Origin of the sequence: Aquimarina pacifica, from assembly GCF_000520955.1 — a bacterium.
GTDB classification, from domain to species: domain Bacteria; phylum Bacteroidota; class Bacteroidia; order Flavobacteriales; family Flavobacteriaceae; genus Aquimarina; species Aquimarina pacifica.
The window spans coordinates 1-57,671 of the sequence record NZ_JACC01000025.1; the positions used below are offsets into that span (position 1 = coordinate 1).

Below are 57,671 nucleotides of genomic sequence, written 5' to 3' on the forward strand. Positions count from 1 at the left end.
AGAATTAATTTCTGAATATGATGTAAAATATTTCTGGTCTGTTGACGGGATTTTTCAAGAAGATCATGATACTACCCTTGAATATACATTTACAGAAAATGGAGAATACGAAGTATGTATTTCTACTGAAACTCCCGAATGTCCTTATGGTGTAGAATATTGCGAGACTATTAATATAACCTCTATTACCGAAGAAACCAGTTGCGAAATGTCAATTATTGTTGATCAAATGGCGAATAATGGGGATACCAGTATATCTCAAGTATACTTCGCCGAAAGAACGCTTGAATCTGATGAAGAAATTAAATATTCTTGGTACATAAATGATGAACTATTAGATACTAATGATTCAGAATTTACACATACTTTTACTTCTAATGGTGAATACGACATCTGCGTATTTGCTGAAACTCCAGAATGCCCAATGGGTGTAGAATCTTGTGTTGAAATTACAATTGATAATATTAGCGAAGAAACCAGTTGCGACATGTCAATTATTGTTGATCAAATGGCGAATAATGGTGATACCAGTATATCTCAGGTATACTTTGCCGAAAGAACGCTAGAATCTGATGGAGAAATTAAATATTCTTGGTATATCAATGATGAACTATTAGATACTAATGATTCAGAATTTACACATACTTTTACTTCTAATGGTGAATACGGCATCTGCGTATTTGCTGAAACTCCAGAATGCCCAATGGGTGTAGAATCTTGTGTTGAAATTACAATTGATAATATTAGCGAAGAAACCAGTTGCGACATGTCAATTATTGTTGATCAAATGGCGAATAATGGTGATACCAGTATATCTCAGGTATACTTTGCCGAAAGAACGCTAGAATCTGATGGAGAAATTAAATATTCTTGGTATATCAATGATGAACTATTAGATACTAATGATTCAGAATTTACACATACTTTTACTTCTAATGGTGAATACGGCATCTGTGTATTTGCTGAAACTCCCGAATGCCCAATGGGTGTAGAATCTTGTGTTGAAATTACAATTGATAATATTAGCGAGTAATAATTTTTGAACGAAGCTCTTTAACAAAGAATCTAAAATCCCTTTTATTGTGTCTGTAAAAATTTTATTTTGGGGATATTATTTTTAATCGACATGAAGGGTAGACCTTTATATAAGGTCTTAATTGCTACACAGTGCTAAACATTTTATACTGTGTAGCAATTTATTAAAAAAAGCATACATTTATAATCAATTGAAAAAATTAAACAACATATCATTCATATTTTTTGTCTCTGTATTATTAATGTACAGTTGTGTTTCTGAAGAAGATGTATTTGATTTCTCTTTTACTGAGGATGATATAGTGTCAGAAACTTCATTGATTACTTCTTTTTTAAATGAAGAATTTATAATTAACACTGTCAATACTCAAAACTGCTTTGATTTTACTTACCCTCTTCAAGTTAGTTATAACTCTAACCAAATCACAAGTATTGAAGATTTCGAAGGCTTAGAGGAAATAGCGAAAAGTCAATCAAGCACCTTTTATATTAATGCCATTGCATTTCCTATCGATATTACAGTGAACAATCAAGAGACTACCCTACAAAACACTGTTGACTTGGCAGGTTTGTTTACTACTTGTAATATCCCAACGCTTAAAAGTACAATCCTACAAAAAATTGAGAGTTGTTTTAATTTTGAATACCCTATTACCATGCTTACCAACCTAGGTGATGAAACAAATATTGAAAATACTACTGAATTTCGTGAGTTTATTGAATCACAAGACGACACATATATTCCACAATTTCAGTTTCCACTGGTAATAAATGAAGAGGAAGTATTTAACTACTTTAGTCTATATGAGATAATGAATGACTGTGAAATAGAAAATTGTAATGAAATCTCACTTTCTGAAAATGAAATTGACATAAATACACATAGATTTTCTATACAAAGTGATGCAAATAGTATAACCGATATACAATGGTTTATTAATGATGAACTTTTGGTTAATGAAACTAATTCTAGTTTTGAATATCTGTTTATGACCGATGGTATCTATGAAATTTGTGTAACAGGCTTTACTGATAACTGTTCGATACCACAAGAAAACTGTATAGATCTAGAGGTTATTATTTCGAATTGTATCGATATTACATTCGAAACAAATCAAATGGATACTTCTACTTATGTATTCTCTGTACCCGAAAATATTGTCGAAAAATACGAAAACTTCTCATGGAATATCGATAATCAATTTCAAAATAACGCTAACGAAATACTAGAATTTACTTTTGAAGATGTCGGTATTTACGAGATTTGCGTAAGTACAGAAACTCCAGAATGCCCAATAGGTGTATCATATTGCGAAACTATTGAAGTTTCTTTTTAACTATCAAAAACATCTCACACTTCAAACCCACTATTGGATATACTTATACGATTAATTTACATCGAATTAGAGATTAATACGTTGGAAAGCAAAAATTGAGTTAAAATTAGCTCCAAAAAAAATAAAAAAACTTTTTTGTTACATCTTTACAGTAAGGACTAACAAACCTTACTCATAACATTATTGCGAATACTATTAAAATAACTCAACATGTACACTCAACATTTTTATAAAACAAGTAAACTAATCGTACTTTGTACACTCATCACCGTAGCAAGTTGTAATCAAAAGAAACAGACCGTGGAAAAACCTAAATCTGAAGAAAAAATAAATGTTCTACTTCAAGAATGGACAGGTCCATACAATGGTACACCTGCTTTTGACAAAATGAACATTGACGATGTAAAACCAGCCTTAGAAAAAGGAATGGAACTTCACTTACTTGATATTGATGCAATTACTACCTCTCAAGAAAGCCCTACTTTTGAAAACACTATAATTCCTCTAGAAAAGGCTGGATCTGCCCTTAAGCGTGTTTTTACATATTTTGGCATTCTAAGTAATAATATGTCCTCTCCAGAATTTAGAGAAATTCAAAAAGAAATGGCTCCAAAAATAGCTAGTTTCAGATCCAAAGTATCCCAAAATGAAGAATTATTTAGACGCATAAAAACAGTTTATGATAATTCTCAAAAAGCTCCTTTAGATCCAGACCAGCAGCGTGTTGTTCATTTAATCTATGAAAGTTTTACAATGAATGGAGCTGCATTAGATAATGAAAAGAAAAAACGATACGCTCAAATAGACAAAGAATTATCAGCATTATACACAAATTTCTCAAACAATATTTTGGCAGATGAAGAAGGGTACACCACCTACTTAACCAAAGAGCAATTAGGAGGCCTTTCTGAATCCTTAATCAAGGCATATGCAAAAGCAGCCGAAGATCGAGGGCATAAAGATTCGTATGCAGTAACCAATACAAGATCCTCTATGGACCCTTTTCTAACCTATTCTACCGAAAGGGGACTCAGAGAAAAAGTGTGGAAAAATTATTACTCTAGAGGTGATAACAATGATGAAAAAGATAATAAAGATAATATTGCCAAAATCTTAAAATTAAGAAGAGAACGAGTAGTATTATTAGGTCATGACAATTATGCCAGTTGGAGATTGCAAAACCGCATGGCAAAAAACCCTGACAATGCTATGAAATTAATGAATGCTGTTTGGCCGGCCGCTATTTCTCGGGTAAAAGAAGAGGTTAGTGATATGCAAAAAATAGCAGATGATAATGGGGACAATATACGTATTGAACCTTGGGACTATCGATATTATGCAGAAAAAGTACGTAAGAAAAAATATGATTTAGATTCTGACGAGGTTAAGGAGTATCTTCAACTTGATAAACTAAGAGAAGCCATGTTTTATGTAGCCGGTGAACTTTTTAATTATTCATTCAATCCGATAGAAGAAGGAAAAGTTTCTGTATTTCATGAAGATGTAAAGGTTTGGGAAGTTACAAATAGGGTTTCTGGAGAACATATAGGATTGTGGTATCTTGACCCTTTTGCTAGAGAAGGCAAAAGATCAGGAGCTTGGGCAAATACCTATAGAAGTCATACTACTTTTGATGGTAAGAAAACTGTATTAGGATCTAATAATTCTAATTTTGTTAAACCAGCACCGGGAGAACCTGTTTTGGTATCCTGGGATGATGCCACCACGTTTTTTCATGAATTCGGACATGCATTGCACTTCTTTTCATCAGAAGTCAGATATCCTACACTCAATGGTGGCGTAAGAGATTACACCGAATTTCAATCACAATTGTTAGAGCGTTGGTTGTCAACAAATGAAGTTATAAACACATATTTGCTTCATTATAAAACAGGTGAACCCATGCCAAAAGCTCTTGTTGATAAAATCAAAAAAGCTGCCACTTTCAATCAAGGATTTGCGACCACAGAATATCTTGCCTCTGCACTAATGGATATGAAATTTCACTTGGCAGATCCAACCGATATTGATATTGACACTTTTGAAAAAGAAGCCCTGACTGCCCTCAAGATGCCCAAAGAACTAGTGATGCGTCATCGCACCCCACATTTTGGCCATGTTTTTTCGGGAGAAGGATATGCAACAGCATACTATGGATATATGTGGGCAGATGTTCTTACATCTGATGCTGCCGAGGCTTTTGCAGAATCACCAGGAGGTTTTTACGATAAAGAATTAGCTAATAAATTAGTTAAATACTTATTTGCACCTCGTAATGCAATTGATCCAGCAGAAGCCTATCGCAAATTTAGGGGACGAGATGCACAAATAGAAGCCTTGATGAGAGATCGTGGATTTTCTGTCTCTAAATAGATATAAAAATATGTGTAAAAAAGTAGTTTAATCACTATTTGAAGTGTTTGTATTTAAGAAGTATTGAAAAGCTTTTTTTTTATATATTACTTAAATACAAACGCTTACTACAACAATATATACATATATAAACGTATTTTAAAAATTCAAGAGAGATGAAGCGCATACATTTGTTCGAATTTGAAGATCAAAAATGGTTTCCTATATTCCTTAGAAATTACGGAACAGACTTCTTACAGTTTTTATCAAATAAGACAAAACTATATAAACCGATATTACCCATACTCAAAAAAGTACTGCAAGAAAGTAATACAGATCAAATCATTGATCTAGCATCAGGCGGTGGTGGTGGATTACTATGGCTTAATGAGCAATTAAAAAAAGAGAATCCGAATCTAAAAATTTTACTTACGGATTACTTCCCTAACATCTCAGCTTTTGAGTACACTAAAAAACAAGCTGACAACTTCGAATATGTAAGCACTTCTATTGACGCAAGAAATGTTCCCAAAGAATTGATAGGAATAAGAACACTATTTCTTTCCTTTCACCATTTTAAGCCAATAGACGCAGAAAAAATACTCCAAAATGCCATCGATTCAAATACTTCGATAGCCATTTTTGAAGCGCAAGAGCAAAAATTTAGCAGTATTCTAGCCATGTTGTTTTCTCCTATCACTGTGTTTTTTACGACCCCCTTCATTCGTCCTTTCAAAATAGGACGAATTATTTTCACATATCTGATCCCAATAGTTCCATTATTTGTTTTATGGGATGGGGTTATTTCTTCGTTGAGAACATATTCTACAAAAGAGATGAATGCACTTCTAAAAAATCTAAAAAATAAAGATAATCTTACCTGGGAAATTGGACGCTTAAAATCTGGTCCAGGGGTTCTTTTATATCTTGTGGGGACTAAACAAAAAGGCAAATAAATACGAATACGCTAAAATAAAAACCTTTGTTTCCTAAATTCCCTACTATAACGATATAGTAGAGGGGGTATTGACAATTTTTTATTTTAATTTTCGTTCTTATAAATACAAGTAAAAACTATTTTTAAAACCTAACACCTCTACTCCCCAAAAAAAAATGAAAATTGTTATCAAAAATATGCTTAGCAGTCAATCAAAAACCGAAGTAAAAGGATTGCTTACAACAGTTGGATTACATCCCAAAACGATAGAAATTGGTGAAATAGAAATAGAAGAAAATCACCTTTGTCCTGACACCTATTCTGAATTAAAAGAATTACTACACAAAAACAACTATGAATTAGTTATAAAAAAAGAACTTATACTTATAGAAAAAATAAAAAGTGTGGTAATCGAAATGATTTATTACTCTGATGAACTACCAAAAGTAAAATATTCTGACTACATAAGTGAGCGCTTAGGAGTGCACTACACCTACCTATCAAAAATATTTTCTAAAACAAAAAATATTACTATTCAACAATACATTATAATTCACAAAATAGAACGTGTAAAACAATTACTACTTTATGATGAACTTACCCTTTCTCAAATTGCATGGAAATTACAGTATAGTAGTGCTGCTCACTTATCAGGGCAATTCAAAAAAATAACAGGACAAACACCTTCTGATTTTAAAAAATTAGAAAACAAAAAACTAAACATCCCTATCAATTTAGAAGAAATTGAATATTGAAAATAATATCAAAAATGTTCTTTTGTAAATAATCAAAATGAGCGTATTACCCTTCTGCTTAAAATAAACATTAGATATATACAAAGCTCTTTCATGTATTAACTTCTGTTTAAGCCGAATACTATCATTCATACTAAGGCTCTTAACACCTATATGCAAGTTTAATTTGGTTGTATTAGAAAACAATTAGCCGAATTAACAAAAAAATAAAATTTCAGCCAAATACCCCTATTTCATTGTAAAAACAGTACTAATATCAGTAAAATGGGTGAAAAAAGTCAGAATTATATAAACTTTCGTCATAATTATATAATAGTCTCTTTTCCAAAAACACATAAATTTGCTGCGTGCCAAATCAATCTTAATTTTTCACAAAGCAATGAAAAACTAAGGTTTGTTATTCTGTTTTTGAAGCTAACTAAATCTATAGAAAGTTACATTTAGTTACAAGTAGAAACAATAAAAAAGTAAAGAATTTCATGCATAAATAATGATTTATTTGGACAGGTATCATAAATCATTTAATACAGTTATTGTACAATTACATGAATTGTAAAATGGTTTATACACAATATTTTTAGAAGTACTCCCCCTAGCCAGTTTCAATGGTTCTCTAAAAATTTTGATATCAGGTTGGTTGAATTTGTAGTGTCAATTTTATTTGATCACATAATAACATAATGTAAAGTACTAATTAAGTTCTTTACCATGATGATATGTGACTCAAAAAAAAAGTAAACAAACTAATAGATAAACTTTTAAAACCGATAATAACCTTTTAACACAAACAAATCATGTTCAAAAAACTGACTTTAACCACAGCGGCAGTTCTTATTCTGGCAAGTATTCCCTCTTCTGAGATATTTGCGCAACAGCGATCAAAAACCAAAATTGGTAATGCACTGCTTGGTACTACAAGCAACAAAATCAATGCTCAAAAATCTAGTCGTAATAACAGAGGCTCAAGAGATAGGAATGGACGAGGATCTCGGCGATCCGAATTTAGAACAATCGATGGTACCAATAACAACAAAAGAAATGAAGAATGGGGAGCTGCAAATATCATTTTTCATAGAGAATTACCTGCTTCCTATGGTTCTATGGATCCCAACAATGCCCTAAATAATGATAACAAACCGTCTCCCAGAGAAATTTCAAACTTAGTTTGTGCCGAGCCCGTTACGCAATTTAATGTACGCGGACTTAATACTATGCTATATTTTTGGGGGCAATTTATAGATCATGACATGACCTCAACACCTAGCGGGCAAACGGAATACGCACCAATACAATTACCCGAAGATGAGGAACTTTTTACCGAAGCAATTCCTTTTTTTAGAAGCGAATATGTTCTGATAGATTCTCAAAGAGAGCAATTAAATAACAATACCGCTTTCCTAGACGGATCTGTAGTATACGGATCTGATGAAGAACGTGCTTCATGGCTTAGAACTTTTGAAAACGGAAAATTAAAAACTTCAGAAAATGACTACCTACCTTATAATACAGTAGATGGTGAGATCACCGGAGCAATAGATCCAAATGCTCCGATTATGGATGACACAGACGGTATAAATAAGGTTTTTGTTGCGGGAGATCATAGAGCATCAGAAAATACAATTCTTACTGCATTACAAACTGTTTTTCTTAGAGAACATAATAGAATTTGTGATGAATTAATAGCCAAAGGATATGAAGATGATGAGGAAATCTACCAAAAAGCAAGAAAAGAAGTAGGAGGTATAATTCAGGCAATTACATATGAAGAGTTTCTACCTTCTTTGGGTGTGGATTTAAAACGTTACAGAAGATATGATGAACGTGTGAGACCTGACTTAGTAAATACATTTTCTACGGCATCTTTTAGATTCGGTCATACACAAGTATCTGATGATGTAGTAGTGGTTGACAATGAATGTGAAGAAGTGGGACCTGGAGAATTTGAATTAGTTGAGGCATTTTTTAACCCAGAACTTTTTGTAGAATACGGCCCAGAAGCATTTATAAAAGGTGCTACTGTACATAGATTATACAAAACAGATACTAAAATTAATGAAGTACTTAGAGATTTTTTATTCGGGAATATAGATGACGAAATACGTTTTGGTATTGATTTGGCAAGTTTAAATATTCAAAGAGGTAGAGACCATGGATTACCAGATTACAATGCCGCCAGAGCATATTATACAGGAGAAAAAGCCGAAAATTTTGAAGATATTTCATCAAATGATACCGTTGTCGGAAACCTTAGATCATTGTATAATGATATTGATAATATTGATTTATGGGTAGGAATTCTATCTGAAGATCAAATTGAAGATGGATCCTTTGGTAAAACAATGAATGCTATGTTAGCAAGACAATTTGAAAATTTAAGAGACGGAGATTTTTACTATTACAAAAATGATCCTTACTTATCTTCAAGTACAAAAAGAAAAATTGAAAACACCTCTCTCTCTGAGGTATTGCAAAGAAACACAACCCTAACAAGTCTTTTTGATGATGCTTTTGAGCTAGACATTTGTTTTGGTGATGGTATCCCCGAGGATGCAATTGCTTCTAAAAGCAATATTAAAGATAACATCTCGATAGACTTGTATCCTACAGTGATTTATGATGATATCACAGTTGATATTACCAATTCATATACATCAGGAAGCATTGATGTTTATTCACTTGGAGGTATCCGTATAAAACATACACAACTCGATGGATCTCAACAAAAGGTAAAAGAGAATCTAGAGAATGTACCTTCGGGAGTATATATTATACAAGTAAACACAAATGAAAACCCAACACAAGTATATAAAGTTGTAAAAAACTAAAACGTTTAACCAAAATAAACGTTCTAGTGTCTTGCCCTGATCAAAAATGCCTTGATTCTATATCAAGGCATTTTCTTTTACCCAATATTCTAAGGAAAATCACTTGCTGGCTTATTCTCACAAAACCAACAAATTATCCAAAAAAAAATAAAATATAGCATCCTATTTAATAAGGATTACGGAAACCCTCATTTTTCGTTTTGCATATTTTTGTAACTTGTTTAGAAAATTGCCCTTGTAAATTATTGTCAAAATAGTTTTATGCATTTTTTTTATGAAAAAAACTAGGTGTTTATGAGTACAACCAAGGGTGTGGATACAATTACAGAAGTTACCTTTCAGGCAATGCTAGATGCATCTCCTAATGCACTAATCCTTATTAATTCATTGGGAAATATAATGTATATGAATGCTTATGTTGAAAAGTTATTTGCATATAAACGAGACGAAATAATCGGAAAAAGTATTGAAATCTTACTTCCCAGAAAATTCTCAAATAATCACACCAATTATATCCAGTCTTTTCTAAAAAAAACAAGCAAAAGTAGTAATGATATTGAGCATGAATTATGTGCACTTAGAAAAGATAACACCGAATTTCCGGTAGAAGTGCAGTTTAATCCAATAGAAACAACACTCGGAAAAATGATTCTGACCTCTATTATTGACATTACCAAAAGAAAAAAAGCAGAGGAAAATCATAAAAACTATATCAAAAGACTAGAAAATAAAAACAAAGAATTAGAACAATTTACTTATGTCGCTTCTCATGATTTACAGGAACCATTAAAATCTATTACAGGTTTAACAGAAATATTGACAACCGAGTATAATAACTTGTTCAACAATGAGGTAACCAAAATATTTTCTTTTCTGAATGAATCTACAGAACGAATGAAAGAGCTTATAGCAGAGCTTCTTGATTATAATCGATTGGGACAAAAATCTATCTTAGAAAAAGTTGATTGTAACCAACTAATCAATGAAGTTATACAAGAATGTCTTTCATCCTCATTATATAAAGAAAAAATACATTTTAAGATCGAATCATTACCTAATATATTAGGGCATAAAAATGAACTAAAACAACTATTCAAACATTTAATCAATAACTCATTAAAATTCAAAAAAAATAAGACCGAACCCATTATCCGGATTTCGGCAAGAAAAAAAAATCTTACCTGGGTCTTTAGTGTAGAAGATAATGGTATAGGTATGGATATGAAATTTACACAGAAAATATTTACTATTTTTCAGCAATTACACTCAAAAGAAAAATTCCCAGGTTCGGGAATAGGATTATCGCATTGCAAAAAAATTGTTGAATTACATGATGGTGATATCTGGTTAAAGTCAATACCAGATCAAGGAACAACTATTTACTTTACAATTAACACTAAATCAATTTCATAAAAACACCAAAATCAAATTTTGGTTCAAAAGAATTAAAAACTGACATACAAAAATCATAGTCACCTATCCCCCAGATTGACTTTGATTATAATAACATATAAACCTACCCAATTACATTGTCAAAGCATATCAAACTATTCTGCCTTATAATATAGAGGACAGTTAAAACAAATGTAATTACCCTTTATCTAAAACTTTAGTCCAATAATAAAATTGGATGTAAAAAACATAAATTGATGCTATCGCAGCGACAAAATTTTATAAAAAAGAGGTCGTAAAAAAAATGAGAAGTATGAATTTTTAATAAAAAACAATTTGGTGCCTATATTCTAAAAACAAAATTATGATGAAAAAAATTACCGGATTAGACTGTATTGTTCTTATAGATGATGATAAAATTACCAACTTTATAAATAAAAAAATTATTAAGCGAGCAGACCTTGATGTTGATGTAAAAGTTAATTATAATGGACGCGAAGCAATTAATTATCTCAAAAAATTAAACAATTCAACATCTGGCGAAAACTCTCCAAGGCCAGGAATCATATTTCTAGATATTAATATGCCAGGAATGAATGGTTGGGATTTTATTGACGAATACAAGAAGTTACCCCTAGAACAAAAAGAAAAAATTATAATTGCCATGCTTACCACCAGTATAAACCCAGATGACGAACAGATAGCAAATAAAATACCCGAAATTAATATATATCTTCAAAAACCGCTAACGGTTCAAAAATTAGAAAAAACTATCGATGCTTTTTTTAGTTCAATAAAACCAACTCCGGTATAAAGCCTAAACAGGTTTCGCATACAAATCAAAATCTTCTGCTTCATATACCTTTACCTTGGCGAACTGTCCCGTTTTCAAATAATATTGCGAAGCATCAATAAGTACTTCATTATCTACATCAGGAGAATCAAATTCTGTTCTACCTACAAAATAAGGTCCTTCTTTTCGATCAACAACAATGGTAAATTCTTGTCCTATTTTTTGTTGATTTAACTCCCAAGAAATCTGAGATTGAATTTCCATTATCTCATTGGCACGCGCTATTTTTACTTCTTCAGGAACATCATCCTCTAGATTAAAAGCATGCGTATTCTCCTCATGAGAATAGGTAAAACACCCTAAACGCTCAAATCGCATTTCTTTTACCCAATCTCTCAATGTTTCAAAATCTTCTTGAGTCTCTCCCGGATATCCGACTATCAAAGTAGTACGAATAGCCATTTGGGGTACTGCTTCTCTAAATTGAGACAGTAACGCCGTAGTTTTGGCCTTAGTCGTACCACGTCGCATTGATTTTAAAATTGGATCAGCAATATGCTGCAACGGAATATCAATATAATTACATATTTTCGGTTCTTTTTTCATTACATCCAAAACCTCCATAGGAAAACCAGTAGGAAATGCATAATGCAATCGTATCCATTCTATACCTTCTACCTTTGCCAATTCGCGCAATAAATCAGCTAGTTTTCTTTCTTTATATAAATCTAAACCGTAATATGTTAAATCTTGAGCAATAAGAATTAATTCTTTAACTCCACCAACGGCCAATTTCTCTGCCTCAATGACTAATTCTTCGATGGGGGTAGATTTATGCTTACCCCTCATTAACGGAATTGCACAAAAAGAACAAGGTCGATCACATCCTTCAGCAATTTTTAAATATGCATAATTTTTGGGAGTTGTAGTTAACCTTTCTCCTATAAGTTCATGCTTATAATCTGCTCCCAAAGCTTTTAGTAAGCCCGGTAATTCTGTTGTGCCAAAATACTGATCTACATCAGGAATTTCTTCTTGTAAATCCGGCTTATACCTCTCAGAAAGACAACCCGTAACAAAAACTTTATCAACAATTCCTTCCTCCTTTTTTTGAACGTATTCTAAAATAGTATTTACAGACTCTTCCTTAGCATTGGCAATAAAACCGCAGGTATTTATAACTACAACATTTCCCTCTTCTTCATGAACAACTTCTTTATTATTAGCTCTAAGTTGTCCCATAAGAACTTCGCTATCATATACATTCTTGCTACAACCTAAGGTAACAACATTAATCTTATTCTTTTTTAAAGTCTTTGTTCTCATTTTTTTCAGATAAAGGTGTGCAAAGATACAATGAATAACCAAAGAATAACCTATAAATATCAATAACTCTGTATGTTATTTTCCCTTGTATTAAACCTTTTGTATATTATGGAGTCCTAAATCTATAAAAAAAGTATCCTATGAAAAAAGTAATAATTTTATTATCCCTTTTTATGTCAACACTCTTTACATCGTGTTCTGATGATTCTACCGAAGATGTAAATGATGAAGACGCTACCGAGAATATAGCAGATGATGAACCTGCAGAAGACACCGATCCAGTTTCACCAATGTATTTTCCGCCAATAGATTCGGATATATGGGAAACTACTAGCATAACGGATCTAAACTGGAATGCAAGTGCAGAACAGCCGCTTTATGAATTTCTTGAAGAAAAAAACACCCAAAGTTTTATCATTCTAAAAAATGGAAAAATTGTCTTAGAATATTATTTTAATGACACATCAGACTCAGACAATAATGCCTGGAACTCAACAGGTAAAACATTAATTGCCTTTACTGCAGGAATTGCACAACAAGAGGGGAAATTAGATATAAATGAATCATCAGCGACTTACTTAGGTAACGGATGGTCAGACTTAACACCAGAACAAGAAAATAATATTACCGTTAAGCATCATTTAACCATGACCACCGGTTTAGATTATTCGGTTGATAATACAAATTGTACGGATAAAGAATGTTTACTTTATCTAGATGAACCTGGTAATTTATGGTACTATCATAATGCAACATATACACTTATTCATGACATAATTGAAAACACTTTAGATCAAGACTATACTTCCTATTTTAACACAAAAATAAAGGATAAAATAGGAATGAGCGGAGCCTGGATATCTGCGGGATATTATAAAATTTATTATAGTAATGCCAGAAGTATGGCGCGTTTTGGACTATTGACACTTAACAAAGGTACTTGGGACTCGACAGAGCTACTTAGCGACCAAGATTATTTTACTGAAATGACAACCACCTCTCAAGAGTTAAATCCAGCCTACGGCTATTTATGGTGGCTTAATGGAAAAACAAGTTATAAAATACCAGGAACTACTGCTACTGTTGAAGAAAAGCTAATCCCAAATGCGCCAGATGATCTCATTGCCGGTCTCGGAAAAAATGATCAAAAGCTTTATGTTATTCCTAGCGAAGACCTAGTGATAGTACGAATGGGCGATGATGCTGGAGAAACACTACTGGGACCATCAAGTTTTGATAACGCATTATGGGAAAAAATTAACAACTTGATTAATAATTAGAAGATTCGTTTAATTCGCAACTTAATTTTTTTAGAAAAAAACGCGAAACGTAACATTAGGAGTAATATTTAATGTAGATTTTATTCTTTCTACAGGCACATCATCCCCTGTTAATGAATAATAATTATTCACTATGTTTTTGGTATCAAAAATATTCCAAACAGAAAATCCTGCCTGAATTTTAACCTCATTACAAACATTAAAATTATACACCATTGATATATCAGTGCGTATATATTCTTTTAATCTATTACTATTAGGGCTACTGTAATTAATATTTTCATCTATAACCGGTTCAGAAGAAATAGGTCTCGTGGTTGGCAGTCCAGAATTGTAATTGAGTCCTGCAGAAACCTTGACACCTTTTAGGGTATATGAACCTCCTAAAGTAACAAAATGAGTTATGTCGATATTATTCGGAAATTCTTGTACATCGAGCGTTGCAAAAACGTAATCATTTTGGGCATACGAATAACTTAACCAAGCACTTATATTCTTCATTTTTTTATTTACAGAAAACTCGACACCATGTACTCCATAATCGCCATTAGCTCTCACAAACTGATATTGATTTTGAAAACCCTGACTGCGCGCCGTAATTCCTTGTGCTATTTTATAATATGTCTCAATAGTAGCTAACCACCCTTTTCTCTTATATTGAATTCCTGCCGAAACTTGCTTACCTTTTAGGATAGGAATTTCTTCATTATCAGAAAGCACCCACCTTCGTTTTTCTATCCCTAAAAAATCATTTTGAAAATTAATTACCTGAGAGGTACTCTGATGTTTAAATTCTGCAAGTATCTCAATATTAAAGTCTCTCAAAAACTTTTGGCTATATCTCAATCTTGGTTCAATAAGATGTTCTTTAAATTTATCAATAAAAGAATATCTGGCTCCCACACTAAAAATTGTATTTTTATTAGCAGAGGTATATGTTCCTTGAGAAAATACCCCATGAGTTCTCAATACCCGTACTGCTTCCTCTACAAAAAGAGGGTTATCTACATCATTTAAATTAGACACACCTGTTTCTATAAACTGATATCCATTTTGAATCTTTACTCTGTCATTTAACGTGTAAAAAGTATTTAATTTTACACCAGTTTCAGACACCTTATTTTCCTGTAGAAACCTTTGCTCTTGTTCAAGATTAGCATTAATAGAACTCAAGCTATAATCTGTTTCATAAAGCTGCAAAGCAGAGGATAACTTGGGAGTCCAGTTACGCTCATAATAGATTCCTCCTGCAATACTATTTTGCATAATATTACTCTGCCTTGACAAAGGCCTAGAATTCCTTACTATATTTTCGGTAAATGTTAAATCATTATTGATAGTGATAAAGTTGGCTCTTATTTTATCTGAATCAGATATAATATAGTTCCATCTCAAATTAATATCATAAAAATCGAACCCAATATCAGAATTCTCCACCTGATTATCGACCATATCTAGCTCGCTATCTTGAGATATTCTTTCGAAATATCGTTCGTATGTCGGAGAACTAAAAAACTCATTGATAGACTTTCTCGCTGCCAATTGTAGTGAGGATTTTTGACCTATAGGAATATCGGTAAAAACATCTGTATTGATCATATTTACACCAGCACTAATACTAAAATCGGTATTCACCTCTTCATCAGAGTTCATGAGAATTGTCCCAGAAACACCGTCAGTATACTCAACATTACCACCATTCTTTATTAATGTAACATTCGATGTGATATTAGGATTAAAAACGGATATTAGCCCAAAAAAATGTCCCGACTGATACATTTTTATTCCGTCCCAAAGAATCAAATTCTGATCGTGGGTTCCGCCTCTTATATTTATATTAGAAACAGTCTCATCAGCACTATACACTCCTGGCAAAGCCTGCATAGTATGCAATACATCTGTTTCTATAAGCCCAGGAAGAATCCCAAAATCCGAATAATCAATCTCAAAATCACCTCCTCTCACTTTATTTATTCCCTTGGTAATATAATTCTTAAAAACAACTTCTTGTAAATTAACTGGTTGTAGTGTTAGATATATAGTAGAGCAATCATTTTTCTTAAAAAAATCAGGCGAATAGTTTATACTGGTATACCCTAAATGATCAATAAAAATTGGTTCTTTTAACACTTCAACTTCTAGTTCAAAATACCCTTGATCATTAGTAATAGTTGATTTGTTTTTTGTAGTAATAGTTACATTATCAATCGGTTTTTTTTCGTTTGTATCTTTAATAAAACCGCAAATAATATACCCCATATTAGAAATGTTTTTCTGGCTATTAATTGAGATAAAATTATTAGCCAAAGAAGTAAAAACAAGTCCTGTTACTTTTTTGATGTAATTTAATGTTTGATCAAATGTCAAGGTTTCTTTTGGAGGAACAAGGGATATACCTTCGATAACATCGTTAGCAAAAGTAAATTGAAATGGAAAACGTTTCTCAATATCGGCAATCACTTCGATCAAATCCTTTTCCTGAGTGTTTTCCTGACAAAAAGCGTTAGTAAAAATGAAGCACAGTAGTATACATAAAATAGTACTTATTGCACTATTTTTTTCTTTTATGAAATGTAATGTGATTAGACTCGTCAACTCTAAAATTTAAATCTAAGGGTAAAGTTATAGATTTTAAAGCATCCTGTAAATTATTATGTACAAAACCTCCTGTAAAAATTCGATTAACGTCTATATTATCCAGTGCAAAGGTTACTTCATATTGTCTTTCGAGCTCTTTTAAAACCTCTCCAAATGGTTCACTCTTAAAAGTACTAACATTATTCATCCAATTCAGAGAAGATTGTGAATTCTCTTCAAAATAGACTTGACCCTTGACAATTTTAATAGCATTGCCTGCTTTTAGGTTAATATCAGGTTGATTTACCTGCGCTACTAACACCAATCCTTCGAGGCAAGCTACCTCAAAATAGTCTTCCCTACTTTTAACATTAAACTGTGTACCTAATACAGAAATTTTTCCGAACTGTGTTACCACATCAAACTTGCTGCCTTTAGAAACTTTAAAAAATGCTTCTCCCGTAAGGTTAACAACACGATCTTTCTTCCATTTCTTTTTACTGTATCGAATAAAGGATTTTGAGTTAATCTCAACCTCTGATGCATCTGGTAGTTCTATTGTAGCTTTCTCACCTATACCTGTTCTAACTACCGTATCCAACGGTAAAAAGAATAAAGAAAGTAGACCTACCACCACTATTACAGAGGCAGCTATTTTTAATAAGGGATTGTAGTCTCTTATTCTCCTGACTTTAGATAATTTAGATTTCTGAACATCTTTCAAAATAGCCTCAAAATCTATATCCCCTGAGACTTCACTTGCTTTAAAAGCTTGTGCCCCCTCAAGAACACTTAGATGTGTATCATACTCATCTAATGCCATAAAAGCTTGATTTTCTTCCTCAGTCAATTCTTCCGAAAGCCATTTCTTTATGAGATATTCTCTATCCATTTTCTTTGCTTCATTTATATATATAACAACTTACTTCCTTTTTTCCCTTTATATTTTTCAAAATTAATTAAACCCTTCTAAATTCTCTTTCAGTATTTTATAAGCCATATACACTCTATTTTCTATCGCTTTTCTGGTAGTACCAAGCATTTCGGCTATTTCTGTCTGCTTCTTACCTTCTACTTTGTTTAGTAAAAAAGAAACTCGTTGATCTTCTGTAAGTAAACCTAGGGCTTTTTGATATTTTTGAAAATATTGCTCCTGCTCAAAGATAAACTCAGGAGTTTCATTAGTATACCCTTTTGGTACTATTTGTTTATAACGCAACACCACTTTCTGATGTTTAATTTCATTAAGCATCATATTATTAGCTATTGTAAACAAAAAATTTTTAGCTTTATTAGGAACTACATCCTCACATTTATCTAACAACTTAATAAAAGCATCCTGAACCTTATCTCGAGGATTTAAAACTTCTCCATATTTATAATACAAATAATTATATAGATCTTTAGAAAACTCCTCATAAATATGCGAAAACACATTTTGATCGCATACATTTTCGGGTTGTTTATCACGCATAAAAACTAACTATTTGAGGTAAATATAAAAAAACATGAAATATTAAAAGGGATTTCTAAGGGCAAATTGTTATTGTAGTATAAAAGGTTACTAATTGAAGTAAATACATGAAAATAAAAAATTACTTTTTTATACTTTTTTTGCCCTTAATCACATCGATCACATTGGTTTCATGCAGAAGCGAATCTGATACGCTTATAGAAGCACCCCAAAATCAAATTATTGAATTGAATTCGGAAATAGCGAATTTGATTTCAAAAGTTTCGATGAATGATGGATCGATTGATAACATCATTGATAATACCACCTGCCATACGGTTAAACTTCCAGTTACTGTGATTATCGATGAACAAGAAGTAGTCATTGATTCAGTAGAAGATTTTAGAATCATCGAGAATCTTTTTACTGAATCTAATGACAACTCACTAAATCTAGAGTTTGTTTTTCCCATTACTATTATTTATTCTGATTATTCTGAAAGTACTATCGAAAATAATGACGCGTTAATCACTATCCGAAATACCTGTGACGTAGCTGATGAAACCATTCGTTGTATTGATTTTATATATCCTTTTACTTTATCTGTCTTTAATTCACAAAGTGAATTAATGCAAATCACAACACCAACCAATGATAAGGAATTGTATAGGTTTATCATGGATCTTGAAAATGAAGATATTGCAAATATAGATTTCCCAATTTCTGTTGTTTTTGAGAATGGAGATGAAATTTCTGTAAACACTATCAACGAATTAGCAACAGCTATTGAAGCCACTATAGCCAATTGTGATCAAGAAGAAGAAGAGGAAGAAGAAGAGGAAGAAGAAGAAGAGGAAGAAGAGGAAGAGGAAGAAGAAGAAGAAGAAGAAGTAACCATCGACTTATTTACCGAAACTATTACTACTGGAACGTGGGAAGTACAGAAATACAAAGACAACCAAAGTAATGAAACACAAAACTACGGAGACTATATTTTTACTTTCATAGAAAATGGAGTAATAAGCGTAGAAAACATAGCTACAAATGAACTTACATCTGGTATATGGTCTATCACAACAAATGATGAAAGTGGTTTTGATGTAAGCATTGATCTCGGCTCTACAGCTCCCTTAGACAAACTCAATAAAAGTGATTGGAATGTCAAAGGAATACAAGACACTATGATTATGTTGGACGAAAGAAATGAGGATGAGATTAGTAAAGATGAATTATTTTTCAAACAGTTATAGATATAAACACAGTTAAGTCAACAAATACGCAACAACAACAAAATGATGGCAAAAAAAAGAATATTACTCGAAGGTATCCTAATTGTAGTGTACTGTATTTTTTTAGTTTGTTTTTTCTTAGCACAACTAAAAATAGTAATTTTTTAAGAAGAGTTCCTTGGTTTTTGAAAGGCCAATGATTTCCAACCTTATTGATATAGATAGTCGGGGGGCTATTTACATTAAAATAAAAAGGAAGGAAAATGAAATGAAGTATACTATAAAATGTTTTCATTTCTAATTTAAGTACTGATTTATTTCAGAATTTTCTAAAACTAAAAAGGCGATGAGATAGTATCTCTTCGCCTTTTATTTTATTAAATAAGAAAGGTCAAAATTATTTTAATCCACCTTCTTAATTCGTTCTATTTTTTTAACATGTCTCTTAGACAATATTACTTAAAAAACGAGTCTACAAATTCATATTTATTAAATATCTGAAGATCTTCTATACCCTCTCCTACTCCGATATATTTTACTGGGATCTTAAACTGATCACTTATTCCTATAACAACACCTCCCTTGGCGGTTCCATCAAGTTTTGTAACTGCTAATGATGTAACTTCTGTTGCCGCAGTAAACTGTTTAGCCTGTTCAAAAGCATTCTGTCCTGTAGAACCATCTAATACTAATAACACATCATGGGGGGCATCCCCAATAACCTTCTGCATTACTCGTTTCACTTTTGTCAATTCGTTCATTAAATTGACTTTATTATGCAATCTTCCTGCAGTATCGATAATTATAACATCTGCACCTTGATTTAAACCTGATTGTAACGTATCAAAAGCAACAGAAGCAGGATCACTCCCCATATCTTGTTTAACAATAGGCACATCTACTCTATCAGCCCAAACCTGTAATTGATCAATGGCCGCTGCTCTAAACGTATCTGCAGCTCCAAGAACAACTTTTAATCCTTTTGCTTTTAATTGATAGGCTAATTTTCCTATAGTCGTAGTTTTACCAACTCCATTAACACCAACAACCATAAGTACATATGGCTTTTTATCTTCAGGAATCTCAAAATCTGTAGCCTCACCAACATTAGTTTCAGAAAGCAAGCCTGCAATCTCTTCTCTAAGGATTTGATTTAACTCGTCTGTACCAAGGTATTTATCTTTGGACACACGGTTTTCTATACGTTCTATAATTTTTATGGTAGTCTTAACTCCTACATCACTTGTTACCAAAATTTCCTCAAGATCATCCAAAACATCATCATCAACCTTGGATTTACCAGCAACAGCTTTACTTAATTTTGAAAAAAAGTTAGTCTTGGATTTCTCTAACCCTTTATCAAGTGTTTGTTTTTTTTCAGAGGAAAATATATTTTTAAAAAGACCCATGTGTAATATAAAATATGGAAAAATTAAAACAACTAAGACATTTAGTCGTATTGCGGATAAATATAAAAATAAAGAGCCATTTCAAAAAAATTGAAACGGCTTCTTTTTAAAATATTTTAAGCAGGGATCTTATTTCTTAAAAAAATCATTAACTCCTTCTGGAGGCATAATTGATTCTACAAAAGTATAAGCTCCTGTTTTTGGAGATTTCACCATTTTGATGGCTTTCGTTAATCTCTTTGACCCTGTCTGTAACGATGCTACTGATTTCTTTGCCATGTCTTGCTATTATTTAATTTCTTTGTGAACAGTCATCTTCTTCAAAACAGGATTAAATTTCTTTAATTCCATTCTATCAGGACTATTCTTTTTATTTTTTGTTGTAATATATCTTGACGTACCTGGTTTACCAGTAGCCTTATGCTCAGTACATTCTAAAATTACTTGTACTCTATTACCTTTCTTTGCCATTATAAATATCTTTTAGAAAAGGAGATTATTTGCTTAGGAAACCTTTAGCCTTTGCTTCTTTCAAAACGGCAGAGATTCCTTTCTTATTTATATTTTTTAACGCAGCAGTAGACACCTTAAGTGTTACCCAACGATCTTCTTCTGGAATATAAAAACGTTTTTTAATCAAATTCGCATTAAATTTACGTTTTGTTTTATTCATTGCATGGGAAACATTGTTCCCAACCATTGCTTTTTTACCTGTAAGCTCGCAAACTCTTGACATCTCTTCTTAATTTTGGTATTATTTCAAAACAGGGTGCAAATTAACAAATTATTTACCTAACCACCAATAATTATCAATTAAATTTTCACTCTTTTTCAAAGTTTCTCATTTACCCTCAAGAAACTAAGAATATAAACATTTTTTGGAAACAAAATTACTACCTTTACTAGAAGAATACCCTAACAAACAGTAAACACTTTTAGTCATTTCGTTCTTTTTTTTATGAGCCACCCCTACTCATATCGATACTTAATGATTGTACTTTGTGAAATTTTTAGTTTCGCATACCTAAAATTCTAATTGGAGTAATTCAAGGGGCTTACCCACAAAGTAAGAAAATTGAAAAAATGATTGGAAAACATGAGATAGAAATTGGATCGGTATATTTTTTTGAAAACTATATCATTTCTGAGGTAAAAGAAGGAGCTATCATTACTTTCGAAAGCACCCAGAAACTATACGAACTTACCAAAAAATACTACGGTAACAAAACTCCTTTTGTCTACATTTCTAATCGAATTAATTCATACTCATTTGAGCCAACTGCGCATATTAAATCCAAAACAATATTTCCGAATTTAAAAGGATTGGCCGTAGTCATTTATGATCCTCTTAAAAATGAAATAGCACAACTTGAAAAAAAATTCCTGAACCACGTAGAAAATGGTATTTTTTATAATCTTGAGGAGGCAGTACAATGGGCAAAAAAAATAATCCCTAATGATTAATCCCTAAGTATTATCCTCTTGATTAACTTAATTATTTTACGCGCAAGGAAGACTAATACTATATTGTATATCTGAGATAAAAAAACACCAAAGCACCCTTATATTTTCTCAATATAACTAATAGATATAGCCCTTTAAACACATTTAATGCTTAAAATCATCAATTAAAAATAAATTAGGTTCGATCTTTGGTATAAGAAAGATTAAGAATTCAATTCTTTAAACAAAAGTTCAAAAGATTTATGCACCGCCCTAGCAATCGTTCTCTGTCTATTTTTACTAAACACAAATTTCTCAGAAAAAACCTTATGCGGTGTAGCAATACTAATAAAAACAGTGCCTATTTCTGCATCTCCTTCTCCTTTTTCGGGCCCTGCATTACCGGTTGTACTTATTGCATACCCCGAAGCAAACTTTTGTTTTGCAGATAGCGCCATCGCTTCTGCAACTTCGTTACTTGTAACACTATGCTTTTGTATAACATCAGGTTCGACTCCTAAAACATCAATTTTCGATTGTGTTGAGTAAGCAACAAGTCCCCCATTAAAATAAGCAGAAGCGCCTTGGTTTAATGTTATTAATTCTGAAATTTTACCTCCTGTACAACTTTCTGCCAATGCTAAGGTTTGGTTTTTCTCAACTAATAATTTACCAATTTTAACCTCTAACGTTTCATCATCCTCATACCCTACAATATGATCACCAATAACTTTGTGTAATTCGGCTAATTTTTTTTCAATTGTATTTTCTAAAACATATTTATCTGTTCCTCTTGCAGAAAGACGTAATCGCACACTTCCCAAATTAGGCAAATATGCCAATTTTATAAACGCAGGTAAGCTATTTTCCCAGTCTTCTATACGATTAGCCAATATACTCTCGCCCAGACCGTATGTAAGTACGGTTTTATGAAGAATAAAAGGTCTATCAAACTTTTTTCTTAATCGGGGAAGCACTTGATCTTCTACAAGTTTCTTCATTTCAAAAGGCACTCCGGGCATTGAAATAAAAACAGTATCGTTTTTTTCTAGCCACATACCAGGGGCAGTCCCAAAATTATTTGTTAGAACGATCGCTGACTTAGGAACAAGTGCTTGCATTCTATTAGTTTCTGTTATCGGGACTTTAATATAATCTGCAAATAGTTTTTCTATATGAAGTAAAACTTCATCATTTCGAATTAAACTATCCTCAAAATACTCGCAGATTGTATGCTTTGTTATATCATCTTTGGTAGGCCCAAGTCCTCCTGTCATAATAACGATATCAGCTCTATTACTTGCCTCTTGCATAGCATCAAGAATATGCTGCTTATCATCACGAATTGATGTTATCTGATGTACATCAACTCCTATTTTATTAAGTTCTTTACCTAGAAATGCTGAATTAGTATCAACTATCTGACCGATAAGAATTTCATCACCTATTGTAATAATTTCTGCAATCATATTTAGGTAAAATCCGCTTTTAAAGCTTCAATAGCATTATTAACGGTAGTTACAATATGATTCAGAACTGGTTTTATATCCTCTTTAGCCCTCTTTGTTTTGGACCAAGACTCTATTTCCTTTATTTGTTTCAATAAATCTATATCAAACAATTGAAGGTTCGGTTTCATCTTATGAGCATATTGATATGCCATTTGTGGATTATCAGAATCAACAGCTTGTACCATACTATCAAGATCAGGTGGTATCTCTTCTAAAAAAGTTTGTACCAATACAGCAATAAACTCTGTATCACCTCCTGATAATTCATCTACATGCTTTAAACTATATCCTTTGCCCATTTATTTAACTTTTATTGAAAAAAATTGTTGGTTATTAAGATGTCCTACCAAAATATCGTCCGGTTTTACACCCCCTACACCCGATGGTGTACCTGTAAATATAACATCTCCAATCTTTAAAGTAAAATATTTTGACACATATTCTATTAATTCATCAATTTTCCAAAGCATAAATTTTGTATTCCCATTCTGAACAGTTTTTCCATTCTTCTCTAAAGAAAAAGATATATCATCCACATTTTCTATAGTTTGTTTGGGAATCCAATCCCCAATCACAGCAGACCCATCAAATGCTTTAGCTTTCTCCCATGGCAATCCTTTTTCTTTTAAATACCCTTGAACATCTCTTGCTGTAAAATCTATACCCAAACCAATTTCATCGTAATATTTGTGTGCAAATTTTTTATCAATATGTTTGCCTACTCGATTTATTTTGACAAGTACTTCTACTTCATAATGCACATCATTAGAAAAATCTGGAATAAAAAATGGCTGTTTTTTTAATAAAATAGACGTATCTGGCTTCAAAAAAACAACCGGATGTTCTGGTTTTTCATTTTCTAATTCCTTGATATGGTCTGTATAATTACGACCTATACAAATAAGCTTCATAGGATAAAAAAATTAAAAGAAAGGTAATATATAAGGAAATTAGATTTTTACAATTTAAAGCTATTATTCAATTTACGCAATCGAATTGCCGTTAACACCTTTTTAGTATATAAAGGAAAATCTGCATTTTGTATCCACCCAAAATACCCTGGCTCTTCTTCCATCACCTTTTCAACTAACTTTTCTTTATGTTTTCCAAAAGCGAAGGTTTCTTTACCTTCTTCATTGTAAGCAATAAAGCCAGCAAAATCTGCAAACTGTTTGCGCGAACTAAACTCTGCCAAAAACTTTGCATCATTCTCTAATTCTGGATATTTATCCAACTGCGCTTTCAACACCTCATAAGTTGCCATTGTATCAGCTTCTGCAGAATGTGCATCCGTTAAATCTTTATCACAATAGAATTTATAGGCTGCTGATAAGGTACGCTTTTCCATTTTGTGAAATATCGTCTGAACATCGATAGCGACAGTATTTTTCATATCAAAATCTACCTCTGCTCTTAACAATTCTTCTGCTAATAAAGGGATATCAAATCGATTAGAGTTAAATCCTCCTAAATCACACCCCTTAATCATGTCATTGATAGCAGATGCCAATTGTTTAAAAGTTGGTTCTCCCGCCACCTTTGCATCGTCTATACCATGTATTGCTGTAGTTTCTGCAGGAATCGGCATTTCTGGATTTACCAACCAAGTCTTACTTTCTTGCGTACCATTAGGAAATACTTTAAGAATAGATATCTCAACAATTCGATCTTTAGAAATGTTTACACCAGTAGTTTCAAGATCGAAAAAACATAGTGGTTTCTTTAATTTAAGCTCCATAAATAATTTGTGTGATACTCAAAGATAACTGCTATTCTCTAACATTCTTATAGCACATCTGTACTTTAACATTTTTAATACTTACACAATCTTCTTAACAAACACATTATCTGCAAACTTCCTTGTTACAGTTTCTACGCAATTGTTAAACTCTATTTTCATAGACTTGTCAAATTCTCTAACTTCTAAAACCTTTATTTCACTACTTAGAGCTAATCCAATACTTGAAACATATTTTAAAAAACTTACTGAACCATCTTTTACAGAAATAAGACTACAAACTTCATTTTCCATTAATGAAGAAAGAGTTATTTTGGGCAAGACAGCATATTCGCCTTCAGCGTTCGGAATCAATTCACCGTGCGGATCCTGTTTAGGAAAATCCATAAAACGATCCAACTCATTAATCAGTTTAAATGATTTAACATGCTCTAACTGCTCTGCCACATCATGCACTTCATCCCAAGTAAAATTTAAATAATTACATAAAAAAGTTTCCCAGAGTCTATGTTTTCGAATTAATCGTAGCGCTATGCCTCTTCCCTCTTCTGTCAAATCCAATTTCCCGTACTTCTCACTTACTACATATTTTTTAGTCTTTAGCTTTTTAATCATGCTATTTGTAGAAGCAGGAGACACCTTTAGATACTCAGCTAATTGATTATTTCCAACTTTATCAGTACCATCATCTATGAGCAACTGAAATAGCGCTTTTAAGTAATCCTCTTCACTTTTTGTTAAATTACTCAAATTCGATTTGTTAGTCATAGCTAACTTTTTTAGTTTTGTATAATTAATTTTGTAAAAATACTAAACCAAATAATTAATAAAAACACTACCACACACTTTTTCGATATTATTTAGAAAAACGTTCAACGTTAGTATCAAATTTTAAAATCAAAAGTACTTACCAAATCTACCCTAAATTAAAAGTAGATTTAAGAACCATACTAAAAAGGTACTTGATAAATACAATATGAAAAAAAATATAACCCTACTCTTCATCGCCATAACACTATTCTCTTGTAAAAAAGAGGTTAAGAATAAGAATCAAAAACTTACTGTGGTAACAACCACATCGATGATTACGGATTTGGTAAAAAATATTGGAGGAAATGCCATTGATTTAGAAGGCTTAATGGGAAGCGGTGTTGACCCTCATCTATATAAAGCTAGTGAAGGTGACGTCTCTAAACTAGTAAATGCAGATGTAATTTTCTACAATGGATTGCACCTTGAAGGAAAACTTGTCGAAGTTTTTAAAAAAATGGGGAGTCAGAGCACAAAAACCATTGCTATTGGTGAATGTATTACTAAAAACGAATTAATAGGCTCTGATTATTTTGCCTCTAATTATGACCCTCATATTTGGTTTAGTGTTCAAAACTGGAAGACTGTAACGTCATTCGTTATTGATAAATTAAGCTCTATAGACCCAAAAAACGCCACTACCTATGAGAGTAATGGAAAAATATATTTGAAACAATTGGATGAATTGCAGAAAAAATTAAACACTAAAATAGCCTCATTACCAAAAGAAAAACGAATTCTGGTAACTGCTCATGACGCATTTAGTTATTTTGGAGCATCCTATGATTTTGACGTTGTTGGTCTACAGGGATTATCTACTGCGACTGAGGCAGGTGTACAAGACGTTCAAAAATTAGCCGGTTTTATTATTGAAAAAAAAGTAAAAGCAATTTTTGTAGAAAGCTCTGTTCCCAAAAGAACGATAGAAGCACTACAAGCTGCGGTAAAATCAAAAAATCATGAAGTAAGTATTGGCGGAACACTTTTTTCTGATGCATTAGGCAACTCAGACACAATAGAAGGAACTTACATTGGCATGTTCGAATATAATGTAAATACCATTGTTAACGCCCTAAGATAACTAGACACCTATTAGTACAAAACCAGAATACAAGAACACTGTCAAAATACTTATAAAAAAAACAGAAAAACCAATATCCCCAAAAGTCATGAAAAAAGAAAGACTTAATTAAACTGTACGAACATATTCATTATGGAAAACAAAATTGCTGTCAGAATTGATGATCTTACCGTTGCTTATAATTATAAGCCGGTATTATGGGATATTGATCTTGCTATCCCAGAAGGTGTTCTAATGGCGATTGTAGGTCCCAATGGAGCCGGTAAATCAACTTTGATCAAATCGATTCTAGATATCATCAAGCCTATCGCAGGAAGTGTTCAGATTTACGGAAAGCCATATAAAAACCAACGTTCATTAGTGGCTTATGTTCCTCAAAAAGGAAGTGTAGATTGGGATTTCCCTACGACTGCACTAGATGTAGTAATGATGGGGACTTACGGCAGCTTAGGATGGATAAAAAGACCCGGAAAAAAAGAGAAAAAGGCATCATTAGAAGCTTTAGAAAAAGTAGGTATGCTTTCTTTTAAAAACAGACAAATAAGCCAATTATCAGGAGGGCAACAGCAACGTATATTTCTTGCCAGAGCTCTAGTGCAAAATGCATCTATTTATTTTATGGACGAACCTTTTCAGGGAGTAGATGCTACAACAGAAAAAGCCATTATCAATATTCTAAAAGAACTTAGAAAAGCAAAAAAAACTGTTGTTGTAGTGCACCATGACCTGCAAACAGTGCCAGAATATTTTGACTGGGTAACTTTCCTGAATGTAAAAAAAATTGCAACAGGACCTGTTAAAGACATTTTCAATGATGATAATTTGACCAAAACTTATGGCATTAACTATAAAGTTAGTGTTCAACAATAAAACCATCAACTAAATACGAAAAATGAACCTAATAGAATACATAGAGCTCGTTTTTACAGACTATACATTACGTACCATAACACTGGGGACTGCTATATTAGGAGCCATTTGCGGTATGCTAGGAAGTTTTGCCGTATTACGAAAACAAAGTTTGCTTGGTGACGCCATTTCTCATGCAGCGTTGCCAGGGATTGCTATTGCCTTTCTTATTATCGGAACAAAAAACAGCTCTGTTTTTCTACTAGGAGCTTTAATAAGTGGACTAGTAGGAACTTTTTGGATTCGAGGAATTATAAATAAAACGCATCTTAAATCTGATACCGCATTAGGACTAATATTATCCCTTTTTTTTGGATTTGGAATGTTATTACTTACCTACATCCAAAAAAAACCAAATGCAAATCAAGCAGGTCTCGAAAGTTACCTTTTTGGACAAGCAGCCACCCTTCTCGAAAGCGATGTTTGGCTGATGGCAATAGTAACCGCTATTAGTTTAATTATATTACTTCTTTTCTGGAAAGAACTTAAATTACTCTTATTCGATACTGACTATACCAAAACACTAGGTTTTAACATCAAGTTTTTAGATATCCTAATCACTACATTTATTGTTATTGCTATCATTCTGGGATTGCAAACTGTTGGGGTTGTTCTTATGAGTGCAATGTTATTAGCCCCAGCAGCAGCAGCGAGACAATGGACAAATAACTTATCTATCATGGTAATTCTTGCTGCGATATTTGGTGCTGCTTCTGGTGTTATAGGTACCGCTATTAGTGCCAGTCATAACAACCTTTCTACCGGACCTGTAATAGTACTAGCAGCGGGAGTATTAGTAGCATTCTCATTTATATTTTCACCAAGTCGTGGTCTTTTATTTAGAGAAATTCGTTTTAGAAAAAACAGAAATGATCTTCAACTACATAAAACACTATCCTTTATGTATAATATAGCAAAAACACATGAAGACATAACACATCCACATGCTATCAAAATCTTGAATAATTTTCAGGGGTTTACAAAAAAATCATTACAACAACTAGAAGATAAAGACTTCGTTCAAATCAAAGGAAATATGTGGTCAATGACAGAATCAGGATATCAAAATGCTTCGAACCTATATGACCAATTACTAAAAGAAAACAATGAATAGCGCACAGATAGAAATACAATTAATAGCCAGTTTAGTAGCCATTGCTTGTGCTATCCCGGGCACCTTTCTTGTACTTCGTAAAATGGCATTGATTACTGATGCCATTAGTCATTCTATTTTACCCGGAATTGTTATAGGTTTTTTTATCACCCACGACCTCTCCTCACCTTTATTAATTCTTCTTGCCGCTGCTAGTGGCGTAATTACCGTAATATTAGTAGAATTTATTCAAAAAACAGGCCTGGTAAAAGAAGACACTGCTATTGGATTAGTTTTTCCTGCCCTATTCAGTATTGGGATTATACTTATTGCCCAAAACGCTAATGATGTCCACCTCGATGTTGATGCTGTACTACTGGGTGAGCTTGCCTTTGCTCCTTTTGACAGACTAATTCTAGGAGGAATAGATGTAGGACCTAAATCTTTATGGATTATTGGTATTATCCTATGTTTTTCGATAGGATTACTGATTGCTTTTTTTAAAGAACTAAAGGTAAGTACATTTGATGTTGGCCTTGCCTCCTCTATGGGTCTTTCTCCTGTGCTCATGCATTATGGTTTAATGACCATGTCATCAATTACAACTGTTGGAGCATTTGATGCCGTCGGAGCTATTTTGGTAATTGCGTTGATGATTGCACCAGCTGCTACAGCTTACTTATTGACAAATGATCTCAAAAAAATGCTACTACTATCTGTATTATTCGGGGTCTGCAGTGCTATTCTTGGCTATTGGTTCGCGCACATATTAGATTTATCCATATCGGGATCAATGACCACTGTATTAGGTTTTATTTTTTTAATGGTGTACTTATTTGCTCCAAACAAGGGGTTGTTTTCTGTCCTATACAGACAACGACAACAAAGAATAGAAGTATCTCTACTAACATTTCTTCTTCACCTAGGAAATCATATAGAAGAAGAAGAGCGTCATGTAAAGCATTTAAACGAACATATCAATTGGCAAAAAGTACGATCAAAGCTAGTCCTCAATCTTGCCTTAAACAACAATATGATCACTATAGAAAACAATATTGTCTCCCTTACAAAAAAAGGAGAAAGTTTTACTACTGAGGCTATTGATTATATTGTAAATAACAAAAATGCAGAAATTGAGAATATGAAAGATCGATTTTTCTTATTCAGGGGATAGGTCTACATACAACCTTTCTAATTAAAGGTCTTCAAGACAATCTCGAAACTTGATTTCACATTTAGTTATCAAAATAGTATCTTTATATGACAGCGCAAATCTATTGTTCATGAAAAAAACCATTTTCTTACTTACTTTCATCGTTTCTTTTATAGGCTATACACAACCAGAAAAAGTGTTTTTGGTAGAAGAGAAATTAAAAAAAAGAACAATTATTTATGTTCAAAATGATACCGAAGAAGATAAAAGTGTATTCTTAAAAGTTAATCCTGTGGGATATAGGAAAAGCGCGCAACGCCCTATTATTAAAAATATCCCTGCAAAAAGCAAAATGCAAATGCTCATTCTTATTCCTTTGGTTGATGTACCTTCTAATTACACATACAACTTAATTATTAATGATGAATTGCAGAGCATTGATGCAAAAAGAAACAAAGAAAAAGAACTTAAAAATAAAAAAGACGTCTTGTTTTAATCGTAGAAAAATGAATTTAATCTAAAGAGGAATTTCTTTGAGCCTTTCTTTTAACTACTTCAATAATTACAGGTATATACTTTTTGCCATTTCCTTTATATACTTGCTCATATAATTGTATAGCCTCTTTATACTCGCCTTTTGATTCTAAAACCCAAGCCAAAAAATAACTTGACTTCAAGTCTTTACCCATAGACAAGTTACTTCTAAAATCTTGTTCAGCCTTATCCAACTCCCCACTAATAAAGTACCGTATTCCTCTTTCCCAAACCAAGTCTTTATCAGTATTAGTATTAATTAATGCAGTTAAAGAGTCTATTTTTTTTTCTATTTCTCCTTCAGCCTTTTCTTTTTTAAATGATGATGTACGCCTTCCTTCCTCTACGATATCATAAAAAAAATCACACTTATGCACTAATACTTTTTGTAGATCATACATCAAGTTACTTACACTTTTGTATGCTTTTTCAAATACATCAGGATCAAAACCATTATTTATTTCCTCTTTTTGCTTCCCTTTTTCAATTTTTGGCAAATACTCTTTAGAACAATTATCTAGAAGACGTTCATTATTTTTTTTTAAATCACCTTTTGAAATACAAGAACACACATTATCAGCATAAGTATCCATTTGAGATTCGCTCAACCTATATTCCTGACTATTAGCGACACCAGATATCATTATGAGAATTAGCAATTGAGCACGAATCATTTTTACATTTTAATTTATAAACCAAATAAGCAAATGACACTTTTCTTATCTCGCTATTCTATTATTTTTTTGGTATTTTATTATTTCAAAACCAGACACTTTTTCGGATAGAAAATTTAGACCTTTTTAGAACTGACGATCTACGTCCCATGCTTCGAGATATTCTTTAACTCGCTGCACAAACTGTCCGCCTAATGCTCCGTTTACCACTCTATGATCATAGGAATGTGATAAAAACATTCTATAACGTATGCCTATAAAATCTCCTTCTGGTGTTTCTATTACTGCAGGAACTTTTCTTATAGCTCCTAATGCCAATATACCTACCTGAGGTTGATTGATTATTGGCGTTCCCATAATACTTCCAAAAGACCCAACATTGGTTACCGTATATGTTCCATCTTGAATATCATCAGGCTTTAAAGAATTATTTCGAGATCGGTTTGCTAAGTCATTGACAGCCTTGGTAACGCCCACCAAATTTAATTGATCAGCATTTTTGATAACAGGAACAATTAAATTACCATCTGCTAAGGCAGTGGCCATTCCTATATTAATATTCTTCTTTTTGATGATGCTAGACCCCTTAACAGAGATATTCATCATAGGAAAATCTCTTAATGCTTTAGCTACAGACTCTATAAAAATAGGAGTAAATGTAAGGTTCTCTCCTTCCCTATTCATAAAATCCGTCTTCACCTTATTTCTCCAATTCCAGATATTAGTTACATCTGCTTCTATAAAAGATTGCACATGAGCAGATGTATTAATAGAATCAATCATATGTTGAGAAACAAGTTTACCCATTCGGGTCATTTCTATGATTTCATCTTCTCCAGAAACTATTGCTGTTGATTCCTTAGCAGGTATTGCTTCTTTTGTAGTAACTTCTTTAATGGTATTAGAAGTATCAATACCCGCAATATCTACTGAATTTGATCGATTCTCAATGAACTTCAAAATATCATTTTTGGTTACACGGCCATCTTTACCAGTTCCCTCAATTGTATCAAGTTCTAACTCAGAAACTCCTTCTGCAGAAGCGATATTTTTGACTAATGGTGAATAAAATTTATCACTTTCAACTATTTCGGATGATGATGCATTAGCAGATGTATCTATTACCGCTGCCATTTGTGTTTCTAAAATCTTTGCCTCATCAGAAGAATCATCCTCATCATTATCTAACGCGGTATCTTTAAGAAAAGAATCTGATACTGCTTCTCCATTTGTTTGTATAACGGCTATTGTCTGCCCTACCTTCACAACATCATCTACCTCAAAGAGTTTCTTAACAAGAACACCCTCTACTTCACTAGGAACCTCACTATCAACCTTATCTGTAGCGATCTCAACAACTGCATCGTCCATTTCTATTGTATCCCCAACTTCTTTTAACCAAGTTGTAATGGTTGCTTCTGCAACACTTTCACCCATTTTAGGAAGTTTAAGCTCAAATTCTGCCATATTCTTAATAAATAGTCTTTTTACGTTATTCTTTTTGCGAATTTAATTAAAATTAAAGTCAAACAATGCTTTATTTATATTAAAATTTATTTAAAAACCACTTCTAATTACTCGTATCCAGAAGTTTTATTTTATTATAAAAGTCACTAAAGGTCGTCAAAAATAATCCCGATCATTAGTATCCCCCAAATTTACTGTAAATTCTAAGGAGTTATTCAAAATTAACTAAGGTATTTCTTACGTTCATCAAACACTTTTTTTAAACATTAAAAATCAAGGCGATGGCACTTTAATTCTGTATTCAAAAAGTGTATTAGTATCGTTAAGAATTTTTAATTGCTTTCTCAAAAGGGATTCTATTCACAATACTTCTTCCCAACGTGACTTCATCGGCATACTCTAGCTCATCATTTACACCAATACCCCTGGCAATTGTTGAAGTCTTAATATCTAACCCTTCTAATTGTTTGTATATGAAAAAATTAGTGGTATCACCTTCCATAGTAGCACTCAGTGCAAATATTAATTCTTTTATCTCTCCTAAAGCAGCCTTCTCTACCAAAGAAGCAATATTTAATTCATTAGGACCAATACCATCAAGTGGACTTATTTTTCCTCCTAGAACATAGTACAACCCCCTGTATTGCCCAGTACTCTCTATTGCCATAACATCTCGTATATCCTCAACAACACAAACAATCCCTCTGTTTCTACTAGGATTATTACAAATCTCGCAAATATCTACATCACTGATACTGAAACATGTTTTACAATACTTAATATCTTTTCTCAGAGCTCCCAAAGCGTTTGTTAAGTGTTCTGTTTGTGATTGAGGTTGTCTTAACAAATGTAATACCAATCTTAATGCAGTACGCTTGCCGACACCCGGTAATTGAGACATTTCATATACCGCGTTTTCTAATAATTTTGAAGAAAATTCCATATCGGGGCAAATTTACAGTTTTTAAGCTGAATTCTTTGATTTTTCTATGTACCAAAGAATTCTGGTAAGATAGAACCTCCTAAAATTTAAAGTTCTTAGTAATTACGTTCATTAGAAAAACAATAAGAGCCTAAAATTAATCCTACTGCTATTATTTCGCTTCTTTCTTGACAGTTAGTAAGCTAGTTTTTATTTGACCAAAACTATATAATACTAAAATTAAGAGAACATGAATATTCCTTCTATAACCGAGTACTAATCGATAATACAGGTTGAAAGCATTTTTATTATTTTTACTAAAAAAGTAAACAATCATGTTCGACTCACTTTCAGAAGAAATGCAGCTTATTCTGATGATTATTGGTATTGCGGTTTTATTTGTTGCCGTATCCTGGAATACTAAAAGAAATAAAAACAAGTTGTATCACAGAGGTAAGCGCAATTTTAAAAATAATTATCTAGCTAAAAAAAAGAAAAAATAAAATAGTTGTATTGTATTGTTTGAAGCAAAAAAAATGATATTATATCAACACACTTACATCTTATGAAAATATATACAAAAACGGGAGACAAAGGAACCACTGCTTTATTTGGAGGAACTAGAGTCCCCAAACATCATATTCGAATTGATAGTTATGGCACCATTGATGAACTAAATTCATACATTGGACTCCTAAGAGATCAAAATATAGATAATCACAGCGCAACTACATTGATAACCATTCAAAATAAACTTTTTACTATTGGTTCTATTTTGGCCACTGATCCCGAAAAAGCAATTCTTAAAAATGGTCAAAAGCGTTTAACTATCCCTACCATACAAATAGAGGATATTGAACTATTAGAAAAAGAAATAGATCAAATGAATCAAACATTACCACCAATGACCAATTTTATATTACCCGGAGGACATCAGACCGTGTCATTCTGTCACATTGCCCGTTGCATATGCAGACGTGCAGAGCGCCTTGCGACAGCTTTATATGAAATAAGCCCCTTTGAACCATCAACATTACAGTACTTAAACCGACTATCTGACTATCTTTTTGTACTGGCACGAAAATTGTCCCAAAGTCTAAAAGCAGAAGAAGTAAAATGGATTCCTGAAAAAAATTCTAAACTTTGATTACCAGCTTTTTTTCGTAAATAAAAACCATAAAAAAATCACGTTCTTATAATTATTGTTTAAATAATTAATTTTTTACTTGACTTTTTAAACTAAAAAATTATTTTTGCAAAAAATAAACCAGTAAAGAGTATGTATTGGACTTTAGAATTAGCGTCCTATTTGAGTGACGCACCTTGGCCAGCTACAAAAGACGAATTGATAGATTATGCAATTCGTACTGGAGCGCCCTTAGAGGTTGTAGAAAACCTACAAGCAATTGAAGATGAAGGAGATTCATATGACTCTATAGAGGAGATATGGCCCGACTATCCTACCGACGAAGATTATCTTTGGAATGAGGATGAATATTAAATCAACGAAATAGTATTAAAAGTCTCGCAAGAGGCTTTTTTTTTGCGTAAATTATGCCGTTTTTAGGCAGTTTACCAATTTACGCACATTACAATGTATAATAAGCCCTTGGGCTTGAGATAGCATCAATCCTTTGTAAAACAAAGGATTATGATGGTTCGTGTTATTTTTTTAAAATTAACACTATTTAATTTCGTTTCGAAATTAAAATCTCATTTAAACACACAACCATAAATTATGGGAATTTTAGATTCTGTATTAAAGGTATTTGTTGGAGATAAATCCAAAAAAGATATTAAAGAAATCCAACCAAAGGTTGAGCTTATAAAGAAAGCTGAAAAAGAACTGAAAGGCTTATCAAATGATGAGCTACGTGCAAAGACAATTAGCTTTAAACAACAAATAAATGAAGCTCGTGCTGATATAAATACAAAAATTACTACACTTACTGAAGAAGCTAACTCAACAGAGAGCATTGATAGAAAAGAAGATATATACGGAGAAATCGATGCTTTAAAGGAAGAAGCATATCAGGTTACCGAAAAAATATTATCAAAAATTCTTCCTGAAGCTTTTGCAGTAGTAAAAGAAACTGCTACTAGATTCGCTAACAATGAATTTATCGAAGTAACAGCTTCTGCATATGACAGAGAACTATCTGGAACCAAAGAGCATGTTACCCTAAATGATGACATGGCAGTATGGGCTACAAGCTGGGATGCCGCCGGAAAAGAAGTAAAGTGGGATATGATCCACTACGATGTGCAACTTATTGGTGGTATTGCACTGCATCAAGGAAACGTTGCCGAGATGCAAACCGGTGAAGGAAAAACACTGGTAGCTACGCTTCCGGTATATTTAAATGCATTATCAGGTAATGGTGTTCATCTAGTTACTGTAAATAATTATCTTTCACGTCGAGACAGTGAATGGATGGCCCCTATTTTTCAATTTCATGGGCTTACCGTTGATTGTATAGATAACCACAAACCTAATTCTGCAGAACGTCGCGCCGCATATAACGCAGATATTACATATGGTACCAATAATGAATTTGGTTTTGATTACTTAAGAGATAATATGTCGCATGCACCCGAAGATCTGGTGCAAAGACCTCATAATTATGCAATAATTGATGAAGTAGATTCTGTATTGATAGATGATGCACGTACCCCTCTGATAATATCTGGACCTATCCCAAAAGGAGATATTCACGAATTTGATGAACTCAAACCTAAAATATCTGATATAGTTTCGGTACAACAAAAATTTCTTACTACGGTTCTAGCAGAAGCTAAAAAATTGATTAAGGAAGGCAACACAAAAGATGGAGGGTTTAAATTATTACAGGTATATCGAGGAATTCCTAAAAACAAAGCACTAATTAAGTTTTTAAGTGAAGAGGGAGTCAAAATGTTACTCCAAAAAACTGAAAACTTCTATATGCAAGATAATAATCGAGAAATGCATCAAATTGATGCCGATTTATACTATGTAATTGAAGAGAAAAATAATCAAATTGACCTTACCGACAAAGGGATAGAATACCTCTCTGGTAAAGACGACCCAGATTTCTTTGTTTTGCCACAAATAGGTATGGAAATAGCCAAAATCGAAGGAGCAGAATTATCCAAAGAAGAAGAGGCAGAAAAGAAAGAAGATCTTTTTAGAGAATATAGTGTAAAAAGTGAACGAATCCACACCCTACGTCAATTACTGAAAGCGTATTCTTTATTCGAAAAAGATGTAGAATACGTTGTCATGGACAATAAAGTAAAAATTGTTGATGAACAAACGGGGCGTATTATGGATGGTCGTAGATATAGTGATGGACTACACCAAGCAATAGAAGCAAAAGAAAACGTAAAAATTGAAGATGCAACTCAGACTTTTGCTACCGTAACATTACAGAACTATTTTAGAATGTATGGCAAATTGTCTGGGATGACTGGTACAGCGGTAACTGAGGCAGGAGAGCTTTGGGAAATCTATAAATTAGATGTTGTAGAAATCCCTACAAATCGCCCTATTGCAAGACATGATAGAGAAGATCTAGTATACAAAACAAAACGAGAAAAATACAATGCGGTTATAGAGCAAGTCACAGCACTATCGCAAGCCGGAAGACCCGTATTAATTGGTACGACTTCTGTAGAAATTTCAGAATTACTAGGTAGAATGCTTACCATTCGAAAAGTCCCTCATAATGTACTAAATGCAAAACTTCATAAAAAAGAAGCTGACATCGTTGCAGAAGCAGGGCATGCAGGTATCGTGACAATTGCAACTAACATGGCCGGTCGTGGTACCGATATAAAATTATCCGACGAAGTCAAAGCTGCCGGTGGACTTGCAATTATTGGTACTGAGCGTCATGATTCTCGTCGTGTTGATAGACAGTTACGAGGACGTGCCGGTAGACAAGGAGATCCAGGAAGTTCTCAGTTTTATGTATCACTAGAAGATAATCTTATGAGATTATTTGGTTCTGAGCGTATTGCCAAAATGATGGACCGAATGGGACTAAAAGAAGGAGAAGTTATTCAACATTCTATGATCTCTAAATCTATAGAAAGAGCACAGAAAAAGGTTGAAGAAAATAACTTTGGCGTACGTAAGCGACTTTTGGAATATGATGATGTAATGAACGCACAACGTGAAGTAGTCTACAAAAGGCGTTATCATGCACTATTTGGAGAACGTCTTCGAGTAGATATTGCTAATATGATCTATGATACCGTAGAGGTAATTACCGAAGGAAATAAAAACGCACAAGACTACAAAAACTTTGAGTTCGAATTAATTCGATATTTCTCAATGAGTAGTCCAATTTCATCTGAGGAATTTGAAAAAATGGACCCTCAAAAGATTAGTGCAGAAGTATACAAAGTAGCCTACGAGCATTATCAGGATAAAATGATACGTAATGCACAGACTGCCTACCCAGTAATCAAACAAGTATATGAAGATCCAGAAAGTAAATATGAGCGTATTTTGGTACCTTTTACTGATGGTGTAAAAAGTATAAATGTTGCTACTGATTTACAAAAAGCGTATGAATCAGAAGGAAAACAGTTAATTACTGATTTTGAAAAAAATATTACTCTGGCAATTATCGATGACACCTGGAAAACGCATCTTCGAAAAATGGATGAATTAAAACAAAGTGTACAATTAGCGGTTCATGAGCAAAAGGATCCTTTATTAATTTATAAATTTGAAGCCTTTGAATTATTCAAAGCTATGATAGAAGAGGTGAATAAGGATGTTATTTCTTTCTTATTCAAAGGAGAACTACCTACAGGTAACTCTCAAGACATTTCTGAAGCTAGACAGGTAAGACGAAAAGAAAAATTCGAAACATCTAAAGAAGAAATACCAAATATGGATGAGCGTGCCGCTCAAAATAGAGCTGCAGGTGAAACACAAGGACAGCCCCAAGTAACAGAAACAATCGTCCGTGAACAGCCAAAAATAGGGCGTAATGATAGAGTAACTATTAAGCATGTAATGAGTGGAGAAAGTAAGGTTGTAAAATACAAACAAGCTATTCCATTAATAGAAAAAGGAGAATGGGTCCTTGTAAATGATTAATCCAAAATAGTCTATTTTTAAATATCTAAAAAACCTGAAGTCGACTTCAGGTTTTTTTTATTTACTATAAATACTTATTTAAATAAAAATACCTCTACTTTAATGTACTCCAATGTAAACATATAAAAGTCCTGAAATTATAGTACAAACTAATATATTTTTAAAAGAAGATTAGGATCCGGACAGTTTTGAAGATAAAATGCTATGTCTGATTTATTAGAGACTCCTGGATAATCTCCTATATTCCCCTGAATATCCTTAATGATCTGAAAATGTAAATGAGGTGCATATTCTCCATTAACATCTGCATCACCGAGATAACCAATTGTATCACCAACACTAATCTCTTCACCAATCATTGTTTTTGATAAAGAATCTATTGTCAAGTGACCATATAGGGTGTAGAAAACAACATCATCATATTGATGTTCTAAAATAATTGTAGGACCATAATCACCATAATTATCATTATTATTGAAGCTATGGATTTTACCACATAGCGGCGAAAGGACGGCCGTATTTGCGTTACACCAAAGATCTATCCCTAAATGTATATTACGCTCTTTATTAACATCCTGTTGATTAAAATGAGTACTTCTCTTATAGATACCTCGTTTTTCATTATAACCGCCATATGCTACTTGCGCGTCATTAACCTCTAAAAACTTTCGTATATATTGTTCAAATGACCTTGCACAAGATATATCAACAGTATTCAGTTCTTTATTAGTAATTGACAAATCTATAAGAGCATACTGTTCCTTAGGTAAAGATGAAATGATTGGCATAAACCCATTAGACAAACCACTAATAAATTCTGAGAACGCTTCTATTTTTATCATAATTAACACGTATAAATCAAATCAAAGTTAACCCAATAGCCATAGAAATCAAACCCAAAAAATATCAAAAAAACAACCAGTTTAGCAAATTCATGTTTTTTTAGAAAATATATTAAATCTAAATTTTTACGGGATAATCATTCTATAAACTAGAAAATAAAAAAACCTTTCTTAGTACAAGAAAGGTTTTCATTAAAAGTTATATAATATATCTTACATGTCCGCTATATGGTTGCTATCAGAGAATTTTTCTATTACTACAGAATCACCTTTATCATTTTCTAAAACATATAATCCTTCTGGTAATTGACTCATATCCACAAAACCTACGGTTTTAGAAAGAATATGAACTGTATTTTTTACCTCAAATAATTTAATCTTATCTCCTTCTTCAAATTCTAACACAGTAACCACATCGCCTTCACGTGAAATATGTAAAATATTAGATTCATTGTTATCATAATATTTTATAAACTCTTTTTCTGTATTAAAATCAGAAACTCCACGTGCTCTCTCACTATCATGCGCTAAAACAAATTCTTCTTCAATGTTTTCCTCAACACCTTCGATCATTAAATTTTCCTCTAAACGTTCTATAACAATAGATTTTCCATTATTATCTTCAAGTAAATAAGAACCTAACGGTAACTGACTAAGATCAATTTCTCCGTGAGTCTTCGACAAAATATGATCACCTGTTTCTACTTCAAATAATTTAATCTTATCTCCTTCATTAAAATCAACAACCAAAACAACTAAACCTTCTTTTACAACTTCTAACGACTCATTAGAATCATTAGCATATGTACTTACAAATAAAAACAGACTAGATATATAAAGTATAAATTTTATCATATTGATTGTTTATTTGAGTAATGGATTATAGTGGTACACTTACGGCATTACCTTACAATTATATTAATTAATTACTTTCAAACAAACTAAAAACCAGTATTTTAGACTAAACGACTTAGATATTCGATAAAAAACACATGTGTGTGTAAAAAAAACACAAGTTATTGATATTCAATTATTTAAAAAATAAAACTTAACAAAAACACGATAAAAAACAAAATAGAAGCGATGAAAGGAGTGAATCTAACATAATTGTATCTTTTTACATCAATCAAAATATTGTTTTGCAATAAAACAAACTCAAAAAAAACTCCTCTTAATACTATCGTAAAGAATTACAAAACCGAACCATAAAATCATTTTATAGCTAGATTAAGATATAACAAAAGCCCTATCGGTCTCAGTGAGATAGGGCTTTTATTGAATTAACACTACAATTATACAATTACATTACTATGAAAAACTTATTTATTTTGTAATACCACTTCGCTAAACTTGGCATTAATGGTAATCATTTTATCGGTACTACGTGTATTTTGATATCCACTTATAAATTCATTACCAAAATTCTTTCTAACATTAATATCTAGACTTGGTGGTAAAGAAATTACACTTTGTGCTCCACTGTATGCTAAGTTAAATGCTGTTTTGGGTAGCTTTAACTTAAAATCACTATTCTGAACGACAAGATCTAATGTAGAAAATGACTCTCCCAAATTTGCTATGGTAATAACTCCAAAGCTTCCTGAGATTGCAGCATTTTCATTTAGTTGCTGTATATAGATATTACTTGAATCTGCATTAACAAGAAGGTTTTTCGCATTCTGAATCCTACAGTTCTTTACATAATTCACTACCAATCTACCTTCATTCCATTCTTTAACTACAACTGGTGAATAAGAAGCTTTTATAAAAGTCTTTTTCCCATCTATACTATTTGCTGAAAGTTTTGTGTGCGATAATGACGCAATCACATTATTTGATTTTTCTGCTAATTGTACATCTCCGTGACGCGTATTTAATCTAAGTCTTGCTTCCTTAGGGATCAAAACCTTAATAACTTTATGCGTATTATTAGTTGTTTTATTGCTAGTACTATACCTTCTATAGACAGTAACATTACCTGTCCCTTTTTGTTGATTCTCTATATCTTTAATAAGCTGAGAAGCCCAAGCATCCATCTGCTTTTCATATTGCTTTCCCCAATTTTGCGCTACAATATTTTCGTTATCTATAATCGACTCAGATGTATTCTCAAATTGTTTTGCCCAGATTTTTTTCTCTTTATTTACATCTTCTGTAAATTTTTCACGTATTTGATTTTCCCACTGCTGAATATATTTTTCATCATCATTTGCCAATTGCTGATTCCCGTAATTTACATTAGAATGATTCTTTGACAATGCATTAGGCATTGGATTCTTAAGAATGTTCTCCATAATGGGACCTAGCATATCTGTAATCATAGGGCCTAATAGTCTCAATTCTTGCAAGTTTTTGTCCATTCGAGTACTAGAAGAAGTTACACTTCTACTCCATAAATTACCTGCTGCAGAATTTATAGTTACCTCTTGATTATCTCCAATAACGTTTACTTGCCAGTTATCTAGAATACGTTGCGTATTTTCGTCAGATAAGTCACCGCCTTCAAGATATGCTTCTATAGCTATTGTGTTCTTGTTCCATGTTTCAAAAACTATACTGGTATGACTTGTGTTAAGCTTTACTACAACATCTTTATTTACCGTTAGTTTTTCACTCAATTTAGTATGCTTTTCCTGAGCCCATAAGCCCGCACAACACAAAACACTCAGTGTAAAAATATTAAGCTTGTATTTCATTGTAATTTTCATTTTCAATACGCTCTAATTCTTCTAATTTATCTTTTAACCTGCTCAAAAGAGATAACCTAATCGTTAAGTTTTCCATCATAGCCTCAATACTTTGAACATTAGGCCCCACTTCTATTAGCTCTCTATTTAAGTTTTGATATTCATTATCAAGGTTATTCAACCTTTTCTTAAAACTCTCAACTAATTCTCGATTCGAATCATCTATTGTTATCTTGGATAATTGAAATTTTATACTTGTAAGTATATTATTCTCTACTTCTCCGTATTCTGGCGAAATCTCAGCCAAAGTAGAAGACTGCTTAGGCAACACCATAGTTGCATTCTTCACTGTAGAATTTGCTACATTAACTACCTCTACTCCTTCACCTGTTCCTTCAGAAAATTGTGTAAAAGTTAATAATGAGATAGAAAAAATCACGACTACGCTTGCTGCAATTTTCACCCATTTGAAATTAAAATTCTTATTATTAACCTCAGGGAGTTCTTTTTCTAATCTATCCATAAAGCGATCTCTATGCCCATCACTTATAGATTCTATAGGAATTTGTTTATCCCGTCTCAACAGCTCTCTAATATCCTGTGCCATCTCTCAAATGTTTTAATTGTTCTTGCAGTTGTTTTTTACCTCTATGTACTAATGTCCTTGAAGAAACGGGTGTAATATCCAAAATTTCACTTATCTCATTATGGTCATAGCCTTCTATTAAAAATAACATCACCGCATATTTATATTTTTCTGGAAGTTTTTCTATTGCTCTTTTTACTTCATCAACGGTAACAGAATCAGAAACCGACCAATCATTTTGATCTTCAACTGTAGTCATCACCTGCTCATTTATTGCTACCATATTCATTTTCTTCGCTTTTAGCATATCAATGCTTTTATTAATTACAATTCTCTTAAGCCAAGCACCAAAAGTTACATCTCCAGTAAATTGATGAAGTCTTGTAAATGCTTTTATAAAAGATTCTTGCATAGCTTCCTCTGCCTCAAATGGGTCCTTAAGAAATCGCAGCGCTACATAATACATACCATCACAGTATTTATTATAGAGCTTCATTTGTGCTCTACGATCGTTTGACCTACATTGTTCTATTAGCTCGCTTTGTAACAAACTCTTCCTATTTTTCTGGTTAGTGATAATTTCTTAAAACTGTTCTAAATCGTATTCATTTTTAAAGACGGGAGCATATAGTCCCTGTTGCAAAATTATCAATAATAATCTCACAATCCTAAACAATCAACTGATCAACAAACACTTAAACAAAAAACAATTATAAAACTACCCAATTAATAACTTTTTCTTTTCTTATGAATGAATAAACTGAAAGCAATCTCATTTAAAAAAAAGTAATTTTATAACTTTGTTTTTAAAGCAAAACTGTGCCTACAGATCCTAATACAAATAAAGACGTATCCCAAGAAGCTATTTCTCTTGCGAGTAATCAAGCTATTCATCGATTCAAAAAATCCCAACAAAAAGAACTGTCTGTACAAGAACTTGCTGCTGCCATTCTAAAAAGTGACACGACTTCTTTAAGCAAAGGAATTACTCTACTAGAAAGCACAAAACCAAGTCACAACCAAAAAGCACAAGAACTTATCGAAACTTGTCTTCCGCATGCAAACAACTCAGTAAGAATAGGAATTACAGGAGTCCCTGGTGTAGGCAAAAGCACTTTTATAGAAACACTAGGGAGCCTTTTAATAAAAAAAGGGAAAAAAGTAGCTGTATTGGCCATTGATCCATCTAGTACTATTTCGCATGGCAGTATATTGGGTGACAAGACAAGGATGGAATCTTTGGTTCGATCTCCCATGGCCTTTATACGTCCTTCCCCTTCGGGAAAATCTCTTGGTGGTGTTGCTCAAAAAACTAGAGAATCCATTGTTCTTTGTGAAGCTGCAGGATACGATATCATTATTATCGAAACTGTTGGCGTAGGACAAAGTGAAACTGCAGTACACAGTATGGTAGATTTCTTTTTACTATTAAAACTTGCTGGTGCAGGCGATGAACTACAAGGAATTAAACGCGGAATTATAGAAATGGCCGATGCGATAATAATTAATAAAGCGGATGGAGATAATCTACTCCCAGCAAAAAAAGCAAAAAATCAATTCAGTAAAGCTCTGCACTTATATCCCCTAGCTGAAAATAGTTGGTCTCCAGAGGTACAAATATGTAGTGCTCTAGAAGGGAGTGGAATTGATGATATCTGGCAATTAATTTTGAAATATGTAAAAACTACTTCTCAGAATGGTTTTTTTGAAAAAAATAGAATGCAACAAAATGAATTTTGGCTACTACAGACTATAGAAGATCAATTAAAAAGTTCATTTTATAATCATCCAAAAATCACACGTCTTCTATCAGAAAAAATAACAGCAATGCGAGACTATAAGATCACACCTTTTGCTGCAGCAAAACATATTTTGGATATTTATAAAAATCTATAAAACATATCCTATTTTGATTTTTTACTAAAACGATATACGTACCCAAAGTTGAGTTCAGAAAAATCTGCTTGTCCCAAATTGGCATTTATGCTTGCTCCGACAAAAAAGTTGTTTTTTGGAGACTTATACGTATTAAGTAAATAACACTTTACACCAAGTCGTGATGATATTGTTCTTTTTACCTCATAGTACCAATCTAATTCTCCCAATACATATTCACCTGTATACAATAATTCTCCTTGACTAAGCTGCCAATCTATTTTGTAAAACGGTTTATACACATTGAGTCCCATATCAAACTCTATACCCACATGCCCCATAAAAACTTCTGAACTCACAAAAAAACCATAGTTACTTGCATACACGATAGGTTTTTCTATAAAAAATGGCACTTGCTCTTTAACAAGATCTCCTTCATTCTTTATATAATCGTAGTATTGCTCATAGAATCGTCCGTAAAAACCAACCCCTAATTTGAAGATTTTATTAATTACTTTACCCATCGACATTGCAAAAGAATACACCTCTTTTTTATCATTATATACTTCTGAAAGGACATTCTGACCAATACCACTTCGAAAAGAAAAATAGGTTTGTGAAGATTTGACGCGTGTATTTTGTACCACTGACTGATTTTCTGGGGACAGGTAACTAGTATTTCCTAATAGAGAAGAAGCACTTACAGAAAATGAATTAAGTCCTTGATTAGGCAATAAAGTATGACCATTAGAATGATGTGTATAGCCAAGTCCAAGCCTCCATTGAGATGACTTTTTAACCAAAACATCGTAATAAATAAAGGATTTGAAAGACCAGTTAAAACTTGTTGTAATTCCCTTATTAAAAGGGTTTGTGTCCATATTATATTTTGTATCAATATAAGAAGCACCAAAACCGGTATTAAGATGCAGTCTGTTTGTTTTTTTAGAAAATAAGCCTACTTCTAAAAAAGGAAGCAATGTATACGCAATACCAACTTTATCAATATTACCAAAGTCAGTAACTCCGAGTGAAATACCCGTCTTAGGAATTCCAAATCTAGAAGACCACTGTTCATCTATCCTTTGATTATTTACCCCTAAACTTACAAAAAGAGATTTCTGTAATTTAGTTTCTGGAAAACCCGTATTCGCTTCCATTGTTTTTCCAAATAAAAACTCTGGAGCAATGAATAAAGAATTTTTAGTTTTAGTATCTAGTTGTTGTGCATATACTTGTAACCCGACAAAAAAAATAATCGAATAAAATCTAATTTTTGGCATCTATTTAGTTTACCCGACGGTTATATCACTTTTCAACATCCCATAATCCTTATAGTTATAGTATCCTACTCAATAAAGATCATTATTGTTTATTCTTTGCCGGAAACTCCAAAATAAATGAATTTTAATTAATTTTTAACATTTTTGATTAAAAAACATAAATAAGCAGCATGTCGATATCTTAACGTACATAACTAAAAAATGTGCGAATTTTGTACCTACGTACTACCATGAGGACGAACTACTGCCCCATTAATAATCAAGTAATACAAATATTTTTAGCGATTACTATTGAGAAAAATACTATAACAACATTCTTTATCTATCACTCATATCCTCAATACTTCCTACAATATCCTTATTAGCAACATTAGGAACATCAATATTGGGGGCTTCTCCTGCATCATCATCTTCAAAACTTTGCATAGTATCCGAAAGACGTTTACTTATTTTTACCAAATAAATAGTGTCCTCAGTTTTTACTTCTACCGCTTCTATTGCCTCATTATACTGATTTCTGAAAGAGACAATATCACTATCATAGTAGCCATCAGGAAATTTTTCAACCAAAAGACTTAGGATGTCTTTGTTTAATTTTTTAAAATCAACAATTACTCTTCTCATGGATTTATAGATTTAGTTATGCATATATTCTACACGCCATGCGACATATGTTTCATAGCGTTACATTACAACACTAACAGTGGGGAAATAAGATCGTATACCCCAAGTAGTTTTTAACAGGGTTCTGAATCACTTCATTGAGAAAAATCCGTATACAATTGTAGTTAAAAAAAATGAGAAAATTAAAAAAACAACTTCAAAAATTTTATTATTTATTGACTTTTTTACTTGTCAAAAAACAACTTTCATGACAACCAAACATCTTCATAAACAAAAACTTAAGTCAGCCGCACCTTTTCTTGTTATACTTTTTACAACATAGAAATTTTGGTAGGTTTTTAATATCCATTAAAAAAGAAAAAATAGTTGTGTATGCAAAAGAAAGGACGTTCTTAACTTATTAAACTAATACTAGAAACAGATTCTCAATAAATCTATGTGGTATATTTTCTAACCAAAAACGCATGTAATTTGTAAGCACCAAGCCCTAGTAACATTCCTATAGCCATACCAGTAATAACATCTCCAGGATAATGAACTCCTACATATATTCTACTATAGCTAACAATTATAGACCAAACCACCATAAACGGGAATATAAATTTAAGATGCTTCTGAAGAGCTAGACCTGTAAAAAAAGCTAAAGCCATAGAGCTAGCGGCATGACCTGAGAAGTATCCATGTCTACCACAACGCTCTGCAATAAAACGTGTCAGATCGGATACCCCGTCGGCTCGGCAAGGGCGGGGTCTCATAAATAGTACGTTTTTGAACAAATTAGATAATTGATCTGTTGCAGTAATTAATAATGCCACAGTAACCAAAGTAATTACTGTACCTTTGATCCCAAAGTATTTATAGAAAAAGTATAATAATAATAAATATAGTGGTATTTGATAGAATTTATCGGTCATAAATAACCAGAATCCATCCCATGATGAAGTTCCTAAATTATTGAGATAAATAAAAAGATCCTTATCGAATTGTATTAACTCTTCCATGACAAAAATTTAAAGTTTTTTACTTGTCGTAACGCTCTATCTCACGGTCATAAAAATCATTAGCCGCCTTCAAAAGATTTTCGGTCTCTTCTAATAATTCACTCTCTTCATTTTTATCAAATTCTTCTAACCATTCTACCTCATCGTTTGCCAAGTTAATAATACATCGAGGAAATTCAGTATGAATAATAAAGATATCATCAGGATAGTCAGTGTTATCCCCTAGCAAGAATTTTGGAAAGTCCATAAAAACGTATAAAAATATTAGATGCCAAAGGTACTATCTTTTCAGAAACATTAGAATATTCAGCCTCTATATTATCACACTACTCTATTTTTATCTCTACTCTATTATTTGATTCTGGATCTAGATTAGAACCCGCAGTAACAATAGGAGCTGTATTTCCTGCACTGATTACTTCGATCAAAGATTCATCAATACCCTTTTCTACAAAATACTTTTTTACATTGCTAGCCCTCACTGCAGACATTATTTCGTTCTCAAAAGTAGATCCTGCATCATCAGCATGTCCTGTTATTTTTACAGAAGCAACCTTAAAGACTTGTATATATTGAATATAAGAGTCTAACAACTTTTGGATTTCTGGATAGGCTTCGCTCTCTCCGACAAGAAACTCTACAGGTGAAAAATCAAGTGCCATATTACACACTTGACTCGGAGTAAAATTCTTATTACTCCTCATTTCCATAAGTAATACATCATCAATAAAATAATAAGCAGTATCAAATCCTCCTCCTTTTACCGATTTTCCTTTGGGAGCATCTGAAAAATATCCTAAAGAAATATATTTTTCTGTTCCTTTTGCTTTATACACTCCACAAACTTTTGCCCAACCTTTTGTATCACAAATTAATTTTGAAGATGAAATATTAAGCGGAAATTTTGAAGTACTTGTTATTTTTGGTCTTCTTGCCGTAAAGTACGATCCTATTGAAGATGTACAAGAATTAGAGACTCCCTCTGATAAAGAAACATACATATGAAAATAATAATATTTACCCGCAGAAAGCGGACGTTTCAATTGAGCTGTAATTCCTTCTTTATAAGGACCTCCTGCGATATACATCCCTACCTTCCCTTCTCCTGTTCTCGGTTCTTGTGCTCCGAATTGCTTCAGGAAATTAGGCGCTTTATGTATAAATCTCACATCACTAACATTAGGATGATAAGCGTCAGGCGAATTGATTGTTGCCTTCCAGTCTTTCATGACTCCAAAATTCTGCATCTCCATATCTAGCCTTCTCACAGCTGAATTCGTAGTTTCAAAACTTGGATTTGGAATCAGGTTTTGTTGCTGACTATGAATAAAATTTTGACTTTGTACACCTTGAATTGTTAACGCGGCTAATATAAGTAGCAAGCAAAATTTAGAATTTGGGAATCTCATATTTTGTGATATATTTTTTTTAGAAAGATAATTAAATATTTGTTAATACCCAATAAACGTGCCAAGTGAATAAAACGTATTTCTATTGTTTCTAAATTTAAAAGTGGACCTTGAGATACTTCAAAAAAGTACAGGGATACGGACTATTTGGTAGCTAATTTTTATCAAAAAAAGCTTGTAATACATATTCAATAACAACTACCAGATACATACAATTTGATCAGGTAATTAATTGCATTAAAACCTTTTTAACCTTAACACACAAAAAACCTATACTTACATTTCTCAAAAACAACCACTTACAAATTGAATTTAAAAACTGTATCTAGTTCCTCTCTATTAAACACGCAGTTTCTGCATAACTAGGTCATGCTTTGGTTACTATTAAGTTTTTGGTCAACTTATTAAATCTCATATAAAGCAATAAAGCCGAGGTAGAAAGCCCTGCAAGTAGTCCTATCCAAATACCTTCACTTTTATATGCTGTATGTAATCCTAAATAATAACTAATAGGAAACCCCACAATCCAATAGGCAATAAATGTTATCACGGTTGGTACTTTTACATCTTGTAATCCTCGCAAAGCTCCCAAAACAACAACTTGTACTCCATCCGATATTTGAAACAGAGCCGCTATAATTAATAATTTAGCTGCAATACTAACTACCTCGGTATTATCAGCGAGATTGTTAACATCATCAATATCTAAATAAATTTTAGGAAGTAATTGATTAAGAGTAACAAAAACAATTGCGAAAAAAGTAGAGATCAAAAAAGTTAGTAAAAAAGTCGACATTGCAATTCGTCTCAAATCTTTAAAATGTCTTAATCCTTTTTGATTTCCCACCCGAATCATCGAAGCAACCCCCAACCCCATAGCTACCATAAAAGCCATAGAAGATAGGTTAAGTGCTATTTGATTGGCTGCTTGAGGGTTCTTTCCTAAAATACCTGATAGCCAAATTGCAGATGTAAAAATAGCTACCTCAAAAAACATCTGTAAAGCCGATGGAAAACCAAGTGAAATTATTTTCTTTATGACTGCACTTTCTAGGACAAAAAACTTAATACGCACCACATAATCTTTAGATTTTTCTTTTTTTCTGAGTAAAATCCATAAAAAAGCAAACATTACAAATCGTGAAATCAGAGTTCCTAATGCAGCTCCAACAATTCCCATTTGAGGGAATCCTAATTTCCCAAAAATCAACACATAATTTAATACAACGTTGACCACATTGGCAACTAACGTGGCATACATAGGGTATTTGGTCATTGATAAGCCATCAGAAAATTGTTTTAATGCTTGAAAACATATCAATGGTATTAATGAAAAAGCAACAAGATCTAAATAAGGTAGTGCTAATAGTACTACTTCTTCTGGTTGCCTCATTAAGTACATAAGCGGTTTTGCTAACAAAATCAGCACAAACAAGATAATTCCTAAAATAGTGCAGAGAAATAACCCATGCTTAAAAACAGATTTTCCAGTTCTAAAATTACTTTCGCCATCTGCTTCTGCCACTAACGGAGTTATTGCTGTAGAAAACCCAATACCCAAAGACATCGCTATAAACATAAAACTATTACCTAAAGAAACTGCTGCTAACTCTGCTGTTCCTAATTGCCCCACCATAATATTGTCGACAAGACCAACAAAAGTATGTCCCAACATACCAAGCATTACTGGTGCTGCTAGTTGCAGATTATATCGAAACTCCTTAGTGTATTGCTGTAACATTTTTGAGAATTATAAGATGGCAAAGGTATTAGAACCTATGTAAATTAAATTATTCTTATCGTATATTTAACGTTATTAATCAGTGTTCTCAAACAAATAAAAATGCCCGAAATAGAAAGTAATACTTACTCAGACAAAAAAAGAAATAACACCAAAACATACCTCATCGTAACTACCTCTATTTTGGGGTTTCTTGTTCTTCCTTCCCTACCAGTCATTATGATGTCTCCCATGATGTTCGATAGTACCGGTTCTGATGATAGTATTGCAACTATCATTTTGGTGCTCTGCCTTATACTGTATCCTTTTATTGTAGTACTTGGTATTGCAGGTTCATGGATCTTATTTTCTAAAAAAAAATATTTTCTCGCAACAATTTTTGCTAGCCTACCAATTGTAGATATTATGGTAGGAATCTTGGCCATTATTTATATCAGCGTATTTTGTGACGGCAGCTTTGTATGCTAAAGAGAATACAACATTATTTTTTGCTTCACATTTTACAGTTCATATGACAAACTATTTGAGTAATTAGCATTCTATGTACTAACATCACTTAACTCCGTACTTATCAAAAAGATATACCAAACTAGACATCGTAGCGGCTCCCAATTCTAGTTCTCGTTTATTTATTGCATCAAAGGTATCGTTCTTAGCATGATGATAATCAAAATATCTTTGAGAATCTGGTCGTAATCCTGCAAGCACATTACCATCTTTTTTTAGAGGTCTCACATCTGCTCCACTATATCCTTTGGCAAAGTAATGAATAAGATAAGGTTCAAACAGGGGTTTCCAGCTATGAATCTGCGCCAAGTTATTGTCATCACAATTAAAAGAGAATCCTCTTGGGGTAAATCCGCCAGCATCACTTTCTAGAGCAAACACATGGTTCTCCCCTTTACTTTTAGCTTTCTCTGCATATTTCTTACCTCCTCGTAACCCATTTTCTTCATTCATAAATAAAACAACACGAATTGATCTTTTTGGTGTATATCCAATCTCCTTAAACAACCTAAGAACCTCCATTGACTGCACAACCCCTGCTCCATCATCATGAGCACCATCGCCCAGATCCCAAGAATCTAAATGCCCTCCTACTACCATATATTCGTTTGGATATTCGCTTCCTGTTATTTGACCAATAACATTGAAAGATTCGACATCTTTCCATGAACGACAATTCATATTAAACTGAAACTTAATCTCTGGATTTAGCTTGAGCATACCGCTCAAAAGGTCAGCACCATTAGTACTTATAGCAGCCGCAGGAATTTTGTTTTCATTTTTGAGATCCCCGTAACTCATTGAGCCCGTATGCGGAAAATCATCTAATCTAAGGTTCATTGAGCGTACAATAACGCCAATTGCACCATATTTAGCAGCTTCTGCTGCACCAGAATATCGTTGATCGACGCAGCCCCCATATGCTCTAAATGTTTCTATCAAATCTGGTTGCATTGGACGATTGAAAAACACAATTTTACCCTTAATTTGTTCAGCCCCTAATTTTTTTAAATCTTCTAATCCCTTTACCTCTATCAAAGAGGCCTTAAGCCCTCCGATAGGTGTTGGTACAGATCCTCCCAAGGCACATATAGGAACGTTTGTTGTAACTCCCGGAGCAGTTTCTATAAAAGCAAATTCTGTTACTCCTCGAGTCCATTTGGGTACCATTACCGACTGTAACCATACCTTGTCAATCCCTAATTCTTCTAACTCTTTCTTTCCCCATTCTACGGCTTTTTGAGCATTTAATGACCCAGATAGTCGTCCTCCTATTTGATTAGAAAGGTAATCTAACCACTCATAACTTTTACCATTGACCAATGCATTGGTGTATATTTTTTTTAAAATTACCGAATCGTTTTTCAGATCACTTTGAGAAAAACAATTTAATGATATACATATAATGACGGTCAGAATTATGTTCTTTGACATATATTTATAGGGTTTTCTTTATTCGTTTTCTAATTGTTCTTTGTATAAATCAATATTTGATTTTGTTTTATCATCTAATTCAGGTTCCTGAATATCATCGTACTTTTTTAAGGTATCAAAAATTATTTTTGCGACGGTATACCTTGCTACAGGCTTACTATCAGCAGGAATAACATACCAAGGAGCATGTGTAACAGATGTTCTGTTAATGGCATCCTCATAATAAGATTGATACTGATCCCATAGCTTACGCTCTTTTAAATCTCCAGATGAAAACTTCCAGTTTTTTTCTTGCTTTTCTAATCGACGCAGCAATCTGTTTTTTTGCTCTTCTTTTGATAAATGAAGGTAAAATTTATAGATCAATGTGCCATTAGCCGCAATATGCTTCTCAAAATTGAGTATTTGCTCAAAACGCTTATCCCAAAAATCTTCATTAACATCATCTACAGTATTTATATGAGGGATATTTTCTCCGAGAATATATTCAGGATGTACTCTAGTTACTAATACATTCTCATAATGCGTCCTATTAAAGACGCCAAACTTACCTCTTTGTGGCAATGCAATATAATGTCTCCATAAATAATCATGACCAAGCTCTAATGGTGTTGGGACCTTGAAACTATGAACCACAACTCCTCTTACATTAAAATCTTTAAAGACTTCTCTGATTAAACTATCTTTACCAGAGGTATCCATACCTTGCAGGCAAACCAATACTGCATACTTACCATGAGCATATAACGTATCCTGAAGTTTTCCTAACTTCTCTCGAACGTCTTCGAGCTCCTTTTCTATTTTCTTTTCGCTCTCATTAAGGTCTAATATTGTAGGGATCTCAGATAATTTTATAGTAGTTGATACTTTAAAATCGTTGTGGTTTATTTCCTTCATAGTGCAGATTTGTGATACTTTGTATTTGTCTCCGAAAGATACTAAAGTTTTCTGTGTACAGAAGAAATAGGTATTTACACTTTATAATTATACCTATTAGTTGTAAAAATCATAACTGAACCCTATCAAGAATGTATGATATCTTGAGCCTAAACTTTTGACATTAAGCTCTCCAAATATATGTATAGGGTCAGAAAGTTGATGTAATGCCCTTATCTTTATTTGCGCTCCATGTATCATACCTCCTGTCTGTAAACTTAGAAAGGCATCATCCTCAAAAAACTCAAAATCATTAGCATCATTACCTACATAACCAATACCCGCTGTTATCGTAGTGGGGTACCAATTGAATAAAATTAAATTAACCCCTAAGGCAAATTCATTATAACCTTCATATTCTTGATTTTCTTTATTCGAAGTGATGGCCAAGGATCGATTATATTCTGCCATAAAAGTTGTTGAACAATTAAAAGCATATTCTATTCTTAAACCAAGTCCAAACTCCTTTTCTTCACCAAAGTTTTTTGACGCCACCAGACCATAATTCATAGCACCTATATCATATTGCGCATAAGAAACATAGCCACTACACCATAGCAACATCAACAAAAATATTCTTCTCATCATCTTTTTATTAATTCGAAGTGTTTCTAGTAAGTCGCACATTAGATATTAATACTTACAACCTCTGGTCAAACCTACAAACAAAAGCTATAAAAGGTAAAAATCAGTGATTTTTCATAATCCATGGTACTGCTACCTTTTTTTTAGAAAAAGATAATCTACAGACACAATTATATTACTTAGAAGCAAATAATCGAACATCTTCTTCACTTACCTCGGTTCCTCCCAAAATAATTAAACGTTCAACTACATTACGAAGTTCTCTAATATTTCCCGTCCAATCATATTGTTGTAATTTTTTGATAGCCTTAGGAGAAAACTTCTTTATTGGGGAACCTTGTTCTCCTGAGATTTTCTTTGCAAAATAGGATACTAATAAAGGAATATCATCTCTTCGATCATTCAGTGCTGGTACTTTGACTAAAATTACTGCCAATCTATGGTATAAATCTTCTCTAAATCTATTTTCTGCAATTTCTTTTTTGAGATCTTTATTGGTGGCTGCAACTACTCGTACATTTACCTTGATGTCCTTATCATTACCTACACGTTGTATTTTATTTTCTTGTAGTGCTCTAAGTACTTTTGCTTGTGCAGAAAGACTCATATCCCCAATTTCATCTAGAAATATGGTCCCACCGTTTGCGGCCTCGAACTTACCCGCACGATCTTTATTTGCAGAAGTAAATGCTCCTTTAACATGACCAAAAAGTTCGCTTTCTATTAATTCCTTTGGGATTGCTGCACAATTAACTTCTATCATCGGTCCCTTAGATCTATCACTTTTCTGATGAATCCAATGAGCAACAAGTTCTTTTCCTGTTCCGTTAGGTCCTGTTATTAAAACTCTAGCGTCTGTCGCCGCAACCTTTTCTATGATCTCTTTAATATCAGAAATAGCCTTAGACTCTCCTATCATCTCATAATTTTTTGAGACTTTCTTCTTGAGCATTTTATTTTCTACTACCAATTCTTTTCTATCGAGCGCATTTCTTACGGTATTCAATAACCTGTTCAGATCTGGCGGTTTAGAAATATAATCAAAGGCTCCTAGCTTCATTATATTTACAGCAGTATCTAAGTCTCCGTGACCAGAAATCATGACAATAGGAATCTCAGGTTTTATCTTCTTAATAGCCTCCAGAACTTCTAAACCATCCATTTTAGGCATTTTGATATCGCACAAAACAAGATCATAGTCATCAGATTTTATTTTTTCAATCCCCAAAAGACCATCTTCGGCTTCAGAAACTTCATAATTACTACTTTCTTCGGATAAAATCTTTACAAGCACTCTGCGAATTGCCGCTTCGTCTTCGATAACTAATATTTTTGCCATTGTGTTTTATATTTTTCTGCCACGTTATAGCGGCAGTTAATTTTTACTATTTTTATCTGAGTCTAAAATAATACTCTATATCAAATATGTTTTAGCAACAAACGTTCCAGAAAGAATAAACCTGTTATAAGCACATCTTAGTCCGCTGATTTTCAAATAAAAAACATCAGAATTATAAATATCCCAATATTTATGATTTAAAAACGGTAACCTCACGTTGAGGAAAAGGAATACTGATATTATGTTCTCGAAACAGCCGATCAATCTCGAATCTCATTTCACTTTTGGGGATCCCTGCCATAAAACTATCATTCATAGTAAAGATCAAAGTAAAATCAAGTGAACTCTCTCCAAAATCTGTGAATAATACGAGCGGTTCGGGATCATTAAGTGTTTTTTCATTTTCTAAAGCTACTTTGAATAGCAATTCTTTTACTAATGGCACATCGCTGCCGTAAGCAACTCCAATCTTAATAGACTCTCTTGTCACCGATCCATTTTGGGTCCAGTTATAAAGAGTAGAAGTCAAATATTTATGATTCGGTATAATCAAGACTTTGTTATCTCTGGTAACTGCTCTTGTAGTTCTTAATTTTATCTCCTCTACTCTACCTATTTTACCCTCAATATCTATAATATCACCTACATGAACTGTCTGATCTATGAAAATAAAAACACCAGAAATGATATCCTGAATTAAGGTCTGTAATGCGAGTCCAACACCTACTAATAATGCTGCTGAAGCCGCAAAAATCGCAGTAATATTAAATCCTATACTATCAAGTGAAATAAGAATAACAATAATATAAACAAAGTACTTCGAAAATGAAAAAACAGAGTCAAATTTTATTTTATTTTCATCCTGCAGTTTCCTTGTCACAATTTTCTTAAAAAATCTCAGTAAAAAGGAAGTTATGATTAGGATAAAAACAATAAAAACCAATAAACGTACTGTTAATATGATTTTATGTCCATCTGATCCAAAATCAAGAATTCTGTAGTTTAAAAAATCTACTATAATATCCCAAACACTTTTAGGAATGACCTGTTTAACCTGTTCTGCAATTTCTTCCTGAATCAACATAAAATCAATACTTTAACCATTTAAACAGCTCTTTATAACTAGGTTTCTTACCATACATTAATATACCTACTCGGTATATTTTTGCAGCAAACCAGATCATAAAGATAATACTTCCGAATAATAGAAGAAAAGATATTAACACTTGCCACCAAGGTACTCCGAATGGTATTCTCATAAGCATTACTATTGGTGAGGTAAGCGGAATCATAGAAAATATAGTAGAAACAGCACCATGGGGATTATCAATAACCGTAAAGAAACCTACATAAATACCTAGCATCAAAGGAAATATAATAGGCAACATAAATTGTTGAGAATCTGTTTCATTGTCCACTGCGGCACCAATAGCTGCATAAATTGAACTGTACAAAAAATAACCGCTAATAAAATATATAAAAAATGATGTCACCAGCATCCCCAATGGTAACTTAAGAATATCTTGAAGTATTAATTGTATCTCTTCTTTACTTTTACCTGGAATTTCTATCGATTCTGCTGTCTGGATTCCAGAGGCATCCAAGCCAAAGACATAGGGTAAAACAAAAATCAAAATAGTTCCTAAGACTAACCATATAAAAAACTGCAATATTCCTGCAAAGGAGGTTCCT

General features: G+C 32.7%; 55 protein-coding genes (1 of these 55 running past the window's edge). 22 read left to right on the forward strand and 33 right to left on the reverse strand.

Annotated elements, in window-relative coordinates; translation table 11 throughout:
- The 8 genes from DZ60_RS23065 to DZ60_RS0113140 all read left to right on the forward strand — a co-directional run.
- Window positions 1-1,033, forward strand: a 1,033-nt coding sequence (locus DZ60_RS23065; protein WP_034229649.1) for a PKD domain-containing protein, incomplete at its 5' end; no start/stop codon positions are given.
- A gap of 193 nt (window positions 1,034-1,226) precedes the next feature.
- Window positions 1,227-2,372 carry a hypothetical protein gene (locus tag DZ60_RS0113110; protein WP_152537430.1) on the forward strand — a complete coding sequence of 382 codons (1,146 nt, stop codon included), beginning with the start codon at window positions 1,227-1,229 and terminating at the stop codon, window positions 2,370-2,372.
- Between the two features lie 210 nt (window positions 2,373-2,582).
- A complete protein-coding gene (locus DZ60_RS0113115) occupies window positions 2,583-4,745 on the forward strand; it encodes a M3 family metallopeptidase (RefSeq protein WP_025742523.1) in 2,163 nt (720 codons plus the stop codon).
- A 155-nt stretch (window positions 4,746-4,900) separates the two neighbouring features.
- Window positions 4,901-5,680, forward strand: a complete 780-nt coding sequence (locus DZ60_RS0113120) for a hypothetical protein (protein ID WP_025742524.1) — start codon at window positions 4,901-4,903, stop codon at window positions 5,678-5,680.
- A gap of 157 nt (window positions 5,681-5,837) precedes the next feature.
- On the forward strand, window positions 5,838-6,416 hold the full coding sequence (locus tag DZ60_RS0113125) for a helix-turn-helix domain-containing protein (protein ID WP_025742525.1): 579 nt from the start codon (window positions 5,838-5,840) through the stop codon (window positions 6,414-6,416).
- A 794-nt stretch (window positions 6,417-7,210) separates the two neighbouring features.
- On the forward strand, window positions 7,211-9,241 hold the full coding sequence (locus DZ60_RS23070) for a peroxidase family protein (protein ID WP_025742526.1): 2,031 nt from the start codon (window positions 7,211-7,213) through the stop codon (window positions 9,239-9,241).
- Window positions 9,242-9,535: 294 nt separating this feature from the next.
- On the forward strand, window positions 9,536-10,654 hold the full coding sequence (locus DZ60_RS0113135) for a sensor histidine kinase (RefSeq protein ID WP_025742527.1): 1,119 nt from the start codon (window positions 9,536-9,538) through the stop codon (window positions 10,652-10,654).
- Between the two features lie 343 nt (window positions 10,655-10,997).
- Window positions 10,998-11,447: a response regulator gene (locus tag DZ60_RS0113140; protein ID WP_034229659.1), complete on the forward strand. Its 450-nt coding sequence runs from the start codon at window positions 10,998-11,000 to the stop codon at window positions 11,445-11,447.
- Between the two features lie 3 nt (window positions 11,448-11,450).
- On the opposite strand, the gene rimO is transcribed toward DZ60_RS0113140, so the two are convergent.
- The gene (gene rimO / locus DZ60_RS0113145; RefSeq protein ID WP_025742529.1) at window positions 11,451-12,752 is read right to left on the reverse strand and encodes a 30S ribosomal protein S12 methylthiotransferase RimO; all 1,302 of its coding nucleotides are present in this window, start codon (window positions 12,750-12,752) and stop codon (window positions 11,451-11,453) included.
- 140 nt (window positions 12,753-12,892) lie between these two features.
- Between rimO and DZ60_RS0113150 the strand changes: the two genes are divergently transcribed.
- Window positions 12,893-14,032: a serine hydrolase domain-containing protein gene (locus DZ60_RS0113150; protein ID WP_025742530.1), complete on the forward strand. Its 1,140-nt coding sequence runs from the start codon at window positions 12,893-12,895 to the stop codon at window positions 14,030-14,032.
- Window positions 14,033-14,062: 30 nt separating this feature from the next.
- Here the strand turns inward: DZ60_RS0113150 and DZ60_RS0113155 are convergent, their stop codons facing one another.
- The 3 genes from DZ60_RS0113155 to DZ60_RS0113165 form a co-directional block, all read right to left on the reverse strand.
- Complete coding sequence (locus tag DZ60_RS0113155) at window positions 14,063-16,492, reverse strand: TonB-dependent receptor (RefSeq protein WP_241448743.1); 2,430 nt, start codon at window positions 16,490-16,492, stop codon at window positions 14,063-14,065.
- Between the two features lie 91 nt (window positions 16,493-16,583).
- Window positions 16,584-17,501, reverse strand: a complete 918-nt coding sequence (locus DZ60_RS0113160; protein WP_025742532.1) for a FecR family protein — start codon at window positions 17,499-17,501, stop codon at window positions 16,584-16,586.
- A 63-nt stretch (window positions 17,502-17,564) separates the two neighbouring features.
- Window positions 17,565-18,083: an RNA polymerase sigma factor gene (locus DZ60_RS0113165; protein ID WP_025742533.1), complete on the reverse strand. Its 519-nt coding sequence runs from the start codon at window positions 18,081-18,083 to the stop codon at window positions 17,565-17,567.
- 107 nt (window positions 18,084-18,190) lie between these two features.
- On the opposite strand from DZ60_RS0113165, the gene DZ60_RS25470 reads away from it, so the two are divergent.
- Window positions 18,191-19,312, forward strand: a complete 1,122-nt coding sequence (locus tag DZ60_RS25470) for a hypothetical protein (RefSeq protein ID WP_025742534.1) — start codon at window positions 18,191-18,193, stop codon at window positions 19,310-19,312.
- Between the two features lie 434 nt (window positions 19,313-19,746).
- Here the strand turns inward: DZ60_RS25470 and ftsY are convergent, their stop codons facing one another.
- The 4 genes from ftsY to rpmB all read right to left on the reverse strand — a co-directional run bounded on the left by ftsY (window position 19,747) and on the right by rpmB (window position 21,436).
- Complete coding sequence (gene ftsY, locus DZ60_RS0113175) at window positions 19,747-20,700, reverse strand: signal recognition particle-docking protein FtsY (RefSeq protein WP_025742535.1); 954 nt, start codon at window positions 20,698-20,700, stop codon at window positions 19,747-19,749.
- A 129-nt stretch (window positions 20,701-20,829) separates the two neighbouring features.
- Window positions 20,830-20,979: a DUF4295 domain-containing protein gene (locus DZ60_RS24710; protein WP_081740495.1), complete on the reverse strand. Its 150-nt coding sequence runs from the start codon at window positions 20,977-20,979 to the stop codon at window positions 20,830-20,832.
- A gap of 9 nt (window positions 20,980-20,988) precedes the next feature.
- On the reverse strand, window positions 20,989-21,171 hold the full coding sequence (rpmG, locus tag DZ60_RS0113190) for a 50S ribosomal protein L33 (RefSeq protein WP_025742536.1): 183 nt from the start codon (window positions 21,169-21,171) through the stop codon (window positions 20,989-20,991).
- A 25-nt stretch (window positions 21,172-21,196) separates the two neighbouring features.
- A complete protein-coding gene (rpmB, locus tag DZ60_RS0113195) occupies window positions 21,197-21,436 on the reverse strand; it encodes a 50S ribosomal protein L28 (RefSeq protein WP_025742537.1) in 240 nt (79 codons plus the stop codon).
- Between the two features lie 347 nt (window positions 21,437-21,783).
- Between rpmB and DZ60_RS24305 the strand changes: the two genes are divergently transcribed.
- Entirely contained in the window at window positions 21,784-22,164 is a 381-nt protein-coding gene (locus DZ60_RS24305) for a hypothetical protein (RefSeq protein WP_025742538.1), read from the forward strand.
- A 203-nt stretch (window positions 22,165-22,367) separates the two neighbouring features.
- On the opposite strand, the gene DZ60_RS0113205 is transcribed toward DZ60_RS24305, so the two are convergent.
- The 5 genes from DZ60_RS0113205 to DZ60_RS0113225 form a co-directional block, all read right to left on the reverse strand.
- Window positions 22,368-23,612: a competence/damage-inducible protein A gene (locus DZ60_RS0113205; protein ID WP_025742539.1), complete on the reverse strand. Its 1,245-nt coding sequence runs from the start codon at window positions 23,610-23,612 to the stop codon at window positions 22,368-22,370.
- 2 nt (window positions 23,613-23,614) lie between these two features.
- Window positions 23,615-23,953: an Hpt domain-containing protein gene (locus DZ60_RS0113210; protein ID WP_025742540.1), complete on the reverse strand. Its 339-nt coding sequence runs from the start codon at window positions 23,951-23,953 to the stop codon at window positions 23,615-23,617.
- Complete coding sequence (locus DZ60_RS0113215; protein WP_025742541.1) at window positions 23,954-24,565, reverse strand: fumarylacetoacetate hydrolase family protein; 612 nt, start codon at window positions 24,563-24,565, stop codon at window positions 23,954-23,956.
- A 47-nt stretch (window positions 24,566-24,612) separates the two neighbouring features.
- On the reverse strand, window positions 24,613-25,392 hold the full coding sequence (locus DZ60_RS0113220) for a 3'-5' exonuclease (RefSeq protein ID WP_025742542.1): 780 nt from the start codon (window positions 25,390-25,392) through the stop codon (window positions 24,613-24,615).
- 81 nt (window positions 25,393-25,473) lie between these two features.
- On the reverse strand, window positions 25,474-26,160 hold the full coding sequence (locus DZ60_RS0113225; protein WP_025742543.1) for a metal-dependent transcriptional regulator: 687 nt from the start codon (window positions 26,158-26,160) through the stop codon (window positions 25,474-25,476).
- A 208-nt stretch (window positions 26,161-26,368) separates the two neighbouring features.
- Between DZ60_RS0113225 and DZ60_RS0113230 the strand changes: the two genes are divergently transcribed.
- From DZ60_RS0113230 to DZ60_RS0113250, 5 genes are all read left to right on the forward strand, one after another.
- Entirely contained in the window at window positions 26,369-27,283 is a 915-nt protein-coding gene (locus DZ60_RS0113230; RefSeq protein ID WP_025742544.1) for a metal ABC transporter solute-binding protein, Zn/Mn family, read from the forward strand.
- Between the two features lie 132 nt (window positions 27,284-27,415).
- On the forward strand, window positions 27,416-28,153 hold the full coding sequence (locus DZ60_RS0113235; RefSeq protein ID WP_025742545.1) for a metal ABC transporter ATP-binding protein: 738 nt from the start codon (window positions 27,416-27,418) through the stop codon (window positions 28,151-28,153).
- Window positions 28,154-28,175: 22 nt separating this feature from the next.
- Entirely contained in the window at window positions 28,176-29,306 is a 1,131-nt protein-coding gene (locus DZ60_RS0113240) for a metal ABC transporter permease (RefSeq protein ID WP_025742546.1), read from the forward strand.
- Window positions 29,299-30,459: a metal ABC transporter permease gene (locus DZ60_RS0113245; RefSeq protein WP_025742547.1), complete on the forward strand. Its 1,161-nt coding sequence runs from the start codon at window positions 29,299-29,301 to the stop codon at window positions 30,457-30,459. The genes DZ60_RS0113240 and DZ60_RS0113245 overlap by 8 nt, the downstream gene beginning before the upstream one ends.
- A 109-nt stretch (window positions 30,460-30,568) precedes the next feature.
- Window positions 30,569-30,934 carry a hypothetical protein gene (locus tag DZ60_RS0113250; protein WP_025742548.1) on the forward strand — a complete coding sequence of 122 codons (366 nt, stop codon included), beginning with the start codon at window positions 30,569-30,571 and terminating at the stop codon, window positions 30,932-30,934.
- Window positions 30,935-30,950: 16 nt separating this feature from the next.
- Here the strand turns inward: DZ60_RS0113250 and DZ60_RS0113255 are convergent, their stop codons facing one another.
- The 3 genes from DZ60_RS0113255 to recR form a co-directional block, all read right to left on the reverse strand.
- Window positions 30,951-31,565, reverse strand: coding sequence for a tetratricopeptide repeat protein (locus tag DZ60_RS0113255; RefSeq protein ID WP_152537431.1), 615 nt, complete (start codon window positions 31,563-31,565; stop codon window positions 30,951-30,953).
- 207 nt (window positions 31,566-31,772) lie between these two features.
- Entirely contained in the window at window positions 31,773-33,113 is a 1,341-nt protein-coding gene (locus tag DZ60_RS0113260; protein ID WP_025742550.1) for a dihydrolipoamide acetyltransferase family protein, read from the reverse strand.
- A 322-nt stretch (window positions 33,114-33,435) separates the two neighbouring features.
- Window positions 33,436-34,056, reverse strand: coding sequence for a recombination mediator RecR (gene recR / locus DZ60_RS0113265; protein ID WP_025742551.1), 621 nt, complete (start codon window positions 34,054-34,056; stop codon window positions 33,436-33,438).
- Window positions 34,057-34,370: 314 nt separating this feature from the next.
- Here recR and DZ60_RS25170 point away from each other — a divergent pair, with 314 nt between their 5' ends.
- The 4 genes from DZ60_RS25170 (at window position 34,371) to secA (ending at window position 39,130) form a co-directional block, all read left to right on the forward strand.
- Window positions 34,371-34,538 (forward strand): hypothetical protein, encoded by a 168-nt coding sequence (locus tag DZ60_RS25170; protein ID WP_161634404.1) that lies wholly within the window; start codon window positions 34,371-34,373, stop codon window positions 34,536-34,538.
- Between the two features lie 62 nt (window positions 34,539-34,600).
- Window positions 34,601-35,182 (forward strand): cob(I)yrinic acid a,c-diamide adenosyltransferase, encoded by a 582-nt coding sequence (locus tag DZ60_RS0113275; protein ID WP_025742552.1) that lies wholly within the window; start codon window positions 34,601-34,603, stop codon window positions 35,180-35,182.
- A 132-nt stretch (window positions 35,183-35,314) separates the two neighbouring features.
- Window positions 35,315-35,536 (forward strand): DUF2795 domain-containing protein, encoded by a 222-nt coding sequence (locus DZ60_RS0113280; RefSeq protein WP_008272287.1) that lies wholly within the window; start codon window positions 35,315-35,317, stop codon window positions 35,534-35,536.
- A gap of 237 nt (window positions 35,537-35,773) precedes the next feature.
- On the forward strand, window positions 35,774-39,130 hold the full coding sequence (gene secA / locus DZ60_RS0113285; RefSeq protein ID WP_025742553.1) for a preprotein translocase subunit SecA: 3,357 nt from the start codon (window positions 35,774-35,776) through the stop codon (window positions 39,128-39,130).
- A 149-nt stretch (window positions 39,131-39,279) separates the two neighbouring features.
- Here the strand turns inward: secA and DZ60_RS0113290 are convergent, their stop codons facing one another.
- The 5 genes from DZ60_RS0113290 to DZ60_RS0113310 form a co-directional block, all read right to left on the reverse strand.
- Entirely contained in the window at window positions 39,280-39,972 is a 693-nt protein-coding gene (locus tag DZ60_RS0113290) for a peptidoglycan DD-metalloendopeptidase family protein (protein WP_034229665.1), read from the reverse strand.
- A gap of 213 nt (window positions 39,973-40,185) precedes the next feature.
- Entirely contained in the window at window positions 40,186-40,827 is a 642-nt protein-coding gene (locus DZ60_RS0113295; RefSeq protein ID WP_025742555.1) for a hypothetical protein, read from the reverse strand.
- 464 nt (window positions 40,828-41,291) lie between these two features.
- Window positions 41,292-42,668 (reverse strand): hypothetical protein, encoded by a 1,377-nt coding sequence (locus DZ60_RS0113300; protein WP_152537432.1) that lies wholly within the window; start codon window positions 42,666-42,668, stop codon window positions 41,292-41,294.
- Window positions 42,652-43,266 carry a hypothetical protein gene (locus DZ60_RS0113305; RefSeq protein WP_025742557.1) on the reverse strand — a complete coding sequence of 205 codons (615 nt, stop codon included), beginning with the start codon at window positions 43,264-43,266 and terminating at the stop codon, window positions 42,652-42,654. The genes DZ60_RS0113300 and DZ60_RS0113305 overlap by 17 nt, the downstream gene beginning before the upstream one ends.
- Complete coding sequence (locus tag DZ60_RS0113310; protein ID WP_051477655.1) at window positions 43,250-43,741, reverse strand: RNA polymerase sigma factor; 492 nt, start codon at window positions 43,739-43,741, stop codon at window positions 43,250-43,252. The genes DZ60_RS0113305 and DZ60_RS0113310 overlap by 17 nt, the downstream gene beginning before the upstream one ends.
- A 323-nt stretch (window positions 43,742-44,064) precedes the next feature.
- Between DZ60_RS0113310 and meaB the strand changes: the two genes are divergently transcribed.
- Window positions 44,065-45,141, forward strand: coding sequence for a methylmalonyl Co-A mutase-associated GTPase MeaB (gene meaB, locus DZ60_RS0113315; RefSeq protein ID WP_025742559.1), 1,077 nt, complete (start codon window positions 44,065-44,067; stop codon window positions 45,139-45,141).
- Between the two features lie 8 nt (window positions 45,142-45,149).
- Here the strand turns inward: meaB and DZ60_RS0113320 are convergent, their stop codons facing one another.
- From DZ60_RS0113320 to DZ60_RS0113345, 6 genes are all read right to left on the reverse strand, one after another.
- Window positions 45,150-46,403 carry an acyloxyacyl hydrolase gene (locus DZ60_RS0113320; protein ID WP_025742560.1) on the reverse strand — a complete coding sequence of 418 codons (1,254 nt, stop codon included), beginning with the start codon at window positions 46,401-46,403 and terminating at the stop codon, window positions 45,150-45,152.
- A gap of 318 nt (window positions 46,404-46,721) precedes the next feature.
- Window positions 46,722-47,027: a hypothetical protein gene (locus DZ60_RS0113325; RefSeq protein ID WP_025742561.1), complete on the reverse strand. Its 306-nt coding sequence runs from the start codon at window positions 47,025-47,027 to the stop codon at window positions 46,722-46,724.
- Between the two features lie 434 nt (window positions 47,028-47,461).
- Entirely contained in the window at window positions 47,462-48,028 is a 567-nt protein-coding gene (locus DZ60_RS0113330; protein WP_025742562.1) for a phosphatase PAP2 family protein, read from the reverse strand.
- Between the two features lie 19 nt (window positions 48,029-48,047).
- Window positions 48,048-48,275 (reverse strand): hypothetical protein, encoded by a 228-nt coding sequence (locus tag DZ60_RS0113335; RefSeq protein WP_025742563.1) that lies wholly within the window; start codon window positions 48,273-48,275, stop codon window positions 48,048-48,050.
- 79 nt (window positions 48,276-48,354) lie between these two features.
- Window positions 48,355-49,410, reverse strand: a complete 1,056-nt coding sequence (locus DZ60_RS24310; RefSeq protein ID WP_161634405.1) for an OmpA family protein — start codon at window positions 49,408-49,410, stop codon at window positions 48,355-48,357.
- Window positions 49,411-49,804: 394 nt separating this feature from the next.
- Window positions 49,805-51,178 (reverse strand): MATE family efflux transporter, encoded by a 1,374-nt coding sequence (locus tag DZ60_RS0113345; RefSeq protein WP_025742565.1) that lies wholly within the window; start codon window positions 51,176-51,178, stop codon window positions 49,805-49,807.
- Window positions 51,179-51,280: 102 nt separating this feature from the next.
- On the opposite strand from DZ60_RS0113345, the gene DZ60_RS0113350 reads away from it, so the two are divergent.
- On the forward strand, window positions 51,281-51,646 hold the full coding sequence (locus DZ60_RS0113350; RefSeq protein WP_025742566.1) for a hypothetical protein: 366 nt from the start codon (window positions 51,281-51,283) through the stop codon (window positions 51,644-51,646).
- A gap of 84 nt (window positions 51,647-51,730) precedes the next feature.
- Here the strand turns inward: DZ60_RS0113350 and DZ60_RS0113355 are convergent, their stop codons facing one another.
- The 6 genes from DZ60_RS0113355 to DZ60_RS0113380 all read right to left on the reverse strand — a co-directional run.
- A complete protein-coding gene (locus tag DZ60_RS0113355) occupies window positions 51,731-53,119 on the reverse strand; it encodes a M20/M25/M40 family metallo-hydrolase (protein WP_025742567.1) in 1,389 nt (462 codons plus the stop codon).
- An 18-nt stretch (window positions 53,120-53,137) separates the two neighbouring features.
- On the reverse strand, window positions 53,138-54,016 hold the full coding sequence (locus DZ60_RS0113360) for a PPK2 family polyphosphate kinase (RefSeq protein WP_025742568.1): 879 nt from the start codon (window positions 54,014-54,016) through the stop codon (window positions 53,138-53,140).
- A gap of 96 nt (window positions 54,017-54,112) precedes the next feature.
- The gene (locus tag DZ60_RS0113365) at window positions 54,113-54,643 is read right to left on the reverse strand and encodes a hypothetical protein (protein ID WP_152537433.1); all 531 of its coding nucleotides are present in this window, start codon (window positions 54,641-54,643) and stop codon (window positions 54,113-54,115) included.
- A gap of 172 nt (window positions 54,644-54,815) precedes the next feature.
- Window positions 54,816-55,979, reverse strand: a complete 1,164-nt coding sequence (locus DZ60_RS0113370) for a sigma-54-dependent transcriptional regulator (protein ID WP_025742570.1) — start codon at window positions 55,977-55,979, stop codon at window positions 54,816-54,818.
- A 190-nt stretch (window positions 55,980-56,169) separates the two neighbouring features.
- Window positions 56,170-57,063, reverse strand: a complete 894-nt coding sequence (locus DZ60_RS0113375) for a mechanosensitive ion channel family protein (RefSeq protein ID WP_034229666.1) — start codon at window positions 57,061-57,063, stop codon at window positions 56,170-56,172.
- A gap of 4 nt (window positions 57,064-57,067) precedes the next feature.
- Window positions 57,068-57,671, reverse strand: the 3' end of a protein-coding gene (locus tag DZ60_RS0113380; RefSeq protein ID WP_025742572.1) for an ABC transporter permease. It continues 695 nt past the right edge of the window; only the last 604 of its 1,299 coding nucleotides appear in the window; its start codon lies beyond the right edge, outside the window; the stop codon is at window positions 57,068-57,070.

Excerpts from the sequence above, each read along its gene's own strand:
- DZ60_RS0113115 (WP_025742523.1), top strand. The coding sequence starts at position 2,583 with ATGTACACTCAACATTTTTATAAAACAAGTAAACTAATCGTACTTTGT.
- DZ60_RS0113120 (WP_025742524.1), top strand. The coding sequence starts at position 4,901 with ATGAAGCGCATACATTTGTTCGAATTTGAAGATCAAAAATGGTTTCCT.
- DZ60_RS0113125 (WP_025742525.1), top strand. The coding sequence starts at position 5,838 with ATGAAAATTGTTATCAAAAATATGCTTAGCAGTCAATCAAAAACCGAA.
- DZ60_RS23070 (WP_025742526.1), top strand. The coding sequence starts at position 7,211 with ATGTTCAAAAAACTGACTTTAACCACAGCGGCAGTTCTTATTCTGGCA.
- DZ60_RS0113135 (WP_025742527.1), top strand. The coding sequence starts at position 9,536 with ATGAGTACAACCAAGGGTGTGGATACAATTACAGAAGTTACCTTTCAG.
- DZ60_RS0113140 (WP_034229659.1), top strand. The coding sequence starts at position 10,998 with ATGATGAAAAAAATTACCGGATTAGACTGTATTGTTCTTATAGATGAT.
- rimO (WP_025742529.1), bottom strand. The coding sequence starts at position 12,752 with ATGAGAACAAAGACTTTAAAAAAGAATAAGATTAATGTTGTTACCTTA.
- DZ60_RS0113150 (WP_025742530.1), top strand. The coding sequence starts at position 12,893 with ATGAAAAAAGTAATAATTTTATTATCCCTTTTTATGTCAACACTCTTT.
- DZ60_RS0113160 (WP_025742532.1), bottom strand. The coding sequence starts at position 17,501 with ATGGATAGAGAATATCTCATAAAGAAATGGCTTTCGGAAGAATTGACT.
- DZ60_RS0113165 (WP_025742533.1), bottom strand. The coding sequence starts at position 18,083 with ATGCGTGATAAACAACCCGAAAATGTATGCGATCAAAATGTGTTTTCG.
- DZ60_RS25470 (WP_025742534.1), top strand. The coding sequence starts at position 18,191 with ATGAAAATAAAAAATTACTTTTTTATACTTTTTTTGCCCTTAATCACA.
- ftsY (WP_025742535.1), bottom strand. The coding sequence starts at position 20,700 with ATGGGTCTTTTTAAAAATATATTTTCCTCTGAAAAAAAACAAACACTT.
- DZ60_RS24710 (WP_081740495.1), bottom strand. The coding sequence starts at position 20,979 with ATGGCAAAGAAATCAGTAGCATCGTTACAGACAGGGTCAAAGAGATTA.
- rpmG (WP_025742536.1), bottom strand. The coding sequence starts at position 21,171 with ATGGCAAAGAAAGGTAATAGAGTACAAGTAATTTTAGAATGTACTGAG.
- rpmB (WP_025742537.1), bottom strand. The coding sequence starts at position 21,436 with ATGTCAAGAGTTTGCGAGCTTACAGGTAAAAAAGCAATGGTTGGGAAC.
- DZ60_RS24305 (WP_025742538.1), top strand. The coding sequence starts at position 21,784 with ATGATTGGAAAACATGAGATAGAAATTGGATCGGTATATTTTTTTGAA.
- DZ60_RS0113205 (WP_025742539.1), bottom strand. The coding sequence starts at position 23,612 with ATGATTGCAGAAATTATTACAATAGGTGATGAAATTCTTATCGGTCAG.
- DZ60_RS0113210 (WP_025742540.1), bottom strand. The coding sequence starts at position 23,953 with ATGGGCAAAGGATATAGTTTAAAGCATGTAGATGAATTATCAGGAGGT.
- DZ60_RS0113215 (WP_025742541.1), bottom strand. The coding sequence starts at position 24,565 with ATGAAGCTTATTTGTATAGGTCGTAATTATACAGACCATATCAAGGAA.
- DZ60_RS0113220 (WP_025742542.1), bottom strand. The coding sequence starts at position 25,392 with ATGGAGCTTAAATTAAAGAAACCACTATGTTTTTTCGATCTTGAAACT.
- DZ60_RS0113225 (WP_025742543.1), bottom strand. The coding sequence starts at position 26,160 with ATGACTAACAAATCGAATTTGAGTAATTTAACAAAAAGTGAAGAGGAT.
- DZ60_RS0113230 (WP_025742544.1), top strand. The coding sequence starts at position 26,369 with ATGAAAAAAAATATAACCCTACTCTTCATCGCCATAACACTATTCTCT.
- DZ60_RS0113235 (WP_025742545.1), top strand. The coding sequence starts at position 27,416 with ATGGAAAACAAAATTGCTGTCAGAATTGATGATCTTACCGTTGCTTAT.
- DZ60_RS0113240 (WP_025742546.1), top strand. The coding sequence starts at position 28,176 with ATGAACCTAATAGAATACATAGAGCTCGTTTTTACAGACTATACATTA.
- DZ60_RS0113245 (WP_025742547.1), top strand. The coding sequence starts at position 29,299 with ATGAATAGCGCACAGATAGAAATACAATTAATAGCCAGTTTAGTAGCC.
- DZ60_RS0113250 (WP_025742548.1), top strand. The coding sequence starts at position 30,569 with ATGAAAAAAACCATTTTCTTACTTACTTTCATCGTTTCTTTTATAGGC.
- DZ60_RS0113255 (WP_152537431.1), bottom strand. The coding sequence starts at position 31,565 with ATGGATACTTATGCTGATAATGTGTGTTCTTGTATTTCAAAAGGTGAT.
- DZ60_RS0113260 (WP_025742550.1), bottom strand. The coding sequence starts at position 33,113 with ATGGCAGAATTTGAGCTTAAACTTCCTAAAATGGGTGAAAGTGTTGCA.
- recR (WP_025742551.1), bottom strand. The coding sequence starts at position 34,056 with ATGGAATTTTCTTCAAAATTATTAGAAAACGCGGTATATGAAATGTCT.
- DZ60_RS25170 (WP_161634404.1), top strand. The coding sequence starts at position 34,371 with ATGTTCGACTCACTTTCAGAAGAAATGCAGCTTATTCTGATGATTATT.
- DZ60_RS0113275 (WP_025742552.1), top strand. The coding sequence starts at position 34,601 with ATGAAAATATATACAAAAACGGGAGACAAAGGAACCACTGCTTTATTT.
- DZ60_RS0113280 (WP_008272287.1), top strand. The coding sequence starts at position 35,315 with ATGTATTGGACTTTAGAATTAGCGTCCTATTTGAGTGACGCACCTTGG.
- secA (WP_025742553.1), top strand. The coding sequence starts at position 35,774 with ATGGGAATTTTAGATTCTGTATTAAAGGTATTTGTTGGAGATAAATCC.
- DZ60_RS0113290 (WP_034229665.1), bottom strand. The coding sequence starts at position 39,972 with ATGATAAAAATAGAAGCGTTCTCAGAATTTATTAGTGGTTTGTCTAAT.
- DZ60_RS0113295 (WP_025742555.1), bottom strand. The coding sequence starts at position 40,827 with ATGATAAAATTTATACTTTATATATCTAGTCTGTTTTTATTTGTAAGT.
- DZ60_RS0113300 (WP_152537432.1), bottom strand. The coding sequence starts at position 42,668 with ATGAAATACAAGCTTAATATTTTTACACTGAGTGTTTTGTGTTGTGCG.
- DZ60_RS0113305 (WP_025742557.1), bottom strand. The coding sequence starts at position 43,266 with ATGGCACAGGATATTAGAGAGCTGTTGAGACGGGATAAACAAATTCCT.
- DZ60_RS0113310 (WP_051477655.1), bottom strand. The coding sequence starts at position 43,741 with ATGAAGCTCTATAATAAATACTGTGATGGTATGTATTATGTAGCGCTG.
- DZ60_RS0113320 (WP_025742560.1), bottom strand. The coding sequence starts at position 46,403 with ATGCCAAAAATTAGATTTTATTCGATTATTTTTTTTGTCGGGTTACAA.
- DZ60_RS0113325 (WP_025742561.1), bottom strand. The coding sequence starts at position 47,027 with ATGAGAAGAGTAATTGTTGATTTTAAAAAATTAAACAAAGACATCCTA.
- DZ60_RS0113330 (WP_025742562.1), bottom strand. The coding sequence starts at position 48,028 with ATGGAAGAGTTAATACAATTCGATAAGGATCTTTTTATTTATCTCAAT.
- DZ60_RS0113335 (WP_025742563.1), bottom strand. The coding sequence starts at position 48,275 with ATGGACTTTCCAAAATTCTTGCTAGGGGATAACACTGACTATCCTGAT.
- DZ60_RS0113345 (WP_025742565.1), bottom strand. The coding sequence starts at position 51,178 with ATGTTACAGCAATACACTAAGGAGTTTCGATATAATCTGCAACTAGCA.
- DZ60_RS0113350 (WP_025742566.1), top strand. The coding sequence starts at position 51,281 with ATGCCCGAAATAGAAAGTAATACTTACTCAGACAAAAAAAGAAATAAC.
- DZ60_RS0113355 (WP_025742567.1), bottom strand. The coding sequence starts at position 53,119 with ATGTCAAAGAACATAATTCTGACCGTCATTATATGTATATCATTAAAT.
- DZ60_RS0113360 (WP_025742568.1), bottom strand. The coding sequence starts at position 54,016 with ATGAAGGAAATAAACCACAACGATTTTAAAGTATCAACTACTATAAAA.
- DZ60_RS0113365 (WP_152537433.1), bottom strand. The coding sequence starts at position 54,643 with ATGATGAGAAGAATATTTTTGTTGATGTTGCTATGGTGTAGTGGCTAT.
- DZ60_RS0113370 (WP_025742570.1), bottom strand. The coding sequence starts at position 55,979 with ATGGCAAAAATATTAGTTATCGAAGACGAAGCGGCAATTCGCAGAGTG.
- DZ60_RS0113375 (WP_034229666.1), bottom strand. The coding sequence starts at position 57,063 with ATGTTGATTCAGGAAGAAATTGCAGAACAGGTTAAACAGGTCATTCCT.